The following is a 55,868-nucleotide window of genomic DNA, read 5'->3' as shown; positions in this document are numbered from 1 at the left end:
GATCCCGCTCTGTTGACGGCGTGCGCGGCGACCAAGAGGGCCTCGGTCAGGGTGGTCTTCCCCGAGCCGGAGGGCCCGACGAGCGCGACGTTGCGTACCCTGCCGGGTTCGTCCACGACGAACCCGGCCGCCGTGCCTCCGCTGGTCCTGGAGTTCTTGTCGGCCATGGCGGCCTCCTGCGGGTGGCGGTGTGTGCTCCGTGCTTTCGAGCACACACCCGATCGGCGCGGGTGGCAAGACGGGCGGCGCGGCGACCGGGGACGGCGTCCAGACGCCGGTGAAGTGGACTTCCGAAATAGGTGGTCAATGGCCACCCTCAGGGGTCCACGTCCGACTTACGCTGGGGCCGTCAACCCCGGAAAACCCTGTTGAGAGGTACTGCCGTGTCGAACGCCCAGCCCAGTGAGTCCGCCGAGCCCAGGACCGGCACCGCGCGTGTGAAGCGCGGGATGGCGGAGATGCTCAAGGGCGGCGTCATCATGGACGTCGTCACGCCGGAGCAAGCCAAGATCGCCGAAGACGCCGGCGCGGTCGCCGTCATGGCGCTGGAGCGCGTGCCCGCCGACATCCGCGCGCAGGGCGGCGTGGCCCGCATGAGCGATCCCGACCTGATCGACGGCATCATCTCGGCGGTCTCGATCCCGGTGATGGCGAAGGCGAGGATCGGCCACTTCGTCGAGGCGCAGGTGCTCCAGTCGCTCGGTGTCGATTACATCGACGAGTCGGAGGTGCTCACCCCCGCCGACTACGCCAACCACATCGACAAGTGGTCGTTCACGGTGCCGTTCGTGTGCGGCGCGACCAACCTCGGGGAGGCGTTGCGGCGCATCAACGAGGGTGCCGCGATGATCCGGTCCAAGGGCGAGGCCGGCACCGGCGACGTGTCCAACGCGACCACACACATGCGCCGCATCCGCAGCGAGATCCGCACGCTGTCGGCGTTGCCCGAGGACGAACTCTACGTGGCGGCCAAGGAGATGCAGGCTCCGTACGAGCTGGTGAGAGAGGTGGCCGAGACGGGCTCGCTGCCCGTGGTGCTCTTCACGGCTGGCGGCATCGCCACCCCCGCCGACGCGGCGATGATGATGCAGCTCGGTGCCGAGGGAGTGTTCGTCGGCTCCGGCATCTTCAAGTCGGGCGATCCCGCCCGGCGCGCCGAGGCCATCGTGAAGGCCACCACCTTCCACGACGACCCGGATGTCCTCGCGAAGGTCTCGCGGGGACTCGGTGAGGCGATGGTGGGCATCAACGTCGATGACGTGCCCGCGCCACACCGGCTCGCCGAACGCGGCTGGTGACGCGCGTGTGGCCTGCCTCGCGGGGCGGGCCACACGGGAACGGCGAAGGCCCGGGGTGCGGCGAGCTCGGCCCGCTCTCTGGCAGGCGCCGAGGCGCCTCAGGTCTGTTCGGAGATCAGCACGGCCATGGTTCCGGCCTCCAGTGCCCTGAACACGTGCGCTACGTCGCCGGGGTAGGCGATGTAGTCACCCGGCTCCAGTTCCACCGGGTCGTCAACGGGGCCGGCGAGTGCTCGCCCGCCGCTCAGCACGAGGTGTTCCACGATGCCGGGCAGGTGCGGGTCCGACTCCCTTGGCCTGCCCGGCTCGGCCTGGATGAGATAGACGTCGCGGCGGCTGTGCGGTGGGGAAGGTGAGAGCAGGGTGGCGATGTAGTCGGCGCGCTCGGCGGAGAACCGAGGGCCTTCTCCCGCTCGCACCACCTGGACGCGGGGTTTGACCGGTTCGACGAGCCGGGCGAACGGTACCCCGAGCGCGGTGCTGAGCGCCCAGATCGTCTCGACGCTCGGATTACCGGTGCCCGACTCCAACTGGGAGAGGGTCGATTTGGCGATTCCGGCCCTTCTGGCGAGTTCGGTGAGCGACAGCCCGGCCCGCTGCCGCTCACGGTGCAGCGAAGCGGCGATGGCCGCGAGGGGTGCCCCGGATTCACCGGCATTTCGGTTGTCCCTGGTCTCCGTCATGTTGTTCGCTCCACAAGTCTGTTTGTTCGGCTTGACGAACGCGCTGTCGTGTGTTCAGTATAGAAGGCGATGCGTTCGATATGGCGAACTTTGGATCGCGACCTCGTGCGTGACATCGCGCTGGTCTGCCTCGCCGACACTCTCGTCGGTCTCTCCTTCGGGGCCATCACCGTCGGTGCCGGGCTGCCGCTGTGGTTGCCGATGCTGCTGTCGGTGGTGGTCTTCGCCGGTGCTGCCCAGTTCATGTTCGTGGGGCTGGTGGCCTCCGGTGGCAACCCGATCGCCGCCGTGGTCGCCGCACTGCTGATCAACGCGCGCCACGTTCCTTTCGGCTTCGCGGTCGCCGACCTCCTCGGCAGGAGCTGGGCGAGCCGCTTGCTCGGCACCCACTTGATGATCGACGAGACGGTCGCGTTCGCGCTCGCCCAGCGCGAGACCGAGCGCCGCAGAGCCGCGTACTGGGCCTGCGGGATCGGGCTCTTCGTCACCTGGAACCTCGGCGTGGTGGCCGGTGCCGTGGTCGGCACCACCGTCGGCGACACCGCCGCGCTCGGGCTCGACGCCGCATTCCCGGCCGTGCTGCTCGCGCTGGTGCTTCCCGCGCTGCGCGACGCCGGCACCCGCAGAGCTGTGCTTGTCGGCGTCGCCGCCGCACTGGCCAGCGCGCCGTTCGTCCCCGCAGGGCTGCCTGTGCTGTTCGGGCTCGTCGGCGTGCTCGCCGCCCTGCGCACCCGGCACGACGAAGGCGAGGCAGGCCAGCCCGTTCGCGCAGGAGAGGACACGACCTCGTGCTGACCGCCACCTCACTGCTCGCCGCCACCGCCGTGCTCGGCGCGGGCACGTTCGCGTTCCGTGCCGCGGGCCCTGTCCTGAAGGCCAGGGTGAGGCTGTCGCCGAGAGCCGAGAAGCTGTTCGCCGTGTCGGCCGTGGTGCTGCTGGCCTGCCTGGTCGCGACATCGTCGCTGGTGGAAGGGTCGGAGTTCGCGGGGTGGGCCCGGCCCGCCGGTGTCGCCGTCGGTGGTGCGCTGGCCTGGAAGAAGGCGCCGTTCGTGCTCGTCGTGCTGGCCGCGGGGGCGACGGCGGCGGGACTGCGACTGCTGGGCGTGCCCTGATCGCCGCCGCTTTCTCGAATGCCACTAGGCTTGACCAGCAATGATCGCGGGAAAGGTGACGCACGTGCCGCAGCAACCCCTCGTCGGCGTTCTCGCCCTGCAAGGCGACGTGCGTGAGCACGCGGCCATGCTGCGGCGCGCCGGTGCGCGGGTCGTCGAGGTACGCCGGGTTTCCGAGCTGGCCGAGGTCGATGGCCTCGTGCTTCCCGGAGGTGAGTCCACCACGATGTCCCGCCTTCTCGACACCTTCGACCTGCTCGACCCGTTGCGGCAGCGGATAAGGGACGGGCTGCCGGTGTTCGGCTCCTGTGCCGGGATGGTCCTGCTGGCGCGGCAGGTGCTGGACGGAAGGCCCGACCAGCATCAGCTCGGCGCGCTCGACGTCGTCGTCCGGCGCAACGCGTTCGGGCGGCAGGTCGATTCGTTCGAGGCCGACGTGGACGTCGCGGGTGTCGAAGGGTCCTTCCATGCCGTTTTCATCCGGGCTCCCTGGGTGGAGAAGGCAGGAAGCGAGGTCGAGGTGCTCGCCACGGTGGGCGACGCCACAACCCCCGGCTCGGCTGCCGATAGGATCGTGGCCGTCCGGCAGGGGAGGGTGCTCGCCACCGCGTTCCATCCCGAGCTGACCGGCGACGAACGGATTCACCGTCTGTTCGTTCGCACCGTGTCCGAGGTCGCGTAGACGCGAAAGAGAGTTGGAGGAGAGATGAGCGGCCACTCCAAGTGGGCCACCACCAAGCACAAGAAGGCCGCCCTCGACGCCAAGCGTGGCAAGCTGTTCGCGAAACTCATCAAGAACATCGAGGTCGCCGCGCGAACCGGCGGGGGTGACCCCGAAGGTAACCCCACCCTGTACGACGCCATCCAGAAGGCGAAGAAGAACTCCGTCCCGCAGGACAACATCGAGCGGGCGCGCAAGCGCGGCGCGGGCGAGGAGGCGGGCGGCGCCGACTGGCAGAACATCACGTACGAGGGTTACGCGCCGGGCGGTGTCGCGGTGCTCATCGAGTGCCTGACCGACAACAAGAACAGGGCGGCGTCCGAGGTGCGTACCGCGCTGACCCGCAACGGCGGCTCGCTGGCCGACCCCGGTTCGGTGGCGTACCTGTTCAACCGCAAGGGCGTCGTCCTCATGCCCAAGAACGACCTCTCCGAGGACGACGTGCTGATGGCGGTACTCGACGCGGGCGCGGAGGAGGTCAACGATCTCGGCGAGAACTACGAGATCATCTCCGAGGCCGGTGACATGGTCGCCGTGCGGACGGCGTTGCAGGAGGCGGGCTACGACTACGAGTCGGCCGACATGAACTTCCTGCCTTCGGTCAACGTGCCGCTGGACGCCGACAACGCACGGAAGGTCTTCCGGCTGATCGAGGCACTGGAGGACTGCGACGACGTGCAGAACGTCTACTCCAACTTCGACGTCAGCGACGAGGTACTCGCCGAGGTCGGCTGAACCGGACCGTGGGAGGCGGGACACGGCGGGTGCTGGACGGCGCGGGAGACGCGCGGCATGCCTGTCGTGTCCGTGCCCGGTGATGCGGCACAATGTCGGCCGTGACTGCGGACACCGTCATCGACAACGACCACGAACCGGATTCTGACCAGCGCCTGAGGGAGTGGATCGTCGCGCAGGCGGAGCAACGCGGTAACGCGGTGGTCGCCGTGCCTGCCGACGAACGCGGTGCGGGATACGCCTTCACGGTCTGTGCGTGGGCCATGCACGGTATTCCGGAGGCGGTCGTGGTCGGGCTTCCCCAGGAGATGGCGACGGTGCTGCTGGACGCCTATGTGGACCGTGCCGCGACGGGGGAGAGGTTCACTCACGGCGGGCTCTACGACGACTTCTTCGACGGCGTGCCCGTGACGTTCGAGAAGGTGGCACAGGGGCACTATCCGGAGTTCTTCGGCAGTGCGTTCCTCGTCTATCCCGAGGGAGACTTCCCCGCGGTGCAGATCATCGTTCCGACGCCGGACGGGTTCTGGCCGTGGAGCGAGGGCGCACCCGAGGGGTTCGCGCAATGGCAGCCGGTGCTCACGGTGAGCGGGGAACCGGAGAACTGGACGCCCGGCGTCAACGGCCCCTGAATCCACATCGGACTCCCGCCGTGTCCGCACCTCTCGCGCGGGCGTCGGCACTTCCCGCGCCGTGTCCGCACTTCTCGCACGCGTGTTGGCACCTCCCGCGCGTGTTTGCGCCGTGCGGTGCCAACGCCCGTACATAGACTGCGGACACGGAACGGGGCGTCTCGCGTGGGACGACGCCGGGGGCGGCGGCGTGTTCTCCTGCGGAGCGGACGGGGTGGGACGGTAGCCTTCGACATCGAACTGATGTTCGCGGGAAAGGACTGACCTCGTGCGCGTGCTGGGTGTTGACCCCGGGTTGACCCGGTGCGGCCTCGGGGTCGTGGACGGCGGGCTGGGCCGGTCCGTGTCCTGCGTGGCCGTGGACGTGGTGCGAACCCCTGTCGATGCCGCCCTCCCGCGACGGCTGTTGCAGGTCAGCGAGGCGGTGGACGCCTGGCTCGACACCCACACCCCGGAGGTCGTGGCGATCGAGCGGGTCTTCAGCCAGCACAACGTCCGCACCGTCATGGGCACGGCCCAGGTCAGCGGCGTGGTGGCGGTCTGCGCGGCCCGGCGGAACCTCCCCGTCGCGTTTCACACGCCGAGCGAGGTGAAGGCCGCGGTGACGGGTTCGGGCCGTGCCGACAAGGCGCAGGTGACCACGATGGTGACCCGGCTCCTGCGGTTGGCGAAGGCGCCGAGCCCCGCGGACGCCGCCGACGCGCTCGCCCTCGCGATCTGTCACTTGTGGAGGGAGCCGATGCGGGCCCGGCTGGCTGAGGCCGAGGCGAAGGCGGCGGAGCTGGCCCGCACCCACAGAGCAAGGCTGGCCGAGGCGGCGGCACGGCGGCGTGACGACAGGACAGGGACGGGATTGACATCATGATCTCCTCGGTACGCGGTGAGGTGCTGTCGGTGGGGCTCGATCACGCGGTGATCGAGGTCGGCGGCGTGGGATTCGCCGTCCAGGCGGTTCCCGCCACGCTCGCGACGCTTCGCAGGGGCACGGAGGCGCACCTCCACACGACACTCGTGGTGCGGGAGGACGCGCTGACCCTGTTCGGGTTCGCCGACGCGGACTCCCGGGAACTGTTCGGGCTGCTCCAGACGGTGTCGGGCATCGGTCCCCGGCTCGCGCTCGCGGCGCTCGCGGTGCTGGAGCCCGAGAAACTGCGGCTCGCGTTGTCGGACGGCAACATCACGATGCTCACCCAGGTGCCCGGCATCGGCCGCAAGGGCGCGGAACGGCTGATCATCGAACTGCGCGACAAGGTATCCGCGCCGTTGTCCGGCGGCGATGGGCAGGTGGAGTCGCGCGCGGCGGGTAACGCGGTGCGCGCGGACGTGGTCGAGGCGCTGGTGGGCCTCGGCTTCACGGCGAAACAGGCGGAACAGGCCGTGGACAGGGTGGCGACGCCCGACGCGCCCGGCGACACGTCCCGGATGCTGAGGGCGGCTCTGGCCGTGCTCGGCAGGAAGAAGTGAGGCCAGCGGCGTGCACGACGACATGACCGAGCAGCACTGGGATGCCGACCCTGTCTCGGTCGAGCCTCCGCTGTCGGCGGTGGTTCAGACGGGGGAGCGCGAGGTCGAGACAGCTCTGCGGCCACGGAGACTGTCCGAGTTCGTCGGCCAGCCACGCGTTCGCGAGCAGTTGGAACTGGTGCTGGAGAGCGCGCGCAGGCGCAGGGTCGCTCCCGACCACGTCCTGCTCTCCGGCCCTCCGGGGCTGGGCAAGACGAGCCTTGCCATGATCATCGCCGCGGAACTCGACGCCGCCATCCGCATCACGTCGGGTCCCGCGCTGGAGCGGGCAGGCGATCTCGCCGCGATGCTGTCGAACCTCGCCGAGGGCGACGTGCTGTTCATCGACGAGATCCACCGCATCGCCAGGCCCGCCGAGGAGATGCTGTATCTCGCGATGGAGGATTTCCGCGTTGACGTCGTGGTGGGCAAGGGGCCCGGCGCCACGAGCATCCCGCTGGAGATCCCGCCGTTCACGCTCGTCGGGGCGACGACGCGCTCGGGTGCGCTCACCGGACCGCTGCGCGACCGGTTCGGGTTCACGGGACAGATGGAGTTCTACAGTCCTGCCGAGCTGGAGCAGGTGCTCCGGCGCTCGGCGTCAATTCTCGGCATCGACATCGACGTCGAGGGCAGCGCCGAGATCGCCCGGCGCTCACGAGGGACGCCGCGTATCGCCAACCGGCTGCTGCGCCGGGTCCGCGACTACGCCGAGGTGCGCGCCGACGGCGTGGCCACGTTGCCGGTCGTGCGGGCCGCGCTTGAGGTGTACGACGTGGACGAACTCGGCCTCGACCGGCTCGACAGGGAAGTGCTCGGCGCGCTGGTGCGGTCCTTCAACGGCGGGCCGGTCGGCGTGTCCACCCTCGCGGTCGCCGTCGGCGAGGAGCCCACCACGGTCGAAGAGGTGTGTGAGCCGTATCTCGTGCGTGCGGGTATGCTCGCGCGGACGCCACGGGGCCGGGTCGCCACCGGGTTGGCGTGGGAACACCTCGGGCTGCGGCCTCCCGACAACACGGGAGGGCTTGACGCCACGTCGCAGTCCCTGTTCGACTAAGGGGATGCCGAGGTGTGCGCCACCGGTGCTCGATTTCTCATCAGCACCTGGCACACTCGAAAACAGCACATCCGGACACAACTCGGACGTCACGCTCCACCACAGGCGGCGTCTGCGAATGGAGAACCATGGACGGCCTTATCCTGCCGCTGCTGTTGATGCTCGTCGTCGCGCTGCCGCTCATCCTGAGCACGCGCAAGCAGAAGAAGCTCATGGCCGAGCAGCAGGAGATGCAGAGCAGCCTGACCGCGGGTGACCGCGTGATGACCACATCAGGTCTGTACGCGACGGTCGCCGACGCGAGCGACGACACCACCATCGACCTGGAGATCGCCGAGGGCGTGGTGACGACCTGGCTGCGTCAGGCCGTGCGTGAGCGCATCGTGCCGACCACCGACTCCGAGATGGCCGACACGGACACGTCGGAGGACGACGAGGAGACCGTCACGGCGACCCCCGCCTCGGACTCCACGGCGGAGGACTCGAAGGACGGGAACGGCTCGGCCGATGCCGAGAAGGCAGGCGCGGACGCGCAGGTGGCCTCTTCCGTCGAGCACGGCAAGAAGTAACCCGGCCTCGTCAACCACACCGCGCACCGTGGCGGGAGGCGTGCGCCGTGAGCGTTGCCCGATCCGCCAGCGCGGGTAGTGTGTGGCGCTCGCCCAGCCCCGAGTAAGGTCTCGGTGCTGGGCGCGTTCGCTACCTCGCGGTGTGTGACCCGCCTGCGACTCGTCAAGCCGTCGGACCATTCGAGGAGAGCGACCGACCGTGGCACCTCCGGCCGGGCAGATTCGCCCGGGACGCTACTTCGCGTTTTTCGTCGTGATCGTCGCCGCGTTGTATTCGCTGGTGTTCTTCACCGGCGACGGCAACGCGGCACCCAAGCTCGGAATCGACCTCAAGGGCGGGACACGGGTCACCCTGACGGCGAGGACGCCGGACGGTTCCGAACCGTCGCGGGAGCAACTTCAGCAGGCTCGCCAAATCATCGAGAACCGGGTGAACGGCATCGGCGTCAGCGGTGCCGAGGTCGTGCTCGACGGCAGCAACGTCGTCATCACGGTCCCCGGCGACCAGGGCGAGCAGGCGAAGACGCTTGGGCAGACGGCGAAACTGGGCTTCCGTCAGGTCATCGCGGCGGTCCCCGCGGGGCAGGCCGGGATGCAGCAGCCGGACGCAGGCGCTGACGCGGGTACGACGCCGGGAGAGGGCCAGGAATCCGAGAAGAAGCCCGGCGGCGAGGACTCCGGCACGTCGGGCGGTGACGGCGCTTCCGGTGATGGGGACTCCGGTACCTCCGGCGGTGAGGACGCTTCCGGCGACCAGGGCGGCGGTGGCAGCCCGGCAGGCGGCGTTCCCGCGCAGCAGCCCGGCGGCGACGACGACAAGGGCGATGGTCAGACGCTCCAGGAAGAGGCCGCCGAGGAGATCCGGAAGGCCAAGGAGTGGCGGCAGAACCCGGCGCTCGTGCCCGCGGACCCCACCGACCCGGCCGCGATGCAGCTCGCGCAACAGGCGCAGCAGGAGGCGTTGTCACGGCTGACCTGTGACGCGCGGGGGCTGGACCCACTGGCGGGCAACGACGACCCGAAGCTCCCGCTCGTCGCGTGTGACCAGGACGGCACCGAGAAGTACGTTCTGTCGCCGGTGTTCCTCCAGGGCACCGCCATCGACGACGCCTCGTCGGTCTACAACACGCAGGAGGGCGGCTGGGTCGTCAACCTGTCGTTCACCAGACAGGGCGCGGACACGTGGGCCGACTTCACCACACAGAACATCGGTCAGCGCGCGGCGTTCGTGCTCGACACCGAGGTGGTCTCGGCTCCGACGATCAACCAGGCCATCGCGGGTGGTGACACCCAGATCACCGGTCAGTTCACGCAGGCCGAGGCGAAGAACCTGGCAGACGTCCTCAAGTACGGCTCGCTTCCGCTGTCGTTCGAGTCCTCCGACGCCACCACGGTGTCGGCGACACTGGGGCTCGCGACCCTGGAGGCCGGTCTCATCGCGGGCGCCGTCGGCCTGGCACTGGTGTTCGTGTACTGCCTGTTCTACTACCGCATTCTCGGCGTGCTCACAATCCTGTCGCTCGCGCTCTCCGCGCTCATCGTCTACGCGGTGCTGGTCCTGCTCGGACGGTGGATCGGGTACACGCTCGACATCGCGGGCGTCGTCGGCTTCATCGTCTCCGTCGGTGTCACCGCCGACTCCTTCGTCGTCTACTTCGAGCGGTTGAAGGACGAGATGCGTGAAGGCAGAACGTTCCGATCGGCCGTCCCGAGGGGCTGGGAGAAGGCGCGGAGGACGATTCTCGCCTCCGACGCGGTCATGTTCCTCGCCGCGGCGGTGCTGTATGTGCTCGCGGTGGGCGAGGTGAAGGGTTTCGCCTTCACCCTCGGTCTTTCCACGGTGCTGGACCTGATCGTGGTGTTCCTCGTGACGCACCCTCTTGTGGCGATGGTGTCCCGGTCGAAGAAGCTGTCGAGTCCCAAGCTCTCCGGTCTCGGTGCGGTGCAACGCATCGGCGAAGGCCGTCGAGCCGCGGTTCGCACTGCCGTGAAGGAGGCGTGACGTGGCGAAGCCCGAGACGACCACGAACGCAGCATCCGATACACCCGTGAAGCAATCGGTCTTCCATCGCCTCTACACCGGCACCGGCGCGTTCGACATCGTCGGTCACCGCAAGCGGTGGTTCGTCTTCTTCGGCGCCCTGGTGATCGCCTGTTTCGCCACGATGGGCGTGAAGGGATTCAACTTCGGCATCGAGTTCGAGGGCGGAACCCAGATCCAGCTCCCGGCGACCGGTGCGGACGGACCGATCACCACCCGCGAGGCCGGTGATGCCTTCGCCGAGGTCATGGGCACGAACCCGGCCCAGACCCAGCAGGTCGGGGTCGGTGAGTCGGCCGCCATTCAGTTGCGGTCGGAGACTCTGGAACCGAACGAGGTCCAGGAGGTCAAGCAGGCCCTGTTCGAGCGGCTCCAACCGCTCGACGCGTCGGGAACGCCGAGCCAGCAGGTGATCAGCGACAGCAGGGTGAGCGCGACCTGGGGCGGCGAGATCTCCCGGCAGGCCCTGATCGCCCTCGCGGTGTTCCTCGTGCTGGTAGCGATCTTCCTCGTCCTCTACTTCGAGACGTGGATGGCCGTCTCGGCACTGGTCGCTCTGCTGCACGACGTCGTGGTCACAGCGGGTATCTACGCTCTGGTGGGCTTCGAGGTGACACCGGCCACCGCCATCGGGCTGCTGACGATCCTCGGCTACTCGCTGTACGACACCGTGGTGGTGTTCGACAAGGTCAAGGAGAACACCCGGGGCATCCTCAACCTGACGCGCCGCACCTACGCCGAGGCCGCGAACCTCGCCCTGAACCAGACGCTGATGCGCTCGATCAACACGTCCGTCATCGCGCTTCTGCCCGTGGTGGGCTTGCTGGTGATCGGATACCTGCTGCTCGGCTCGGGCACGCTGCAGGACCTCGCGCTGGTGCTGCTCACCGGCATGCTCGCGGGAACCCTGTCCTCGGTGCTCCTCGCCACGCCGATGCTGGTGGCGTTCAAGATGCGGGACCCCCGCTACCGCAAGCAGGCGGAGAAGGTGCGGGCTCGCAGGGAGAACCAGGCTCGCAAGCTCGGTGTCGAGGGTGGTGCGGAGGCGGACCTCGCCGACGACTTCAATCCCGGTGACGACGAGCAGCTCGCCGCCGAATTGCGCCGCGAGAAGGCGTACGCCGCCGCGGCAAGCGTGCCGGCGCGGCACCCGAAGGCGGGGCAAGAGCGGCGTGGCGCACGCCCGACGGGGAAGCGGAAGCGGTGAGCGGCAGCGAACTCGACCGGGCGCTCGACCTCATCGTCGAGATTCCGGACTTCCCGGAACCCGGCGTGCTATTTCGCGACCTGACGCCTCTCTTCGGCGATGCGAAGGCCTTCGCCCGCGTCATCGAGGCGCTCGGCGAGGAGGTCGGCGACGGTGTTGACCGGCTCGCCGCCGTCGAGGCCAGGGGGTTCGTGCTGGCAGCGGCGCTCGGCTACGCCAGAGGACTCGGGGTGGCGCTGGTCCGCAAGCCGGGCAAGCTGCCGGACGTCGCGGGCCGCGTTGACTACGCCCTGGAGTACGGCACGGCGACGCTGGAGTTGCCCACAGGCTCGGTGCGGGAGGGGGAGCGCGTCGCGATCGTGGACGACGTCCTCGCCACGGGCGGCACGGTGGCCGCCACAGCCGAACTGCTCCGCAGCGCGGGCGCCGTCGTGACGGGGGTCTCTGTGGTGCTGGAGCTGGAAAGCCTGAATGGCCGCTCGCTGCTCGGCGCCGTGCCCGTGCACGCGCTGCGCGCGGTCTGACCTTCGGCTCACCCGCACCCCGCGGATCGTGGGGTGAGAATCGAGGCATCCGGCCTGATCCCGGTGCCCGCTGTCGGCGTACCGCCCTTTCCGGTGCGCCCGCAGGCATAGCCCGGGCGTGTGGCGCGTTACGCTTGACGTCATCAGTCGCGTGACGAGCTGGAGGTGCGGGTGAGCCAGGAGCTTGATTCCGTGGTCGCTGCCCGTTCGGACGCCGGCGCGCCGACCCAAGCCGGCCAGGAGGCAGCGCCAGGGGCCACCGTGCGCGCGCCGTCGGCCACCCGGCGAGTTCGTGCCAGGCTGGCGCGCCGCATCACCGCGCAGCGGCCCGCGCCGGTGAAGCAGGTTCTCGAACCGCTGGCCGTCATCCACCGCGAACTGCATCCGAGCGCCGACCTGGCGTTGTTGCAGCGTGCCTACGACGTGGCGGAGGAGCTGCACCGCGACCAGCGTCGTAAATCCGGCGACCCCTACATCACACATCCACTCGCGGTCGCCACGATCCTGGCCGAACTGGGGATGGACACCACCACGCTCGTGGCGGCGTTGCTGCACGACACCGTGGAGGACACCGGCTACTCGGTGGAGCAGCTCACCGACGAGTTCGGCGAGAAGGTCGCCCAGCTCGTCGATGGGGTCACCAAACTCGACAAGGTCAAGCTCGGCACCGCGGCCGAGGCGGAGACCATCCGCAAGATGGTCATCGCGATGGCCCGTGACCCGAGGGTGCTGGTCATCAAGCTCGCCGACCGCCTGCACAACATGCGCACCATGCGTTTCCTGCCGCCGGAGAAGCAGGCACGCAAGGCGAAGGAAACCCTGGAGGTACTCGCGCCGCTGGCCCACCGCCTCGGCATGGCCACGGTCAAATGGGAGCTGGAGGACCTCGCGTTCGCGATCCTCCAGCCGAAGAAGTACGACGAGATCGTGCGGCTGGTGGCCGATCGGGCTCCGTCCAGGGACACCTACCTGCGGTGGGTCATCGGGGAGCTGACCCGCCAGCTTGAGGAGTCCCGCCTCAGCGCGAAGGTGGAGGGACGGCCCAAGCACTACTACTCCATCCATCAGAAGATGATCGTGCGTGGCCGCGACCTCGACGACATCCACGACCTGGTCGGTGTGCGGATCCTGGTGGACGAGGTGCGTGACTGCTACGCCGCCATGGGCGTCGTGCACGCGCTGTGGCAGCCGATGCCGGGGCGGTTCAAGGACTACATCGCCCAGCCGCGGTTCGGTGTGTACCAGTCACTGCACACCACGGTGATCGGGCCGGACGGCAAGCCGCTGGAAGTGCAGATCCGCACCCACGAGATGCACCGCACCGCCGAGTACGGCATCGCGGCGCACTGGCGCTACAAGGAGACGAAGGGCACGCATCGCGGCAACGCCGTGGACATCGACGAGATGGCGTGGATGCGCCAGCTCCTCGACTGGCAACGGGAGGCCGCCGACCCCGGCGAGTTCCTCGAATCGCTGCGGTATGACCTCGCCACCCGCGAGATCTTCGTCTTCACCCCGAAGGGCGACGTGATCACGTTGCCGGTGGGATCGACCCCGGTGGACTTCGCCTACGCCGTGCACACCGAGGTCGGGCACCGCTGCATCGGCGCGAGGGTCAATGGCAGGCTCGTCGCGCTGGAACGCAAACTCGACAACGGCGAGGTCGTCGAGATCTTCACCTCCAAAGCCGAGGGCGCGGGGCCCAGCCACGACTGGATGGCGTTCGCCGCGTCGCCGAAGGCCAAGGCGAAGATCCGGCAATGGTTCGCCAAGGAACGCCGCGACGAGGCCATCGAAGCAGGTAAGGAGGCCATCGCCAAGGAGGTCCGCAAGATCGGCCTTCCGCTTCAGCGGCTGGTGTCCGCCGACACGATGGGCGCGGTCGCCAAGGAACTGCGGCACTCCGACATCAGCTCCCTCTACGCCGCCGTCGGCGAGCACCAGGTCGGCGCCAAGCACGTCGTGCAGCGACTGGTGGCGCTCATCGGGGGAGTCGAGGAGGCGGAGGAGGAACTCGCCGAACGCGCGACGCCGTCCACCGTCACTCGCAGGCGGGGAACCGGTGACGTCGGCGTGGTGGTGAAGGGCCAGACCGACGACATCTGGACCAAGCTCGCGCGCTGCTGCACACCCGTGCCCGGCGACGACATCCTCGGATTCGTGACCAGGGGTGGAGGCGTCAGCGTGCACCGCACGGACTGCACCAACGCCGACGAACTCCGCAAGCAGCCGGAGCGGCTGCTCGATGTCGAGTGGGCGCCGACGGAGTCGTCGGTGTTCCTCGTGGCGATCCAGGTCGAGGCACTCGACCGGCACCGGCTGCTGTCCGACATCACCAAGGTGCTCGCCGACGAGCGTGTCAACATCCTCTCGGCGTCCGTCACGACCTCGCGCGACCGCGTCGCGGTCAGCCGGTTCACGTTCGAGATGGGCGATCCCAAACACCTGGGCCACGTGCTCAAGGTGGTTCGCAACGTCGAGGGCGTCTACGACGTCTACCGCGTGACCTCGGCCTCGTGACACTCCGGACGGTGTGCCGGACACCGTACTGTGCCTGATCATGAGCGACGGGATCGAGTTCCACACCCACAGCGAGATCGCCAGGCTGGTGCTCGCGCGGCCGGAGAAGATGAACGCCATCAGCCACAGCATGTGGTCGGCGATCCCCGACGTGGTCGCGAAGGTGGAGGCCGACCCCGCCGTGAAGGTGCTGGTGCTGACGGGGGAAGGCACCCACTTCTCGGCGGGGGCCGACATCGGCGAGTTCAGAGCACTGCGGTCGAGCGCGGACGGTGCGGCGGCCTACGACGAGGCGGTGACCTCGGCGGTGCGGGCGCTGGCCACCATGCGCAAACCGAGCATCGCGATGATCCACGGCAACTGCATCGGCGGCGGGTGCCAGCTCGCGGTGGCGTGTGACATCCGGTTCGCCGCGACGAACGCGCGGTTCGGCATCACCCCAGCGAAGCTCGGCATCGTGTACGACTTTCTGTCCACCCGGCAGCTCGTCGCGCTCGTGGGGCCGGCGAACGCGCGGTATCTGTTGCTGTCGGGGCAACTCGTGGACGCGGGCCGCGCCGAGCGGATGGGGCTCGTCAATGAGGTGGTCGAACCGGGCGAGCTGGATCGGATCACGACCGAGTTCGCGCGCACGGTGTGTTCTCGTTCCCAGGTGTCGGTCAGGGGCATGAACGAGATCGTCGAACGCATCCTCGCGGGGCAACGCGATTCCGACGCCGAGGTGGAACGCATCCGCAGCGATGCGGTGCACAGCGCCGACTACGCGGAGGGTGTCGCCGCGTTCCTGGAGCGCCGCCCGCCCCACTTCGCCTGACCACCGTGTCCGCACTCTGTGCACGGGTTTTTGCACCCTGTGCGCGGGAGAGTGCGGTTTTGGCACGGCATGTGCGGTCTGCTCACCTGCGTTGGCAGGTCAAGACGTGCGTGTCGGCAGTGCGCGCACCTGTGTCTGTGCTGGACGGCGAGCCGCTGCGGTCCCCGGGCGGTGCGGGAGGTGCGGACACGGGTGCAGGAAGTGCGGACACGCGTGCGGGAAGTGCGGACACGCGTGCGGGAAGTGCGGACACGCGTGCGGGAAGTGCGGACACGGTCACACGGGTTCGGGTGGATTCGTGTCGTAAGCCCGGCGTAACAGGGACATCCACTCGTCGTCGAGGGGGAGTGCCACGTCATCGACAGCCGAGACGGGGCGGAGGAGGCTGCCCGCGTTGGCGACGAACGCGGCACGGAAGGTGCCGACGTCCGCGACGGGAACCGGTCGCTGCTCCACCCGCACCTCGAACCCGGTCAGCCCTCGGGTGAGCAGCTGTTGCGTGACACCGGGAAGGACCGGAGCGTCCGGCCACACGACGGTGCCCTCGGGGTCGAGGAAACCGATCGTGCACACCGAGGTCTCGCCGATGTGGCCGTCGCCGGTGACGAAGAGCGCGTCGTCGAACCCGGCGCGCCGCGCGGCGCGGGCGTGGAAGTGTTGGGCGAACGTCCCCGTGTGTTTGATCTCGGGTAGCGCGCGCAGGGCCCGCACGGTGCGCAGCCGTACCGCTGGCGGCGCACCGCCAGCCTCCCGCAGCGTGACCAGCACGTCGGCGGTGTCGGCGAACGGCGAGCCGACCAGCGTGATCCTCGCGATGACCGTGCCGCGAGCCGGCACGGCACGGCGCAGGCACTCTCGCACGAACCCAGTGTCCAGGTCGGCGTCGAATACGCGCCGATGGGCGTCGGCAAGGCGCGCGAGGTGATCGGCAAGGCCGCGCGCCGTGCCGTCGGCGACCCGCAGTGTCGTGAAGTGGCCGTACCCGCCGACGGCGGAGGCGAGGTGCTCCACCGTGGCGGGACGGCCGTTGAGCTGCGCGGTCACCTGCGTCGTTACGCCTTGACGGTCACGTCGGTGAAGGTCACCTCGGTGTTGGGCTTGCCGCCTCCCGGGCTCGGGTCGAAGCTGCCGTCGTGGCCCGCTCGCGCGATCTCGTCGATCACCTTGAGCCCCTCGTCGTCGATGGTGCCGAACACCGTGTAGCTCGGGGGCAGCGGCGCGTCACCGTAGACCATGAAGAACTGGCTGCCGTTGGTGTCGGGTCCGCTGTTGGCCATCGCGAGGATGCCCCGGCCGTAGGTGAGGGAGTCGAACGTCTCGTCGGCGAACGTGTAGCCGGGGCCGCCGGTGCCCTGCCCCGTCGGGTCGCCGCACTGGAGCATCTGGAGGCCCTCCGTGCCGATCCGGTGGCAACCGGTGTCGGTGTAGTAGCCCTCCTTCGCCAGGTGCACGAAGCTGTTGACCGTGCACGGCGCGAGAGCCCTGTCGAGGTCGAGCCCGATGTCGCCGACGTTGCTGTGCAACGTGACCTTGACGGTGCCCTCGGACGGCACGTCCTTGCCGTCGGGCACCGGCACGTCCTTGGCCGCGTCCCCGGACTTCGAGTACTCGCACGACGTCGGGTTGGGCAACGCCTTCGTGCGGGAGGCCGGTTCGACGCGCTCGGTGGGGATCTGGATGTCCGCGCCGTTTCCGGCGGGGGCCGACGCCGGCGGCGAAGCTGCGGAATCGGTGCCGTCGGCTTCGCTGTCGCCGCCGCGTGTGGCCAGGACCACGATGAGTCCGGCGACGACCACCACGGCGCCCACCGTGACGCCGACCCCGACGATCCTGCGGCGCTTCGCCCGTTCGGCACGACGAGCGAGTTGCCGTTCGAGCTTGCGTTTCGCGGCCTCGCGGCGCTGCTGGTTGGTCGCCACCTGCCCTCCCCTGAGTCGTCTCTACACTCCCGCTGCGGGTGGCGGCAGTCTATGGGCACTGTCTGTGAAGAACCTGTGCAGGGGCGGCTAGGGTGAGACCGGTCCCAGATCCGGAGGTGTTGGCCGTGCTCGTCGTCGGGTTCCCGGCAGGCGATCTCGCGGCGAACTGCTACCTGGTCGCTGCCGGTCCTGGCCGCGAGTGCGTCGTCGTGGACCCGGGGGAGGGAGCCGGGGACGGCGTGGCCCGCGCGTTGCGTGAGCACGATCTGACACCGGCCGCCGTGCTCGCGACACACGGCCACCACGACCACGTCGCCACCGCCGCGCTGCTGGCGGGTGAACACTCGGTCACCGTCCACATCAGGCAGGAGGACCGGCATCTGCTCACCGATCCGGCCCCTGCTCCCGGCCGTGGTGATCCGGGAACGGCGATCACGGTGACGTCGCCGCAACCGCCGTCCGTCGAACTCCTGCGGGAGGGGCCGCTGGAGCTGGCGGGGTTGCGGATCGAGGTGCTGCACACGCCGGGACACACGCCAGGTTCGGTGATCTTCGGGTTCCGCTCCGAGGAGGGCGGGAGGCTGGCGCTGACGGGCGACACGCTGTTCGCGGGGTCCGTGGGGCGAACGGACCTGCCGGGCGGCGACCCCGCCGCGCTGGCGGAATCCCTGCGCACCACAGTCCTGGCGTTGCCCGGCGACACGGTGGTGCTGCCGGGGCATGGCGGCAGCACCACGATCGGCCGCGAAAGGGCGGGCAACCCGTTCCTGACCTGACGGCGGCGACAGCCGGAGGGCAAGGGAGGCAGACGATGAGCGGCAAGGGCGGCGAAGGCCGTGAAGACAGCGAGCGGAGCGAGGGCACGGAATTGACTGAGCAGGAGCCGACCGCGGGAACCCCGGCGCGGGAGCCTGAGCGCATCCCTCTGTCCGGGGACGATCCGACGGCGCGCCGCAAGAGGACGGTGTCCGGCCTGATCGCCGTGGCGCTGCTCGCCGCCGCGTTCGGCGGGGTGGCCGGGCTCGTCGGCGGTCAGGTCGCCGGGCTGGTGGTGGCGGCGGTCGTCGCGGTCCCGCTGGTCCTGCTCGTGACATCCGGCGCCCGGCGCCGGATGTGGCTGGAGGGCACCACGGTCGTCGTGCGTACCTGGGGTTCGCGGACGGTGAACCTCGTGACGGCGCCGCGCATCGATCTGATGATCACCGATGTGCGGGGAACCAGGACCGTGAGCTTGCTGGTCAGCGGGCAGGGGCGTTCCGCGGCTGTCAAGATCGACCTGGCTGTGTACGCGGGGACGGGGGGCCGGGAGCTGGGCATCCTGCCGCTGCGCAGGCTCGCCGACGCCGTCGTGAACAACATGGACGCGGGCGGCGTCGTGTTCTCACAGCTGCTCGTGGCTCAGCTGAGGGCGGAGGCGCGTGGCGACGCCGCGGCCGATCGTCCTCTCTACCGCCTGGCCTCGGCTGCTCCCTCCGGCAAGCTCGCGCAGCGGTTCAGCATCGAGGCCGTCAGCCGCTTCGTGGCGTCGCTCAACGACTGACCCCGTCGCCCGCGTCCTCGTCACCGGACTCCTCGCCACCGGACTCCTCGCCACCGGAACCCTCCTCCGCTCCGGGACTCTCGTCGCGTACGGCGATGACGGCGGCCAGCAACGTGGTCAGCGGCACGGCGGCGACGATGCCGATGCTGCCTGCCAGCGTGCGCACGATCTCGGAGGCCACATCCTGTGACTGGAGGATCGGCGACAGGCCCACATCGGCCAGCGAGGAGAGCAGCAGCAGGGGAAGGGCGGCTCCGGCATAGGCGAGCACGAGGGTGTTGACGGCGGAGCCGACGTGCGCGCGGCCGATGCGCAGCCCCGCCGCGTAGAGCCCTCGCCAGCTGAGGGCGGGGTTGGCCCGTCGCAGTTCCCACACCGCGCTCGCCTGCGCGACCGTGACGTCGTCGAGGACACCGAGCGCGCCGATCACGATGCCAGCCAGCAGCAGGCCCCTGGCGTCGATGCCTTCCCCGAGCGCGCCGATGAGCGTGCTCGTGTCGGTGTCGAGCCCCGTGAGCTGCGCGGCGGCCGAGAACACGGCGGACAGCACGCCGATCAGCGCGAGGCTCACCATGGTGCCGAGCACGGCCACCGAGGTGCGGGCGGACAGCCCGTGAGTCAGGTACAGCGCGATGAACATGATCAGCCCTGCTGCGGCGATCGCCACGAGAAGCGGGCTCTCCCCCGCGAGGATGGCGGGAAGCACGAAGAGGGCGATCACGGCGAAGCTGATCCCGAGTGCCGCCAGTGAGGCCAGTCCTTGCCAGCGTCCCAGCAGCAGCACCGCGCCCGCGAAGAGCAGGCCGAGCAGCAGCAGCGGAACACCCCGCTGGAAGTCCCTGAGCTGGTACGACGCCGCGTCGCCTGCGTCGGCGCCACCGAAGGCGAGCACCACCTCGTCGCCCACCGCGAACCGGGGGCTGCTCGGTTCGAGCGGGATGATCTTCGTGATGGTCGCGCCTTCCCCCGGACCGTCCTGAAGCCGCACGTCAACGGAAAGGCATTGCCTCTCGTCCGGAGAGGGCTGGCCCACCTGCACCTGCCCCGGCGACAGGCATGGGCCTGCCGCCGCAGCCGTCACCACACCATCGACGGGTGTGCCGACCGAATTGCTGTCCCGCTCACCTCCACCGCCCCACGGGTACAGCACGCCCACGGCGACCAGGGTCGCCGCCGCGATGGGTGAGAGGAGCACGAGCAGCATGCGGCGCACCCGGTCCGAGGCCGGTGCCGTCTTCCCGTGCCCGTGCCCGTGCCCATGTCCGTGTCGGTGTCCGTGTCCGTCATTCGGCTGGGCATCGGGAGCCGCTGTGCGGGGGCCGGGCCTGCGCTCGGACCCGGTGTCGCCTTGAGAAGAAGCGCGTCGCCGGGACGCGGCGGGCGCCCGCGATGTCCGCTGGGATGGCGCTGCCGGGCGCGCCGCGGTCTCCTTGCGCGATTCTGCCCGGCCTGCGGGTTCCCGCCGCGACGGCGGCGCGGTCCGCGTGCCTTCGGAGGCAGAGAGGCCGTTCTCGGGGCGCTGCCGTCGCCGAGGTCCGGTCGGCCGCGAAGGAACACCTCGTTCCGCCCCCGCCTTCGGCAGGGGCTGGGTCGGGTACTCGGAGTCGTCGGAAGGCACCCGGTCATCTTGCCGGTCACGTCGTGGCGCTATCGCACAGGTCAGACGGCCGGTGATGAACACACGAAAATCGACGGAACCGGACACCCACCCGGCACGTCACACACTGCGAGAACGTGCAGCGGCGGCGTGCCGATCGCCGACGTCGTTCCGCACGCCCGGCTGGGGGTCGGACGTGGGGAACGGGTGCGCCGCCCCGTTCTCGTCACCCTTGGCGTCCCGGCCCTCACGTGGTGAAACTCTCCTCACTGTTTCCGCCCGGCGAAACGATGCCGTTGCGTTTCCTCTCGTCACGGACGAGGCTCGCGAGGTTACGACACGGAAAGGGACCGACACTGTGGGCTCCGACGCGACGATCTCGCCGACCTCCTCGATCTCCTCATCCTCCTCGACGTCTCCTGCGCCCAGCGGCTACACCACGAGCAGGGCGTTCCTGGAGGCACTCGCCGAGGGAGGTGTCCGGTACGTCTTCGGCAACCTCGGCAGCGATCACCCCGGCATCCTGGAGGCCTACGCGCAGGCCCGTGCCGACGGCCGGGAACACACACTGCCCGAGCTGGTGATCTGCCCCCACGAGAGCGTGGCGATGGCGGCGGCGATCGGGTACGCGCAGGTGACCGGCGTGGCGCAGGCCGTGCTCGTGCACGTCGAGTGCGGCACCCAGAACATCGGCGGCATGCTGCACAACGCCGCCAAGGGCAGGGTCGGGGTGCTCATGTACGCGGGCGCGTCGCCCTACACCCAGGACGGCGAGTTGTTCGGCAGCCGCAACGAGTTCATCCAGTGGATCCAGGACGTCCACGACCAGCGCGGCATCGTGCGCGGCTACACCAAGTACGACAACGAGATCCGCACGGGCGCCAACGTCAAGCAGCTGGTGCACAGGGCGTTGCAGATCGCGAGCAGCGCGCCTGCGGGGCCGGTGTATCTCGTCGGGCCGCGCGAGGTGATGGAGGCCGAGGCGCCGACGCGGCAGGCCGACGCCGCTCACTTCCCGCCCGTGGCCCCCGCCGCGCTCGCGCCGGACGTGGTCGAGCGCGTGGCCGCCGCGCTCGCCGGGGCGAGCAGGCCCGTGGTGGTGACGTCCTACCTCGGCCGCGATCGGGAGGCGGTGCCCGCGCTCGTGGAGCTGTGCGAGGCCGCGGGTGCTGGAGTGCTGGAATCGGTGCCGTCGCACGTCAACTTCCCCGCCGATCACCCGCTGCACTGGGGCTACCAGTGGAACGACCAGAACCACAACCCGCTGCTGGAGGAGGCCGACGTCGTCCTCGTGCTCGGCAGTGACGTGCCGTGGATCCCGGCGAAGAACCGGCCAGGCCCCACCGCGAGGGTGTTCGTCCTCGACGAGGACCCGCTCAAGGAACAGATGCCGCTGTGGCACGTGCCTGCCGAACTGTTCGCCATGGCCGACCTCGGCACCGCCGTACGGCAGCTTCGGGAGCGGGTCGCCGAACTCGCCGACACCGACGCCGTCGCGCGCCGCCGTGAGCGGGCCGCCGTCGAGCACGGCAGGGTGTTCGCGGCCAGGGCCGCGCGGGAGGCTCCGGACGGTGAGACGATCACGCCGGAGTATCTCGTGGCGTGCGTGCGGGAGGCGATCGACGACGACACGCTCGTGCTGACGGAGGCGATCACCAACTACCCGACGGTGAGCTGGCATCTGCGCCGGACCGCACCGGGGTCGCTGCTCGGTTCCGGCGGCGGGTCGCTCGGCTGGGCGATCGGTGCGGCCGTCGGCGCCAAACTCGCCGAGCCGGAACGGCTGGTGGTCTCGCTGGTGGGCGACGGGTCGTACCTGTTCGGTGTGCCGTCGTCGGTGTTCTGGATGGCGCGCCGCTACGACGCTGCCTCGCTGACGATCGTGTTCGACAACAACGGCTGGAACGCGCCCAAGGCGTCCGCGCTCGGCGTGCACCCCGAGGGGACGGCCGCGCGGCGGGACGAGTTCGCCGGCCACTTCACCCCCAGTCCCGACCTGCCGGGGATCGCGGAGGCCGCGGGCGGCGCCTGGGGCAGGACCGTCGAGGCGGCGGGTGAGCTGAAGGACGCTCTCGCGGAGGCACTGGGCGCGGTGCGGTCGGGGCGTTCCGCCGTCCTCGCCGTGAGGGTTCCCGGAATGTGACGCTGATCGTTACCCGGAACGGGTCTTGTGCCCGCCGCGATCCTCGTACTATCACGCACCGTGGATGGGGAGACGAGGCAACCCGCGGCGGCGCGATCCCGATCGGTGCTTTCGCGAGGGTTGTCGCTACTGGACGCGTTCAGCTCGGGTGAGCCGGAGCTGACGCTCGCGGAGATCGCCGGGCGCACCGGACTGCCGAAACCCACCGCTCACCGGCTGCTCGGCGATCTCGTGGAGTGGGGCGCGATCGAGAAGTCGGGGCCCGGTCACTACCGGCTGGCGACGAAGCTGTTCTGGCTCGGCCAGCTCGTGCCGATGCACCGTGTGCTCAGGGAGACCGCGCTGCCGCATCTCGAACGCCTGCACGAGATCAGCAGGGAGAACGTGCATCTCGCCGTCCCGGACAGCGTGTACTCGCTCTTCGTCGAGCGGGTGACGGGCAGGGACGCCGTGCCGCTCGGCATCGGGGTCGGCGCGCGGCTGCCCTCGCACTGCACGGCGACGGGCAAGGTGTTCCTCGCCTGGGGCGGCAGGGAGCGGTTCCGTCAGCTCGTCAACGTGGGCCTGACCCGGTTCACCCCAAGGACGATCGTGATGCCCGGGCTGCTGCACCGGGACCTCGCGCGCACGAAGGAGCGGGGGCTCGGCGTCACCTACGAGGAGGCGGAGGCCGGTGTCTCCGCCGTCGCGGCGCCGGTGCACGGCCGTGGCGGCAGGGTCGTCGCCGCGCTGTCGGTCACGGGCCGCGCGCAGACGCTCGATCTGGACCGTTTCGGGCACGCGGTGCGGGCGGCGGCGAACGCGATGTCGTCCGCCCTGCCCTCCTGCGTGTGACGCCCCACGCGTTCACCCGATCGACGTATGGCCGCCGCGTCACAGGGGAAACCTGGTGGCGAACACCCCGGTTGCGTTGGCTAACCTGTGCTGTCGGTGGCCGGTACGGCACGGGCCAGGGCTCATGGCCTCGTGAACGGCACCGGCAGCACCGGTACCACTGTCAACTCACCGTCGCACGAACACCGTTCGAGAGGATCCCGCGAAGTGCTTCGCACTCACGAAGCCGGCACGCTGCGTGCCGAGCACGTTGGCCAGACAGTCACCCTCACCGGCTGGGTGGCCCGGCGGCGCGATCACGGCGGGGTGATCTTCATCGATCTCCGGGACGCCAGTGGTGTCGCGCAGGTCGTGTTCCGTGAGGGCGAGATGGCGGAGCGCGCCCACGCGCTGCGCGCCGAGTACTGCCTCAAGGTGACCGGCGAGGTGGCCAGGCGGCCGGAGGGCAACGAGAACCCGGAGATCCCCACCGGGGAGATCGAGGTGCTCGTCACCGAGCTGGAGGTGCTGTCCGAGGCGGCCCCGCTCCCGTTCCCCATCGACGAGCGGCTGGAAGTCGGCGAGGAGACCCGGCTGCGGTACCGCTACCTCGACCTGCGGCGGGAGGGTCCCGCCAAGATCATGCGCCTGCGGAGCGAGGTGAACCGCGTCGCGCGCGACGTGCTGAACCGGCACGGCTTCGTCGAGGTCGAGACACCCACCATGACGCGCTCGACGCCGGAGGGCGCCCGTGACTTCCTGGTGCCGGCGCGACTGCGGCCCGGCTCGTGGTACGCGCTCCCGCAGTCGCCGCAGCTGTTCAAGCAGCTGCTCATGGTCGGTGGCCTCGAACGCTACTACCAGATCGCGCGCTGCTACCGCGACGAGGACTTCCGCGCCGACCGGCAGCCCGAGTTCACCCAGCTCGACATCGAGATGAGCTTCGTCGAGCAGGACGACGTCATGGCGCTGGCCGAGGACGTGCTCGCGACGTTGTGGAGTCTGGCCGGAGCCGAGGTCACCACGCCGTTCCGGCGGATGACCTATGCCGAGGCGATGAGCAGGTACGGCACCGACAAGCCGGACCTGCGTTTCGGGCTCGAACTCGTCGAACTCACCGGCTTCTTCGCCGACACGCCCTTCCGCGTTTTCCAGGCGCCCTACGTCGGTGCCGTGGTCATGCCGGGAGGGGCCGACCAGCCCCGCCGCACGCTCGACGCCTGGCAGGAATGGGCCAAGCAGCGCGGTCACAAGGGCCTCGCCTACGTGCTCGTCGGCGAGGACGGCACGCTCGGCGGCCCGGTCGCGAAGAACCTCTCCGAGACCGAGCGGGAGAACCTGACCGGCGCAGTCGGCGCGAAGCCGGGCGACTGCATCTTCTTCGCGGCGGGCAAACCGAACCACGCCAGGCAGTTGCTGGGCATGGCGAGGGTCGAGATCGCTCACCGGCTCGGCCTGATCGACGAGAACGCCTGGTCGTTCGTGTGGATCGTGGACGCCCCGCTGTTCGAGGCGGCCGAGGACAGCGACGACGTCGCCGTGGGCAGCGGCGCGTGGACGGCGCTGCACCACGCGTTCACCTCGCCGACTCCCGAGTGGATCGACAAGTTCGAGTCCGACCCCGGCAACGCGCTGGCCTACGCCTACGACATCGTCTGCAACGGCAACGAGATCGGCGGCGGTTCCATCCGTATCCACCGGCCCGACGTGCAGAAGCGCGTGTTCGAGGTCATGGGCCTTTCCGAGGAGGAGGCGCAGGACAAGTTCGGGTTCCTCCTCGACGCCCTGCAGTACGGGCCGCCTCCGCACGGCGGTATCGCGTTCGGCTGGGACCGCATCGTGATGCTGCTGGCAGGGGCCGAATCGCTGCGCGAGGTGATCGCCTTTCCGAAGACCGGTGGCGGCCACGACCCGCTCACCGGCGCGCCTGCGCCGATCACCGCGCAGCAGCGCAAGGAAGCCGGTGTGGACGCCAAGGCACCGGCACAGGCCACCACACGGCAGCGCTGAGGCACACACAGCGAGTGGCGCCCCACACCCTGTGCGTCAGCCGATTGCCTGTGGTGGCGCCCGCTCGCCGACTAGTAGGGTCGGACACGATGATTCTGGATGCCTCCTCCACCGACGGGTCTTCGCTCGGTGCGGGAGCCGAACCGTCTTCCGTCGCGCGTGCTGTCGCGACCGCCGAATCCGTTCTCGCTCAGCGTTTCGGCAGCGCGATCCCGCTGGCGGAACCGGAGGACCTCGCAGGCAGCGGCCCCGCCGTGGTGGTCAGGGCAAGGGTGGCTTCGTCGGCGTTCGCGCTGCCGCGCACGCTGGTGATCAAGCACTATCCCGGCGCGGCCACGAGTGATTCCTTCGCGAGGGAGGCGGCCAGCTACCAGTTGTTCACCGCCCTTCCTCCCGAGGATCGGGTGTGCCCCGAGCTGCTGGCACACGACGGCGACAAGCGTGTACTGGTGATCGACGACCTCGGCCGCGCGCCGACGCTGGAGGACAAGCTGCGGGGCTCGGACAGCAGGGCCGCCGAGACGGCGTTGCTGTCGTGGGCGCGCTCCCTTGGCCGCATGCACGCCAGCACCGCGAGCAGAGAGGCCGATTTCCACGCGCTGCTGCGCAGGCTGAGCGGGAGGTCCCGCAGCGACGGTGAGGCCGGGTACCTCGACGGCGAGGAGCTGGTCCCGCTCGCGGCGGTGGCTGAGCTTCCTGCCCTTCTGCACGACTCCTTCGGGGTTCGCACGCCGGATGTGGTGCTGGACGCCGTCGAGCGCGCGGCCGACAGCGCGCGTTCACTGTCGTACCGGGCGTTCTCACCCGTCGATCTGTGGCCTGACAACAACCTCATCACCGGTGCCGGGGTGCGGTTCCTCGACTTCGAGCACGGCCGCATCCGCAACGCGCTCGCCGATGTCGCACACCTGCGCGTGCCGTTCGCCTCCAGCCCGCAGCCGCTGGCGTTGCCCTCGGGACTGAGTGAGGCGATGACCGCGGCGTGGCGGGCCGAGGTCGTCGAACTGTGGCCCGCGCTGGCCGACGACAACCTCCTGTCGGCCTACACCCTGGGTGCGCAACTGGTGCTGGTGTGGCTGTCCACGTGGCGGGAGCTGCCCCGGATCGCAGGCACGAGCAGACCGGGTCCCGCGAGCAGGGCCGCCGCGCTGGTGACGTGGTGGCGCGATTTGTCAACGCGGGCCGATCGTGCCGGTGACGACGCCGTCGCCGAGCACGCGGCGACCGTGGCGGGTGCGTTCGACACGCGCTTCGGGCCGGAGCTCGACCTGGCGCTGTACCCGGCGTTCCGCTGACGGCGAACCCGAGGGCAGGCGGGGGCGGCAGGCCTCGGGTGAGAACATCGTCCGCCCCTGCGGCTACGGTCGGGGAGTGCACCAGGACGAACTCTTCACGGTGACCCCGCACGCCTCAGGGCAGCCGGCGACGACGTCGTCGGCACAGTCGTCGTCGGCACAGTCGTCGCCCGTGGAGGCCATTCCACCGAACGCCCCGCTCGCGGTGCGGATGCGTCCCCGGTCTCTCGACGAGGTCGTCGGCCAGCGGCACCTGCTGGGCGACGGCGCGCCCCTGCGCAGGCTCGTCGAGGGAGCGACCCCGGCTTCGGTGCTGCTGTACGGCCCGCCGGGAACGGGAAAGACCACGCTCGCGAACCTCGTGTCCACGGCCACGGGGCGGCGCTTCGTGGCGCTGTCGGCGCTGTCGGCCGGGGTGAAGGAGGTGCGGGGCGTCATCGAGGAGGCGCGCCGCCGCCGCACCTACGCCGCCGAGGACACGGTGTTGTTCATCGACGAGGTTCACCGGTTCTCCAAGACCCAGCAGGACGCCCTGCTGGGCGCGGTGGAGGATCGGACGGTACTTCTGGTGGCGGCGACGACGGAGAACCCGTCGTTCTCGGTGGTCGCGCCGCTGTTGTCCCGATCGCTCGTGCTCCAGTTGCGGCCGCTGACCGACGACGACATCACCGCGCTCGTCCGCCGTGCCGTTGCCGACGAGCGCGGGCTCGCCGGTTCGGTCGAGGTGCCGGACGACGCGGTGGCGCATCTGGTGCGGCTCGCGGCGGGGGACGCGCGGCGGGCGCTGACGGCGCTGGAGGCGGCGGCGGAGGCGGCGACGGCAACGGCAACGGACACCGAAGGGACCCCGGTCGTCGGGCTCTCCACCGTGGAGTCCACAGTAGACAAAGCGGCGGTGCGCTACGACCGGGACGGCGATCAGCACTACGACATCGTCAGCGCCTTCATCAAGTCGATCCGGGGCTCCGACGTCGATGCCGCACTGCACTACCTCGCGCGCATGGTCGAGGCGGGAGAGGACCCGAGATTCATCGCGCGCAGGCTCATCGTGCACGCCAGCGAGGACATCGGCCTCGCCGACCCCACCGCGCTCCAGGCCGCCGTCGCCGCGGCCAGCGCGGTGCAACTCGTCGGCATGCCGGAAGCCCGTCTCGCGCTCGCGCAGGCGACCGTGCACCTCGCCACAGCGCCCAAGTCCAACGCCGTCATCGCCGCCATCGACGCCGCGCTGGCCGACGTGCGCTCCGGCGGCGTCGGCACCGTGCCTCCGCACCTGCGTGACGGGCACTACGCCGGAGCGAACGCACTCGGCAACGCGAAGGGCTACCGGTACCCGCACAACGCGCCGGAAGGCGTGCTCGCCCAGCAGTACCCGCCCGACGAATTGGTCGGCAGGGACTACTACCGGCCGAGCAAGCACGGCATGGAACGGACGCTGTACGAACGGGTTCCCAAGCTGCGGCGCACGATTCGGGGAGGCGGTCGGTAGCGGCTGACGACGCGCGGTAGCCTGACGGCCAATCCTGGTGGTCACACAACTTTTCTCAAGGAGGGCACGTGTCGGCAGGGCAGATCGCCGCGTTGATCGCCGCAGGCGCCTTCGTGCTGCTGGTGTTGTTCCTGGCGATCGCGTTGGTCAAGCTCGGCCGCACGCTGGACGAGGCCACGATCGCGATCCGGAAGGCACACGAGAACACCGACCCGATCCTGATGGGGGCCAACGAGACGATCACTCACGTGAACGCTCAGCTGGAGCGCGTGGACGGCATCACGGCCAATGCGCAGGCCGTGTCCGGCAACGTCTCGGCCCTGTCGTCGGTGTTCACGGCCACGCTCGGTGGCCCACTGGTCAAGACGGCCGCGTTGTCCTACGGCATCAGCAAGGCCTTGCGCGCTCGGCGCCGCAAGGCCGAGGAGGGCAAGCACTCCCGCCGCCGCGGCAGGAAGAAGGGCGGTAGGTGATGAAGCGACTCTTCTGGCTCGGCGTCGGCGTCGCCGCAGGGGTGAGCCTGGCCCGCAAGGCGAGCGAGACGGCTCGTCAGGCGACCCCCGCCGGGTTAGCCTCGAACCTGGGCGACGCGGTGCGGGAGCTGGCCGGCGCGATCGGTGCGTTCGGTGCTGACGTCCGCGCCGGAATGAGCGAGCGCGAACAGGAGCTGAACGACATCGTGGAACGGCGTTCGGGGCTGCCGAGGCCGGCCCTGCCGGGGCCTTCGTCCCCGGCGAGGGACGACCGAGGGCACGGCAGGCACGCGGCGACCGCGCCGAGGGCCCGGCGAGCGCGCCGGGCGGAGCTCTGACGCGGCCACGCCGGTGCAGGCGGCCACGGCAGCTCCGCCGCCTTCGTTCGCATCCATCCTGACCGGTTCGCGAACCCGTGCCGGACAGCATCACGCCAAGGACGACCAGTGGAAACTCACGAAATCAACAAGCGGTTCCTCGACTACTTCGAAAAGCACGGCCACACCAGGGTTCCGAGCGCGTCGCTGATCCTGGACGACCCCACGTTGCTGTTCGTCAACGCGGGAATGGTCCAGTTCAAGCCGTATTTCCTCGGTGAGGTGCCTCCGCCCTACCCGCGCGCTACGAGCGTGCAGAAGTGCGTGCGCACCGGCGACATCGACGAGGTCGGCAAGACCACGCGGCACAACACGTTCTTCCAGATGGCTGGCAACTTCTCGTTCGGCGACTACTTCAAGCAGGGTGCCATCGAACGGGCGTGGGAGCTGCTCACCACCTCGCAGGACGAGGGCGGTTTCGGGTTCGACCCCGGCAGGCTGTGGGCCACCGTGTACGAGCACGACGCCGAGACCGCGGCGATGTGGCGGGAGATCGCGGGCCTTCCCTCCGACCGTATCCAGTTCAGAGGTCCCGAGGACAACTACTGGGACATGGGCGTGCCAGGGCCGTGCGGCCCGTGTTCGGAGATCTATTACGACCGTGGTCCCGAGTACGGCCGCGAGGGCGGTCCCGCCGTGGACGAGGACCGGTACCTCGAAATCTGGAACCTCGTGTTCATGCAGGAGATGCGCGGCGAGCTGAGCCCGAAGAAGGGGCATCCGCCCATCGGGGAGCTGCCGCAGAAGAACATCGACACGGGCATGGGCATCGAGCGCGTCGCCTACCTGCTCCAGGGTGTGGAGAATGTCTACGAGACGGATCTGGTGCGCCCCGTCATCACCAGGGCCGAGGAGTTCTCCGGCCGCCGCTACGGCGCTGACCACGCCGACGACGTCCGTTTCAGGGTGATCGCCGACCACGCCCGCTCCGGCGTCATGCTGATCGCCGACGGCGTCACACCCGGCAACGAGGCCCGAGGATACGTGCTGCGCCGCCTGCTGCGGCGCATCGTGCGATCGATGCGGCTGCTCGGGGTGCACGAACCGGTGCTTGGCGAGTTCGCCGCGGTGGTGCGCGACGCGATGGCCGCCTCCTACCCCGAGGTCCGGCGCGACTTCGACCGCATCAGCGACGTGATGCGGGTGGAGGAGGAGACCTTCCTGTCCACGTTGACCAGTGGGTCGCGCATCTTCGACCTCGCGGCGCAGGAGACCAAACGCTCCGGCGGCACGATCCTGGCAGGCGACAAGGCGTTCCAGCTGCACGACACCTACGGCTTCCCCATCGACCTGACCCTGGAGATGGCCGCCGAACAGGGATTGTCGGTTGACGAGGACGGCTTCCGCACCCTCATGGAGCAGCAGCGGCAGCGGGCGAAGGCCGACGCCGCCGCGCGTAAGACGGGGCACGGTGACCTCTCGGTCTACCGGGGCATCCTCGAAGAGCACGGCGAAACCCAGTTCGTCGGCTACACCGACCTCCAGTCCGACGCGCGCGTGCTGGGCCTTCTCGTGGACGGTGTGCCCGTCCGCGCGGCCGCCGAGGGAACGAAGGCCGAACTGGTTCTCGACCGCACCCCGTTCTACGCCGAGGGCGGTGGCCAGATCGCCGACACCGGCGTGCTCGTGGGCGAGGGAGTCGAGCTGACGGTGCTCGACGTGCAGAAGCTCGTCCCCGGCCTGTTCGTGCACCGTGTCGAGGTCGTGGCAGGCGAGATCGGTGTGGACACGCGGCTCGCGGCCTCCGTTGACGGCACGCGGCGGGCGTCCATCGCGCGGTCGCACTCGGCGACCCACCTCGTGCACGCGGCCGTCCGTGGCGCGTACGGCAACCGCGCGGCACAGGCTGGTTCGCTCAACACACCCGGCCGCATGCGCTTCGACTTCACCACGCCGAAGTCGGTGTCGGCGGGCATGCTGACGGAGGTCGAGGAGGAGGTCAACGACTACCTCCAGACCGACGTCGAGGTGCAGGCCTACACCACGACCAAGGACAGGGCGCTCGAACTGGGCGCCGTGGCGCTGTTCGGCGAGAAGTACGGCAACGACGTCAGGGTCGTCGATATGGGCGACTACTCGCGCGAGCTGTGCGGCGGCACCCACGTGGAGCGCATCGGCCAGCTCGGCCTGGTGAAGCTCGTCAGCGACTCCTCGGTGGGGTCCGGTGTGCACCGCGTCGAAGCGCTCGTGGGCACCGACGCGCTCCGGCACGTCCGCAAGGAGCAGCTGCTGGTGTCGCAGCTCGCGGGCACGTTGAAGGTGCCGACGGACGAGCTGCCGTCGCGGATCGAGGACGTGCTCACCCGGTTGCGAAACGCGGAGAAGGAGATCGAGCAGCTCAGGCTGCGCGAGGTGCTCTCCTCGGCGGACACGCTCGCGGGACGTGCCCACGACGTCGGCGGGGTGTCCGTCGTGGCCGAGAAACTCGACCAGACGATCGACGCGGGAGCGCTGCGGGCGCTCACCGGCGAGGTGCGCAACCGGCTCGGGACGCGGCCCGGCGTCGTGGTCCTGTTCTCCCCGTCGGGTGAGGGCAAGGTGAGCTTCGTGGTCGCCACGACGGCCGCCGCGCGGAACGCTGGTCTCGCCGCGGGCAAGCTGGTGTCGTCGTTCGCGAAGGCGCTCGACGGCAGGGGCGGTGGGAAGCCGGACATGGCACAGGGCGGCGGCACCCGGCCCGAGGGCATCGTTCAGGCCGTCGAGGCACTGCACGCGGCCGTCGCGGCGAGCCGGTGAATCAGGAAGGACCCGACCGGCCCGGAGTGGATGATCCCGGGCCGGGGCGGCGCCTTGGTGTGGACGTCGGGTCGGTGCGGGTCGGAGTCGCTCTGAGTGATCCCGCGCCGATCCTGGCGACACCACTCGTTACCCTGTCGCGTGATAACGAAAGAGACACGGACCTCGACGAGTTGGCCCGGCTGGTGGCCGAGCACGACGTTGTCGAGGTGATCGTGGGACTTCCGAGGACACTGGCCGACCGTCACGGCGCCGCCGCCGCCATCGCCACGGACTACGCACGGCGACTGGCCGAGCGAGTTGCGCCTGTCGCGGTCCGGCTGGCCGATGAAAGGCTGAGCACCGTGAGCGCGAGCCGCATGCTGTCGCAGCGGGGTGTGAAGGGACGCAAGCAACGAGCCGTGGTCGATCAGGCCGCCGCCGTGGAGATCTTGCAGGGTTGGCTGGACGGCCGCGCCGCTGCCGTCGCACGGGAGGCTGAACGGTAGTGAGCGTGCCCCACGACGGTTCGGACCCTCGCAGGCGGCGCCCCGCTCAACGCCCGCCGCAGCACCAGAGAAGACAGCCACCGCCACCGCAGGCGCCGCCGCAGGACCAGAGAAGACAGCCACCGCAGGCGCCGTCGCCGCAGGACCCCTCAGGGACCCGGCAGCCACCGCCGAGGCCGCCGAGGCACGCGGTCAGCGGTGAGAATCCGCTTCCGCCGCACCGCGCGCCCCGTGCTCCCCGCCCCGCCGTGGTCGAGCCGGATCTGCCGCCCCGGCGCGTGCGCGAGCACGGGGACCTGCTGGACGACGGTCCCGCACCACGTCCGCCGCAGGCGCAACCTCCGCAGCCGCCGCCTCCTGTCAGGCGTGCGGGAAGGCCACCCGTGCGGCGGCGCAGGCCCTCGCCCAACGACGGTGTGCCCGCCGACGACAATCCCACCGAGATCCTCGAACTCGACGAGCCCTACGACGACCTCTACGACGAGGAGATCGAGGGCGACCGTCGCGGCTACAACGACTACGACGATGACGACGACTACGACGACTACGACGATGACGCCGATGACGACGGTCGTGGCGACGCCGACGGCGACGACAGCCGGACCGGCAACGGGGAACCCGGCGACCTCCGCGAGGGAAGGGTCCGAACCGGCGGCGAACACGACTTCGACGACGGCGATGACTTCGACGGTTTCGATGGTTTCGACGGTGACGACCGCGCGGAACCGGAGTACTTCGCCGACGAGCGCGACGACGAGGACGCAGGCACCCGGCGCGAGGGGCGAGGACGGCGATCGCTGAAGTGGGTCGCGGCCATGGGCCTGCTGGCGCTGCTGGGCGCGGGCGCCTACTTCGGTGCGCGAGAGCTGCTGGGCTTCGGTTACGACGACTACGAGGGGTCCGGCGAGGCCGACGTGATCCTCCACGTCGAGGAGGGCGACGTCACGAGCGCGATCGCGGCCAAGCTCGCCGAACTCGACGTGGTGGCCAGCCCGGAGGCGTTCGTGGAGGCAGGTGAGGGCGACGAGCGGGTGCTCGGCATCCAGCCGGGCTACTACCAGGTCAAGACCAAGATGTCGGGCCAGGCCGCCGTGGAGGCCCTTGTGGACGACGACGCGAGGGTCGGTCACCTCCAGATCAAGGCAGGGACCAAGCTCTTCGACGTCACGCAGCCCGACGACTCGGTGACACCCGGCATCTTCACGTTGCTTGCCGACGCCTCGTGCGCACAGCTCGGCGGCAAGGAGACGTGCGTGTCCGCCGAAGAGCTCCGCAAAACGGCCGACACCGCCGACCTCGCCGAACTCGGTGTTCCCGACTGGGCCGTGGCGGATGCGGGGAAGGCACCGAAGGGGCGCAAGCTGGAAGGGCTGATCGCGCCGGGCGTCTACGACGTCAAGCCCGGCGGGGACGCCAAGGAGCTGCTGTCGCAGGTGCTCACGGCCTCGGCGACGAGGATGGAGGCCGCTGGGCTGCCGAGCGCGGCAGGCAGCACGCCGTACAGCCCGTACCAGGTGCTGGTCATCGCGTCGATCGTCGAGATGGAGGGCGTCAAGGCCGACTTCACGAAGGTCTCCAGTGTCATCTACAACCGGCTGGAGATCGACATGCGCCTCGAAATGGACTCCACGGTGAACTACCCGCTCGAAAGGCCGACGTTGACGACGAAGGCGCAGGAGCGGGAGAAGCAGACGCCGTGGAACACCTACCGGATGACCGGGCTTCCGCAGACACCGATCGGGGCGCCGAGCCTTGAGGCCGTCGAGGCGGCGCTGAACCCGGAGGACACCGACTTCGTGTACTTCGTGAAGTGCGAGAAGAACGGCCTTTCGTGCTTCAACGTCGAGTACGCCGACCATCAGGCCGACAGGGACGACGCGAGAGCGCGCGGTGTCTACTGAGCCCGGTGTGTCCACAGTGGCGTTTCGCAGGGCGGGCGTGCTGGGTTCGCCCGTGCGGCATTCGCTGTCGCCCGTCCTGCACAACGCCGCCTACGCCGCGCTGGGGCTCACCGGCTGGCACTACGACACCCATGAGGTCGATGCCGAGGCGCTGCCCGGTTTCGTCCACTCGCTCGGCGAGGAGTGGGTGGGGCTGTCGGTGACCATGCCCGGCAAGCGGGCCGCGTTGGCCGTCGCCGACGAGGCGACCCCGCGCGCGCTGGCTGTGGGGGCGGCCAACACGCTGGTCCGGCTGCCTTCGGGAGGGTGGCGCGCCGATTGCACCGATGTGGACGGTGTCACGGGCGCGCTGCGCGCCGCGGGCGGGTTCCGGCCGGGGTCGCCTGCCACCGGGATGGTCCTCGGTGCGGGGGGTACGGCGGCGGCCGCCGTGGCGGCTCTCGGGGAACTCGGTCTCACGGACGTTCACATCGTGGTGCGCGACCCGGCAAGGGCGAAGGCCACGGCCGAGACGGCCCGCGGGGCAGGGCTCGGCGTGGTCGTGCACCGGTGGGCGGAGGCGGACTTCGGCGCGCTCGCCGCGTCGGCGCGAGTACTCGTGAGCACGGTGCCGCCCGATGCGGTGGCACCGCACGTGCCCGCGCTGGCTGCGGTGCCGTGCGTGCTCGACGTGATCTACCACCCGTGGCCGACGCCCCTGGCCGAGGCCGTCGCGGCGCGGGGCGGCAGGGTGGCCACGGGGCTGGACATGCTGCTGCATCAGGCATTCGGGCAGGTTGAGCAGTTCACAGGGCGAGCGGCGCCGCGCGCGGTGATGCGGGACGCTCTCCGCGAGGCCACCCACGGCATCCTCCCGTTGCCGCTCGACTGATCCGCCACGATCAACCCGCGAGACCTCCGGCGTTCACCTTCGCCGGTTAGGGTGTCGCGGGTCGAGTGGCAGTGGAGGTCTGATGCGAGGGAAAACCGTGGCGCTCGTGGCCACGCTGGTGTTGTCGGCGACCGCGGGAGTGGCGGCGGCGGGCCCACAGGGTTCACCGCACAGGGAGCCGGTGCGGTTCGCCACGTTCAACGCCTCGCTGAACCGTTCCTCCGAGTCGGAGTTGCTCGCCGATCTGTCCACAGGGGACGACAAGCAGGCGAGGGCGGTCGCCGAGGTGATCCAGCGCAGCAGGCCGGACGTGCTGCTGGTCAACGAATTCGACTACGTCGAGGGCGGGGCGGCGGCCGACGCCTTCCGGCGCAACTACCTCCAGGTGCCGCAGAACGGCGCGAGGCCCATCCACTACCCGTACGCCTACGTCGCACCGGTCAACACGGGCGTGCAGACGGGGCACGACCTCGACCGCGACGGCAGGGTCGGCGGCCCCGGCGACGCCCACGGCTTCGGAATGTTCCCCGGCCAGTACGGGATGCTGCTGCTGTCTCGCCATCCCATCGACACCGAGCGCGTGCGGACATTCCGCACCTTCCTGTGGAAGGACATGCCGGACGCGTTGCTGCCGGACGACACGGCCACGCCGGAGCAGGGAGACTGGTACTCGGAAAAGGCACTGGACACGCTGCGGCTGTCGTCGAAGTCCCATTGGGACGTTCCGGTCGAGGTGGGCGGCAGGACCGTCCACGTGCTCGCCGCGCACCCCACCCCGCCCACCTTCGACGGGCCGGAGGACCGCAACGGCAGGCGGAACCACGACGAGATCCGGTTCTGGGCCGACTACGTCACGCCGGGACGGGGTGGATACGTCTACGACGACACCGGCCGCAGGGGCGGACTCGCGGCCGGTGAGCGGTTTGTGATCGCGGGCGACTACAACGCCGATCCCCTCGACGGCGACAGCACCGACGGCGCCGCGCACCAATTGTTGGACGCGCCGAGGGTGCGTGACACCCGGCCGGCGAGCGCGGGCGGCGCGGCGGCGGCGCTGCTTCAGGGCGGCGCCAACGACAGCCACCGCGGTGACCCGTGGCACGACACCGCCGACTTCGGTGACGAGCAGCCGGGCAACCTCAGGGTCGATTACGTGCTGCCCTCGCGGGGGATGCGGGTCGTGCGCGACGGGATCTTCTGGCCGGTGCCGGGAACGGCTCTCGACCGGCTGAACTCCGCGTCCGACCATCATCTGGTGTGGGTGGACGTGCGCCCGTGAGACCTCCGGCGCCGCACGCTAGCGTGGTGCCATGCGGATCGCGATCCTCGACGACTACCAGAACGTCGCACTCGGCCTCGCCGACTGGGACTGTCTCGACGCCGACGTCCACGTGTTCACCGAACACATCGCCGACCAGGACGAGCTGGTGCGGCGGCTGGCAGGTTTCGACGTCGTGGTGGCCATGCGGGAGCGCACCCCGTTCGGCGAGCAGTTGCTGTCCCGGCTTGCCGATCTCCGGCTGTTGGTGACCACAGGACAGCGCAACGCCTCCATCGACGTCGAGGCGGCGCGCAGGCACGGCGTTGTCGTGTGTGGCACCGGGTACGTCGCGCACCCCACGGTGGAGCTGACCTGGGCGTTGATCCTCGCGGCCAGCCGCAACCTGCACACCGAACTGCGTGCGATGCGGGAAGGGGGCTGGCAGACCACGCTGGGGACGTCCCTGCGAGGCAGGACCCTCGGCGTGCTCGGGTTGGGCAGGCTCGGCGCACAGGTCGCCAGGGTGGGGCAGGCCTTCGGCATGCGCACGATCGCGTGGAGCCACAACCTCACACAGGAGCGGGCCGCCGAACACGACGTCACGGCCGTGTCCAAAGAGGAGCTGCTGGCGAGTGCCGATGTGCTGACGGTGCATCTCGTGCTGAGCAAGCGCACGCGCGGGCTCCTGGGGGCGGCCGAACTCGCGGCGATGAAACCCACGGCGTTGCTGGTCAACACCTCCCGCGCGCCGATCGTGGACACCGGCGCACTCGTCCACGCGCTGCGGCACGGTGTGATCGGGGCCGCTGCCCTCGACGTCTACGACGTGGAACCGCTGCCGTCCGACCATCCACTGCGGTCGCTGCCCAACGCCGTGCTCACCCCGCACATCGGATTCGTGACGCGCGACACCTACGAGGTCTTCTACCGCGACGCCGTCGCCGACATCGCCGCCTTCTCACGGGGCGAACCGGTGCGGGTGCTGGAGAGCTGATCCCGCACCGGCGAGTCAGGCCAGCTCGGCGAGCACGGCGTCGGTGAACTCCGGCCACACCCGCGCGGCCCAGGGACCGAACGCGCGGTCGGTGAGCGTCACACACGCCACCCCCGCGTCGGGGTCAACCCACAGGAACGTGCCGGACTGCCCGAAGTGGCCGAACGTCCTCGGTGAGCTGTTCTTGCCCGTCCAGTGAGGGTCCTTGTGGTCGCGCAACTCGAAGCCGAGTCCCCAGTCGTTGGGTTTCTGGTGGCCGAAACCGGGAAGCACGCCCGTGAGACCGGGGAACGCGACCTGCGTTGCGGCCTCCAATGTGGAGGGATCGACGAGGCTCGGGGTCTGGAGTTCGGTGGCGAACCGGACGAGGTCGTCCACGGTGGACTCCGCGCCGGAGCCGGGGGAGCCCTTCAGAGCGGTGTCGTGCATGCCCAGCGGCTGGAACACGGCCTCGTTCTGGTAGGTGTCGAACGCGATGCCGGTGTGTTCGGTCAACGCATCGGCCAGCTGCTCGAACCCGGCGCTGGAGTACAGGCGGCGCTGACCCGCCGGGGCGAGGACCTTGTGCTCGCTGAACCCGAGACCCGAGGTGTGGGCCAGCAGGTGCCGCACCGTGGAGCCCTCGGGGCCTGCGGGCTGGTCGAGGTCCACCGCGCCCTCCTCGACGGCGATGAGGGTGGTGTAGGTGGTGAACAGCTTGGTCACCGACGCGAGCGGGAAGACCCGTGCCGTGTCGCCGTGGGCGCCGAGGACGGTGCCGTCAGCCCGCACCACCGCCGTCGCCGCATTGTCAACGGGCCACTGCTCGATCAACCGCACGCTGTCCATGGCTCCACTCTAACGGGGCGCTGCCTGCGACCCGCGAAACCCACGTGCAGGAAGTGCGGACACCCGTACGGCAGGTGCGGACACGTGTGCGGGAGGTCCGACACCCGTGCAGGAAGTGCGGACACCCGTACGGCAGGTGCGGACACGAGACGCGGGGTGTCGTGTCCGCAGTCTGTGTACGGGTGTTTGCGCTTTGCGGTGTGGACATGCGTGCGGGAGGTGCAAGCACGCGTGCGGGAGGTGCGGACACGGTGGTCAGCGTGGCAGGTGGCGGGTGAACCACTCTCCCGCCAGATCGGCGACCGCCTCCAGCGCTCCCGGTTCCTCGAAGAGGTGCGTGGCGTTCGGCACGATCCGGAGTTCGTGCGGCGCCGACAGCCGGCTTGCCGCCTGCTCGTTCAGCCGCTGCACCTGCGTGTCGGCGCCGCCGACCACGAGCAGGGTGGGGCATTCGACGTCGGGTAGCGCGTCATCGGCGAGGTCGGGACGCCCGCCCCGTGAGACGACCGCGCGCACGAGTTCCGGTCTGCGCGCTGCGGCCACCAGTGCGGCCGCGGCTCCGGTGCTGGCTCCGAACAGCCCGATCGGCAGCGCGCGGGTCGTGGCGTCCTCGCCGAGCTGGTCCACGGCGTTGACGAGCCGGTCGGCGAGCAGGCCGATGTCGAACCGCAGTTCGCCGGTGGCCGCGTCACGCCGTTCCTCCTCCCGTGAGAGGAGATCGAACAGCAACGTCGCGAGCCTGCGGTCCTGGAGACTGCGCGCCACCGCGACGTTGCGGGGGCTGTGCCGGGAACTGCCGGAACCGTGGGCGAACGCCACCACACCGAGCGCGTCGGAGGGCACCGTCAGATCCCCCGACAATGCCGCCGTGCCAGCCGCGACCCCGAACGGAACGGTCATCGCGCCCCCTTCGCGTATCGATCGAGGAGCGCGACCACCTCGTCGTCGCTGGTCTGGGAGAAATTGCCGTACCACTGGCCGACCGCCTGGAAGAACGGCGGCTCGGACACGCAGATCACCTCGTCGGCGTCGGCGTGCAGGGCGGACGCGGCCTGCGGCGCGCAGACGGGCGCGGCGAACACGAGCCTGCGCGGCCCCTCCCTCCGCAGCTCACGTAGCGACGCCCTCGCCGTGACGCCCGTGGCGAGCCCGTCGTCCACGACAAGCACGTCACGCCCTTCCAGCCGCTCGGGGTCGCGGCCTCGCTGGTAGACGTCGAGCCTGCGCCGGACCTCCTCGCGCTCGCGCGCGGCGGCCTCGTCGAGGTCGGAGGGCGTCATGCCGAGCATCCGCACACTCTGCTCGTCCACCACAACGGGGCCGTGAGCGGTGACGGCGCCGATGCCGAACTCCGGCCGTCCCGGCGCGCCGATCTTGCGGGCCACCGCGACCCCGAGGGGCGCGCCGAGCTCCCCGGCCACCTCCGCGGCGACAGGGACCCCGCCTCTGGCGAGACCGAGCACGACGGGTTCGACCCAGTCGTACTCCCGCAGCACCTCGGCCAATGCCTGGCCTCCCGCCTCGCGGTCGGCGTAGACGCGGCCGGTGTCGCGATGCAGGGCTGTCCTCGTTGCTCGCTGTCCCCGCCTGCTCATCCGGGCTCTCCCCGTCGTTTGCGGTGGATGACCCACCCGAGATCGACCAGACTTCCGAGTCCGACGACGCCGAGCAGGACCGTCCCCCACCACTCGCCGTAGACGGCGAAGAGGACAGCCCCTCCCGCGCAGAGGAGCACGGCGAGAGTGGCGAGGACGATCCGCAGGGTCAGCGCGCTGTACGCGGGTGCGGCGCCGCCGAAACCCGCGGTCGGATCGTGGTAGTCGGGCAGGCCCCTTTGGTACTCCTCGCGGGTGCGAGGGCGATGATGCTGCGCTCGTGCCTGCATGCGGATCGAGTACCCCGATCGGGCGGCACACACACGCGGCCCGCCCCGAGCGAACGGGACGGGCCGCGTGTGTGTGCCCGGAAGTGGCGAAACAGGACCAGCCGAAACGGAACCTAGCCGTCGAGGTCCTTGGCGACGAGGTCGGCGACCGCGTTCACGGCGGCTTCGGCGCCGTCGCCCTCGGCGGCGATCACGACGGAGTCGCCGTGGGCGGCGCCGAGGGTCATCAGGTTGAGCACGCTCGACGCGGCCACCGGCGCGCCTCCCGCCTTCGCGATGGTGACCACCACGGGCTGCGCCGCCGCGATCCTCGCCACCAGTGCCGCCGGTCGTGCGTGCAGGCCCACCTTGCTCGCCACCGTGACGGTGCGTTCGGCCATCTCGTCATCCCTTCTTCGTCTGCTCGGTCGGCTCCGTCGAGCCCGGCACATCGCGGGTCGCGTCCCCGGCTTCCGCACCGCCGCCGGTGCCATCGGCGTTATCGCCGTTCGCCGGTGACTCGTCGTCGTCCGCCTCACGGCCCGGTGTGCGGAGGTTCCACTTGGTGATCACCCAGCGGAAGAGCAGGTAGTAGATCGCCGCGTAGACCAGGCCGATCGGGATCAGCAGCCACGCCTTGCTGGCGGCGTCGGCGCCCGCGTTGAGGAGGAAGTCGATGCCACCGGCGGAGAACGTGAACCCGAGGTGGATGTCGAGTGCGTTCACCAGTGCCAGCGAGATGCCGGTCAGCAGCGCGTGAATCAGGTACAGCGGCCACGCGACGTACATGAACGAGAACTCGATGGGCTCCGTGATGCCCGTGAGGAACGCGGTGAGCGCGCCGGTGATCATGATGCCGCCGACGACCTTCTTCTGGCTCGGGCGCGCGGTTTGCCAGATCGCCAACGCGGCGGCGGGCAGGGCGAACATGAAGATCGGGAAGAACCCGGTCATGAACGCGCCCGCGTCCGGGTCGCCCGCGAAGAAGTTGTTGATGTCGCCGCCGTCGAACACGAACCAGACGGGCACGTTGAGCAACTGGTGCAGGCCGATGGGGATCAACAGCCGGTTGAGCACACCGTAGACACCGCCACCGATCACCGCGTCGCTGGTGGCCAGCTCACCCAGGTTGTGGATGCCAGCGTCGATGACAGGGAACACGAGCCCGAACACCACGCCGAGCAGCAGCAGCGCGACGGAGTTGACGATCGGCACGAATCGCCGCCCACCGAAGAACGCGAGATACGGCGGCAGTTTCACGCGGTAGAACCGCTGCCACACCACCGCGGTCACCAGACCGACGACAACACCGGACAGCACGCTGTACGGCCACTTGATCGGGGCGAGATACCAGCCCGCTGTCGGCTCGAAGCCCTCAATCTCCTCGATGGGGGCGAAGACCTGGACGACCTTGCTGAACACGATGAACCCGACCACCGCGGCCACGCCGGTGGAGCCGTCGCCCTTGCGGGCGAAGCCGACAGCGATCCCAACCGCGAACAGCAACGGCAGCCAGTCGAACAGCCCGCCGCCCGCCGCGGCGAGGACCTTGGCGATGTCGGCTGTCGCGTCCCAGCGGCCCAGCATGTCGTCCTGCCCCAGCCGCAGCAGCAGGCCCGCAGCGGGCAGCGCGGCGATCGGGAGCATGAGGCTGCGGCCGAACCGTTGCAGCCCCGCGAGCCCGCGTTGTGGTCGTTTGGTGTCGGCTGTGGTGCTCATGCGTGTCCTCCCTGCACTCCTGTACTGATCTGGGCGCTCGTGCGCCCGATGCTCGGCGACGAGGTGCGGTGCTCAGCGCCCTGTGCCACCGCGACCCGGTGGCGGTCGCCTCGGCGCCGGAACGTCATGTCCTTCGCCGGGTTCCAGGTTCCGCAGCCGGGGTTTCCGGCGCGGGAACGGCAGCGGGGTTCAAGACGGCATGGTGGTGGCTGTCGTCGCCCCGCACCCGGGGCGGGATCGCTGCCGGCAGGGCGTGCCACGATGCCGGTCCTTCGTGAATGCGGCCGGTGTTTCCGCTCGCAGCGCGCGCACCGCCCATCGTCCACCTCCGTGCTCGCCTCGCCGTCCGGGAATTGGTACGTTCCGGTCTAGACCACTGGCGTGATGGGGCAGAATGCTCCCCAGCCCGCCCGGGTGTCAACCACCGTTACGTGTTCGTGGCTGTGAACGCACTGCGACCCCGTGAAGGCGGTGAACACCGTGAACGCGGTGGATGGTGTGGACAACGAGAGGGAGGCCGTCATGGCGGACGAAAGGCCCCAGCAGATCCTCGCGGCGCTCGGCGGCGCGGGCAACGTCGTGGAGATCGAGGGATGCATCACGCGCCTGCGGTGTGAGCTGGAGGACGCCTCCGTGGTGGACGAGAACGCACTGCGCAAACTCGGCGTGCACGGGGTCACGAAGGTCGGCGACGTCGTCCAGGTGGTCGTGGGGCCCGAGGCCGATGCCATCGCCGAGGACATCCAGGACCTGATGTGACACTCACCGTGCTCAGCCCCGTCACGGGCGCGACGATGCCGATGGCCGACGTTCCCGACCCGGTGTTCGCCGAGGCGATGGTGGGGCCGGGTGTCGCGGTGCGGCCGAGCGGTGGGCGGTCCGACGCCGTGTCCCCGATCGAGGGCACCGTGGCGACCCTGCACCCGCACGCCTTCGTGATCGCCTCCGCCGACGGCAGGGCCGTACTCGTGCACCTGGGCATCGACACGGTCAAGCAGAAGGGCGAGGGCTTCACCCTGCACGTCGTGCGGGGCGAGTCGGTGCGCGCCGGTCAGCCCGTGATCGGCTGGGACCCCGATGCCGTGCTGGCCGCCGGATACTCGCCGGTGGTGCCGGTGGTCGCGCTGGACGCCCCGGCCGACGTGCTGTCGGACCTGCGGGCAGACGGGCCGATCGCCGGAGGCGACCCGCTGTTCACCTGGGGCGGCTGACCGTCGGCGCGTGCGGGCGGCCCGGTCCGGGGCCGGGGCGGGGGATTCCGCATCGCTGCCCCCGGCGCCGGCTGGTGCCTGCTCTCCGGCAGCGTCCTCGTCAGGCCGTCACGATGTCGTCGCCCTCGATCGCGACGTTGATGGGACGCAGCGGCGCGTCGGCGGGGCCACCGCGCACCGCGCCGGTGAACTTGTCGAAAAGGGAGTTGTGGCACGGGCAGCGCAGCTGCTCGGGTTCCGGTGCGACGGTGCAACCCTGGTGGGTGCAGACCGCGCTGAAGCCTGCGACCTCGTTCTCCGAACGCCGGGAAATGATGATCTTGTGACCGTCGGGTGTGGTGACGGGCCTCGCCGTTCCGATGGGAACCTCGTCGAGCCCAGCGAGCCGCGCGCCCTTCGGCGCGGGCTGCGATTGCCCGCCCTGCCCGGGCCCGCCACCGGAGCAGGAGGCGAGGGCCGCGGTTCCGAGTGCTGCCCCGGCCACAGCGGCTCCGGTGGTCAGCACAGTGCGTCGGGAATGCGCGTGGCCGTTCATCGGTCCTCCGTAAGCGGGTCTGCCGGGTTCGCCGGTCATGTCCGAGTGTGAGGTCTTGATTATCCGCGAGGTGTCCGGCTGGACGGGTGCGGGTGCCCAGGGCAGTGCCGGACACCACGGGAAATGCACTGGACATCCGGCGGCGAGTCGGCAGGGAAGCCGCGGAGCCGCTGGCGACCGGAAGCGCCTGGCAGACCCTCCCGCCATCACCCCGGCGAGTGGTGTTCGGAGGACTGAGGAACCGAGAGTGCCCATTCGCTCACGGTGCGGGTTGAAGGCCGGTGGGTGGGCGGCGCAGGCTTGCGGACATGTGGGGAATCGTGATCTGTCTCGGGACCGCGGCGGGATGGGCAGCGAGCCGGCTGCTCGCGGCCACGGCACAACGGGCACGGCCTGCGCCCGTCCCCGTTGTGCCGTGCGCCGTCGCGACCGGTGTGCTGTGGGGAGTGGTGTGGGCGTTGAAAAGTGGCGGCATGTTCCCGGAGTGGTGGCTTCCCATCCCGCTGGCGGCCACGGTCTTCGCCGTTCCGCTGGCGGTCGCCGATGTGCTCCACCGCAGGCTGCCCGACGTGCTGACGATGCCCGCGTACGCGCTCGCGGCTCTCGCCGTGTGCGCGGCGGCGCTGGGCGGACCAGGGCCTCCACTCGTGGTCGCCGCGGTCGTCGGCTGTGCGGCGGTGCTGGCCTTCCACCTGCTCGTGTGTGCGCTGGCTCCCGGTGCGGTCGGTGCCGGGGACGTCAAGCTGTCGGGAAGCCTCGGGGCGCTGGCCGCCGCCGCGGGCTGGCCGACGCTGGTGGTGTCCTTCGGGCTGGCGTCGCTGTTGACGTCCTTGCTCGCGGTCGTGGCACTGTGTGCCAGGGTGTCGAGGTGGCGGGACGGCGTTCCCCACGGCCCCGGTCTGCTTGTGGCCACCAGCGTGAGCGTGTCGTTCCCCGGCGGGCTGCCGTCGGTGGGCAGCTGACACGGCGTTTTCGGCGCGTGACAACATGGGCGCTGTGTTGCGTTGGATAACCGCTGGTGAATCGCACGGCCCCGCTCTGTCCGCCATCCTCGAGGGCATGGTGGCGGGCGTGGAGATCACGACGGACGAGCTGAGCGCGCAGTTGGCCCGTCGCCGCCTTGGCTTCGGTGCCAGTCCCCGCATGATCTTCGAGGCCGACCACGTGGAGTTCCTCGGCGGTGTCCGGCATGGACTCACCCAGGGCGGGCCTATCGCGGTGAAGATCGACAACACCGAGTGGCCCAAGTGGGAGAAGGTGATGGCCGCCGATCCCGTGGACGCGGCGGAGCTGGACGGGCTCGCGCGCAACGCTCCGCTGACCCGGCCTCGCCCGGGGCACGCCGACCTTCCCGGCATGCTGAAGTACGGGTTCGAGGAGGCGAGGCCCGTGCTGGAGCGCGCCAGTGCGCGGGAGACGGCGTCGAGGACCGCACTGGGCACCGTCGCCAGGGCCTTCCTGCGGCAGCTCCTCGGAGTCGAGATCGTCAGCCACGTGGTGTCGATCGGCAGGGCCTCGGCGCCCGAGGGTCCGTTGCCGGAGCCCGGTGACCTCGCCGCCGTCGATGAGAGCCCGGTCAGGGCCTTCGGCGAGGAGGCAGGCGACGCGATGATGGCCGAGGTGGAGAAGGTCAGGAAGGCAGGCGACACCGTAGGCGGTGTCGTCGAGGTGATCGCCTACGGCCTGCCACCCGGCCTCGGCTCGCATGTGCACTGGGACCGCCGCCTCGACGCGCGGCTCGCCGGTGCGCTGATGGGGGTGCAGGCCATGAAGGGCGTCGAGGTCGGAGACGGTTTCACCACGGCACAGCGGTGGGGCAGCGAGGCGCACGACGAGATCGACGCCGGCGGGCCGCACGGCGTGACGCGCCGCAGCAACCGCGCCGGTGGGCTTGAGGGCGGCATGACCAACGGCGAGCCGCTTCGCGTCCGCGTCGCCATGAAGCCGATCTCCACCGTCCCCCGCGCGTTGTCCACAGTAGACGTCACAACGGGTGAGCCCGCGGTCGCGATCCACCAGCGCTCCGACGTGTGTGCCGTGCCGAGGGCTGGTGTGGTGCTGGAGTCGATGGTGGCGCTCGTGCTCGCCGATGCCGCGCTGGAGAAGTTCGGCGGCGACTCGCTGGCCGAGTCGCGGCGCAATGCCGAGTCCTACCTGGCGAGCGTGCGTGAGTTCTGGGAGCGGCCGTCCCGGTGAACGAGGTCGAGGACAGCGGGCCGATCGTGGTGATCGGTCCTCCCGGTTCGGGAAAGAGCACGGTCGGCAGGTTGCTGGCGGCGCATCTCGGTGTCGATTTCCACGACGCCGACGCCGACATCGAGCGGGAGCAGGGCCGCACGATCTCCGACATCTTCGCCACCGACGGCGAGCCCGCGTTCCGTGCGATCGAGGAAGAGACGGTCGCTCGAGGTCTTCGCGAGTACACGGGCGTGTACGCGCTGGGAGGGGGTGCGGTGCTGTCGCAGCGCACCAGAGCGCGCCTTGAGGGACACCGGGTGGTGTTTCTCAACGTCGGCATGGCCGAGGGCGTGCGGCGCACCGGCCTGTCCAGTTCGCGGCCGCTGCTCGCGGGCGTCAATCCCCGTGCCACCTACCGGGCGCTGCTGGAGGCCCGGCTCCCCGTCTACCGGTCGGTGGCCACCGTCGAGGTCGGCACCGACAGCCGCACGCCCGAGGAGGTGGTCGCCGAACTGGCGGCGATCCTCCAGGGGCGTGGAGCACCGCAGTGAGGAGAGACATGACCGAACCCGTCCGGATCCCGGTGCACACCGCGCAGCCCTACGACGTCGTCGTGGGACGCGGGCTGCTCGGCGAGATCACCGAAGCGGTGCGCGACGCCTCGAAGATCGCGATCATCCATCAGCCCACGCTCACCACCACGGCCGAGGCCGTACGCGGCGAGTTGGTGGAGGCCGGTCTGGACGCCCACCGGGTGGAGATCCCCGACGCGGAGGACGGCAAGGCGCTGTCCGTGGCCGACTTCTGCTGGGAGGTGCTGGGGCGTATCGGTCTCGACCGCAGGGGAGTGGTCGTGGCGCTCGGCGGAGGAGCGGTCACCGACCTCGCCGGTTTCGTGGCGGGGACGTGGATGCGGGGCGTCCGGTTGGTCAACGTGCCGACCACCCTGCTCGGCATGGTTGACGCCGCCGTGGGCGGAAAGACCGGTATCAACACCGACGCGGGCAAGAACCTCGTCGGCGTGTTCCACGAACCGTCGGTGGTCTTCGCCGACCTCACCACCCTGGAAACCCTGCCCCGCAACGAACTCGTCGCCGGCATGGCCGAGGTCGTCAAGGCGGGCTTCATCGCCGATCCCCGCATCCTCGAGCTGATCGAGGCCGATCCCGCCGCCGCCGTCGATCCAGCCGGTGACACGCTGGCCGAGCTGGTGCGCCGCTCGATCCAGGTGAAAGCCGACGTCGTCGCGGCTGATCTGCGGGAGAGTGACCTGCGCGAGATCCTCAATTACGGTCACACGCTCGGGCACGCCATCGAACGCCGCGAACGGTACCGCTGGCGGCACGGTGCCGCGGTGAGCGTCGGCCTGGTGTTCGCGGCCGAACTCGCCCGGCTCGCGGGACGGCTCGACGACGCGACGGCCGACCGGCACGCCGCCGTGCTCACGGCACTGGGCCTGCCCACCACGTACGACGCCGACGCGCTGCCCCAGCTCATCGAGTCAATGCACGCGGACAAGAAGACCCGCTCCGGCACGCTCCGGTTCGTCGTCCTCGACGCCCTCGCCAAGCCCGGCAGGCTGGAGGGCCCCGACCCGGCACTGCTCGCCGGTGCCTACTCCGCCATCGCGTCCGGTGCGGCAGGCGAGGGGGGAGTACTGCTGTGACGAGCGCCGCGGGCGTTCACGTCCTGAACGGCCCCAACCTCGGCAGGCTGGGCACTCGCGAACCCGGCGTGTACGGCTGGACCACCTACGCCGACCTCGTGCGGCTCTGCACCGAGACCGGGTCGGAGGTCGGTCTCGACGTGACGGTGCGCCAGACCGACCACGAAGGCGAACTCGTGGGCTGGCTGCACGAGGCCGCCGACGCGGCGGCGCCGGTGATCCTCAACGCCGGAGCGTGGACGCACTACTCGATCGCCGTGCGTGACGCCGCCGCACAGCTGCGCGCCCCGTGGATCGAAGTGCACATCAGCAACGTGTACGCGCGCGAGCCCTTCCGCCACCACAGCGTTCTCTCCGACATCGCGACCGGCGTCGTGGCAGGGCTCGGGGTGGACGGCTATCGGCTCGCGCTGCGCTGGCTTGCGGCCAACGCGGGCTGAACGGCCTCGCGTTCCTAGGGAAGTCCTTTCGGCTCTTTCGACATCGTGTGGTCCCGTCGCGAGCTGTGCCGCGGGATCGTGTGGTGCGGGCAGGTGACGCGGAAGTGGAGGCGAGGCGGTTCACCATGGGCACACGCCGTCGTCGCGGGCCCGTTGGCGCGCGGGTTCTCGGTGCCGTGCTGACGCTCGTCACGGTGGGTGTGTCGAGCGCGTGCACGGTGGGCGAGGCAGCCCCCGGCGTGCCGCAGGCAGGCTCAGCCGCCACAACGGGATCACCCCGGCCTCCGGCGATCGAGCCTCGCACGCTCGCGCTCGACGGCGGGCGTGGCGGTGGCCAGGTCGTCGCGGCCGGGGGAGCGGACGCGGTCTACAACTACGGCCCGACCGTGCTGGCCGACGGCGGCACGGTGCGGATGTGGTGGTGCAGCCAATACGGCAGCGCGCCGCCTGCGGGCGACGACATCCTGTACGCGGAGGCCGATTCCCCGTCAGGCCCGTTCGCGGGGCCGGACGGCGGTATCCCCCGCGCCGTGTTTTCCGGACACCCCGGCCGGTTCGACGCGATGCACACCTGCGATCCGTCCGTGCTCCGCGTGAACGGGACGTACTACCTGTACTACACGGGCGCGGCGGGAGACCACGCCCACGGCAACGCCATCGGCCTCGCCACCAGCCGGGACGGTCTACAGTGGACCAGAGCGAGTGCCACCCCGATCGTCACACCGGCGCGGGAGACGCACCGGGACAACACCTACGGAGCTGGCCAGCCCTCTGCGGTGTATCTCGACGGCTGGTTCTACCTCATGTTCACCGACACGACGGGCAGCGCCGCGGGCTGGAACGGAGCGGGCCAGTTCGTGCTGAGGTCGCAGGACCCGGCGTTCGCCAACGGCGTCGAGGTACTGGGACCGCAGGGGTTCGCCACGGCGGCGGGGACCTCGGGTCCGCGCACGCGGTCGGTCGTGGACGCGTTCAGTGCCGATCTCGTGTGGGTGGACGCCCTCGGCGCCTTCGCCATCGCCCACCAGACCGCCGACGGCACGACGCTGACGTTCTGGAACCGCGACTTCACGGCCCAGCCGTACCATCCCGTGCTCATCCGGAGCCGGTGGGAGGAGGGGCCTGGCCTGGTGCGCAGGCCCGACGGCCACGCCCCGCTGTCGAGGACGGAGGTGTGCGGCAGGGTGCCGTTCGACGTCGTGCACGCGTCGGTGATCGGGCAGGCCGGTGCGCCGACCGATCTCCGCCACCATGGTGTGGACGTCCTTTTCGACGCGTGCGGCGATCCCGCGCGCGCGGCGGCGGTGCTCGACGGGCTCGCCGTGCCCTCGCCGGCGCGCACGATGGACCTGGTGGTGGGCGGCAGGGTGTTGCGGATCGACCGGCGATCGGTGGCCACCGCACTCGCCGGGACGGTGCTCGACGAACGGCCTCCCGTGCTCGATGACCTTCCCGTGGCGGGAAGGCTCACGGCCGGTGCTCGCGCGGTCCACGCTCCTGGCAAGGGACTCGGCGTGGTGCTGGACGGCACGCTGTGGCCGGTGACCTCCGCCGAAGCACTGGAGGCGCTGGAGGCCAACGACTCACCGGTCGAGCAGATCACGCCGCAGCAGTGGGAGACCTACCCGAAGGGGCCCGTGCTCGGTCAGTGAGCCGCCCCGGCCTCGCGGTGCGGGCGTGGCCGTGGCCGCCGGGGGACCTCCTCGCGCTCCGGTTCGCCGTCCCCGGCGTGGTAGGAGGCGGCGAGGCGCCGTCCGACCAGCAGCCCGAGCCCGGCGGGCACGAGAACCAGCAACGCGGTGAAGGCGGCTCCTCCGGTGAGAGCGGAGGCGAGTGCGCTCACGCCGGTCCGATCGACGAACACGGCCTTGCCCGCGACGGTGAGGACGCCGGAGCCCGCACCCGCGACGAGCGCGGCGATGAACCAGCATCGCCCTGCCCCGGCGAGGCCGGTCCAGGCGTCGATGGCGCTCCACAGCGCGACGGTGCCCACCAGCACGGCGAGCGCGATCGCGGCGACGAGTGTGTGGTCGGTCGGCTGGAAGACGGCGAACTTCGCGGTGGCGACGGCGGCAGCGGCATGCAGGAGGGCCATGCCGAGTCCGCGCGGAATCCAGGACGGCATCTGCGTCACTGTACTGATCGATCACCGGCGCGGGAACCGTTCGACCATGATCACCGCCGGTGGGTGCGGCGGGCCTAGACTGGCCCGGTGCCCGAGATCCACGCCGCGCGACGCCGCGCTCTCCGACAGCGAATCCAGGACGCCGAACTCGACGCTCTGCTCGTCACCGACCTGCGCAACATCCGCTACCTGACCGGCTTCACGGGGTCGAACGCCGCGCTGCTCGTGCACGAGGGCGGCGACGAGGACACCGTGTTCTGCACGGACGGCCGCTACACGACGCAGGCCGAGGCGCAGGTGCCCGACCTGCGCAGGATCATCGAGCGGCCGAGCGCCCTCGCGCTGGTCGCCGAGGCGGACGACCGGCTGGGCAAGGGCCGTGCCGTCGGTTTCGAGAGCCAGCACGTCAGCGTCGAGCAGCACGCGACGTTCACCGACGCGGCGGAGTCGGTGCTGCTGGTGAGGGGACCCGGCCTCGTCGAACGGTTGCGCGAGGTGAAGGACGACACCGAGATCGCGGCGCTGCGCGCGGCGTGCGCGGTGGCGGACCGGGCACTGGCCGATCTGCTGGAGCACGGCGGGCTGCGACCCGGTCGCACCGAACGCGAGGTGGCGCGCGAGCTGGAGAACCGCATGGCCGATCACGGTGCGGATGCCGTGGCGTTCCCCTCGATCGTCGCCGCGGGAGCCAATTCGGCGATCCCGCACCACCGGCCTACCGGTGCCGTGCTCGCGGCAGGTGACTTCGTGAAACTCGACTTCGGCGCCGTCGTGGACGGGTACCACTCGGACATGACTCGCACGATCGTGCTCGGCGAGCCAGCGCAGTGGCAGCGGGACCTGTACACGCTCGTCGCCGCGGCGCAGGCCGCGGGCACCGAGGCGGTGCGGCCGGGGCATGAGGTGTCAGCCGTGGATGCCGCGGCACGGACCGTGATCGACGACGCCGGATTCGGTGAGCAGTTCACGCACAGCCTCGGCCACGGCGTGGGGCTGGACGTGCACGAGGCGCCGAGCCTGGCGAAGACCGGCGCCGGTACACTGTCGGCCTGCATGGCGGTCACCGTGGAGCCGGGGGTCTACCTGGCGGGACGCGGTGGCGTCCGCATCGAGGACACGCTCGTCGTGCGGGAGGGCACTCCCGAGCTCCTCACCATGAGCACCAAGGAACTCGTGGTCGCCTAGTCGCGGCCCCACCCGACACAGGAGAACGCACACTCGTGGCCACCACCAACGACCTCAAGAACGGCATGGTCCTCAACCTGGACGGCCAGTTGTGGTCCGTCGTCAGTTTCCAGCACGTCAAGCCCGGCAAGGGCGGTGCCTTCGTCCGCACGACGCTCAAGCACGTCATCAGCGGCAAGGTGGTGGACAAGACGTTCAACGCGGGCACCAAGGTGGACACGGCCACGGTGGACCGTAGGAACATGACGTACCTGTACAACGACGGCTCCGACTACGTGTTCATGGACGCCGAGACGTTCGAGCAGATGGAGATCTCGGCCGACCTGGTCGGCGACGCGGCCAACTTCCTGCTGGAGAACACCGAGGTGCAGATCGGCATGCACGAGGGCACCCCGCTCTACGTGGAGCTGCCGACCTCGGTGGAGCTGACGATCGAGCACACCGACCCGGGCCTGCAGGGTGACCGGTCCACCGGTGGCACGAAGCCGGCCACGCTGGAGACCGGTGCCGAGATCCAGGTTCCGCTGTTTTTGAGCAGCGGCGAGAAGGTCAAGGTCGATACCCGCGACGGCCGTTACCTCGGCCGCGCCTGAACCCGGACGGCGACGACCACGGTGAACGACGAGTCTCGTTCCTCCCAGCCTGCCCGCCGAGGTGGCATCAGCCGCCGCGCGTCCCGTCGGCGCGCGGTGGAACTGCTGTACGAGGCGGCATTGCGTGACACCGATGCCGTGACGCTGCTGTCGGAGCGGGTCGGGTCCGTCGATGCCGACCCGGTCAGCGACTACACGGTCGCGCTGGTCGAGGGCGTCAGTGAGAACCGTGAGCGCATCGACGAGGTGCTCGCGGAGCACGCCCAGGGCTGGTCGCTCCAGCGCATGCCACCCGTGGACCTCGCGGTGCTGCGGGTCGGCCTGTACGAGCTGCTGTGGGCGGAAGACGTGCCCGACCCGGTGGCCATCGACGAGGCCGTCGGTATCGCGAAGGAGTTGTCAACCGACGATTCTCCGCGCTTCGTCAACGGTGTACTCGGCCGTATCGGCACGATCGCCGACCGGCTGCGCGCGGTCCTCTGACGACCGTCCCGCCCCGGGAAGCCGGGGCGCGGGCGGGTTCGGACGTCGAGGACCGCGCGGCCTGGCGTCCGGGCAGGGCGCGATCTTCACCACGGCTGAGCCGTGAGATGTTTCGGCGGCTGAGCCGCGAGATGTCACCGCGGTCGAGCCGCGAGATGTCACCGCGGTCGAGCCGCGGGTGTTTCCTCGGTACGGCGCCGCTTCATTCCTCCGTGGAAGGGCGGGCCTCCGGGGGCAGCACACCCCATTCGATCAGCTGCTCGGTGAGCTCACCCGGAGTCATGTCGTAGATGATGGCGAGTGACCGCAGATCCTCGGTGCGGATCGACAGCACCTTGCCGTTGTAGTCACCGCGCTGGCTCTGGATGGTGGCGGCGTAGCGGGCCAGCGGCCCCACCTTCTCCGCCGGGAGCTGCTGGAGTCTCTCCAGATTGATCACGATCTTGGTGGCGGGTTCCGCTCCGGACGGCACCCTGCCCTCCGGCAGCAGCTCGACCACAGGAACACCGTAGAAGTCGGCGAGTTCGGCCAGCTTCTGTACGGTCACCGCGCGGTCGCCCCGCTCGTAGGAGCCGACGACGACGGCCTTCCAGCGGCCACCAGACTTCTGCTCGACTCCGTGCAAGGACAGACCCTGTTGCTGGCGGATACCGCGGAGCTTGGCCCCGAGCGCCTTGGCGTAATCGCCCATGTGGTGGTTCTCCGTTTCCTCGCCCCGATGCGGCCACCGCTGACCGACAGGGAACTCTTGACCCGAATACTCAGAGTAATGGTTACGCCTCGTCGTCACCAGGTCAAGCAGATCATCGCCGCCTGGGGTTACTCACCGAGACAGACCACCCGTAAGGGCGAGGTTCCTCGCCTGCTACCTTCGGGAAGGTTCACCTGCGGAACCAGCGAAAAGAACATCCTTTAAGGACCCGTCCCGTGAGGCGGGGAAGGAGACCCTCCGTGGCGTCACGACCGCGTGACGCGACAGGATCGGCCGCTGAGCGGGAGCTGCTCTCGGCCGGTGACGTCGCGCGCACCATCGCCCGAATGGCCCATCAGGTCATCGAAAAGACCGCGCTGGGTGCCGAGGACATGCCTCCACCCGTGTTGCTGGGCATCCCGACCAGGGGAGCGCCCCTCGCCACCCGCCTCGGCGCGAAGATCACTGAATTCTCCGGGGTGGCGGTGCCGTTCGGCACCCTCGACATCACCCTCTATCGGGACGACCTCCGCCGCAGGCCCACGAGGCCGCTCGCGCAGACCCAGCTTCCCGGCACCGGGATCGACGACCGGATCGTGATCCTGGTGGACGACGTCCTCTTCTCCGGCCGCACCATCAGGGCGGCGCTGGACGCGCTGCGTGATCATGGCAGGCCGAGGGCGGTGCAGCTCGCGGTTCTCGTGGACCGTGGCCACAGGGAACTGCCGATCCGGGCCGACTACGTGGGCAAGAACGTGCCCACCTCCCGCTCCGAGGACGTCTCCGTGTTGCTCGACGAGGTGGACGGCCGGGACGCGGTGTTGCTGGGGGAGCGCCGATGAAGCACCTGCTGTCCGCCGACGATCTCGACGCCGCCACGGCGAACGCGGTGCTCGACACGGCGAGCGAGTTGAAGCGCACCCTGCTGGGCAGGGAGGTTCGCAAGCTGCCGACGCTGCGCGGGCGCACCGTCGTCACGGTGTTCTACGAGAACTCGACCCGCACCCGTGTCTCGTTCGAGATCGCGGGTAAGTGGATGAGCGCGGACGTGGTGAACGTCTCCGCGAGCTCGTCCTCGGTGGGCAAGGGCGAGTCGCTGCGGGACACCGCGCTGACGCTGGCCGCGGCGGGCGCGAACTGTGTCGTGGTGCGGCACCCCGCCTCGGGCGCGGCGCACCGGCTCGCGGGCTGGCTGGCCGAGACCGGCACCAGCGTGGTCAACGCGGGGGACGGAACGCACGAACACCCCACCCAGGCGCTACTCGACGCGGCGACGCTGCGGGAACGGCTCGGCGGCATCGAAGGGCGCAGGGTGACGATCGTGGGCGATGTCCTGCACAGCAGGGTCGCTCGCTCGAATGTGCACTTGCTCTCGACACTCGGCGCCGACGTGACGCTGGTCGCGCCCCCGACGTTGCTGCCGGTCGGGGTCGAGGCATGGCCGGTCACCGTGTCCCACGACCTGGACTCCGCTCTGCCTGCCGCCGACGCCGTGATGATGCTGCGCGTGCAGGCGGAGCGCATGCACGGGGGCTTCTTCCCCTCGGCGCGGGAGTACTCGCTCGCCTACGGGCTTTCGGAGGCGAGGGCGCGGCTGCTGCCCGAGCACGCCGTGGTGCTGCATCCGGGACCGATGCTGCGGGGGATGGAGATCGCCTCGGCCGTGGCGGACGCGCCGAACGCGGCGATCACGGAACAGGTGCGCAACGGCGTGCACGTGAGGATGGCGGTGCTGTACCACCTCCTGGCGGGAGACGGAGGCGACCGTGACTGAGGATCGTTTGGCAGTTGCGGGCGCCGACCGGGTGCGGGTGTCCCGCAGGAACGCTGAGGCGACCGTGACTGAGGATCGTTTGGCAGTTGCGGGCGCCGGCCGGGTGGGCCGCGCAGGATTCGGAGGCGATGAGTCATGACCACTGTGCTGCTGCGGCAGGTTCGCCCGTACGGCGAGGGTGAGCCGGTCGATGTGCTCGTCTCCGGCGGGGTGATCAGCAGGATCGGAGAGATTGAGCCGCCTTCTGGCGCCGAGGTGATCGAGGGCGCGGGGCAGGTTCTGCTGCCGGGTTTCGTGGATCTGCACACGCATTTGCGTGAGCCCGGCAGGGAGGACACCGAGACCATCGAGACCGGTTCGGCCGCGGCCGCGCTCGGTGGGTACACGGCCGTGTTCGCGATGGCCAACACCGACCCGGTGGCGGACAACGCGGTGGTGACCGATCACGTCTGGCGCAGGGGCCGCGAGGTCGGGCTCGTGGACGTGCACCCGGTCGGCGCCGTCACGGTGGGGCTCGCGGGTGAGCGGCTGGCCGAGATGGGCACGATGGCGAACTCGGTCGCCGGGGTCCGGATGTTCTCCGACGACGGGCACTGCGTCGCCGATCCGCTTCTGATGCGCAGGGCGCTGGAGTACTCGACCGCACTCGGGGTCGTGGTGGCTCAGCACGCGGAGGAGCCGCGTCTCACCGTCGGCGCGCAGGCGCACGAGGGTGAGAGGGCGGCGAGGCTCGGGTACGCGGGGTGGCCTGCGTCGGCGGAGGAGTCGATCGTCGCGAGGGACTGTGTGCTGGCGCGGCACGCGCGCGCCAGGTTGCACGTGTGCCACGTCTCGGCGGCAGGCACCGTGGACGTGCTGCGCTGGGCCAAGGACCAGGGCACCGAGGTGTCGGCGGAGGTCACGCCACACCACCTGCTGCTCACCGACGAGCGGCTCGCCACGTTCGACCCGGTCAACAAGGTGAATCCGCCGCTGCGGGCGGAGGCCGACGTCCTGCGGATGCGGCAGGCGCTGGCCGACGGCGTGATCGACTGCGTGGCCACCGACCACGCCCCGCACGCGCCGCAGGAGAAGGACACCGAGTGGGCGGCGGCGCGTCCCGGCATGCTGGGCTTGCAGACCGCGCTGTCGGTGGTGGCCGAGACGATGGTGCGTCCCGGACTGCTCGACTGGCGTGGTGTGGCCAGGGTCATGAGCGAGCGGCCTGCCGAGATCGTCGGTCTGCCCGATCAGGGAAGGCCCCTGGCTGTGGG

Annotated in this window: 58 protein-coding genes (2 of these 58 only partly in view); 44 read left to right on the top strand and 14 right to left on the bottom strand. The window is 70.2% G+C overall.

Annotation, left to right across the window (positions count from 1 at the left end; all coding sequences use genetic code 11):
* Positions 1–167, bottom strand: the 5' end (the start) of a protein-coding gene (locus SACXIDRAFT_RS01745) for an elongation factor G-like protein EF-G2 (RefSeq protein WP_006236733.1). Its footprint begins 1,975 nt before the window's first position; the window shows 167 of its 2,142 coding nt (coding positions 1–167); it begins with the start codon at positions 165–167; its stop codon lies off the left edge, out of view.
* Positions 168–383: 216 nt separating this feature from the next.
* On the opposite strand from SACXIDRAFT_RS01745, the gene pdxS reads away from it, so the two are divergent.
* Positions 384–1,298 carry a pyridoxal 5'-phosphate synthase lyase subunit PdxS gene (gene pdxS / locus SACXIDRAFT_RS01740; protein ID WP_006236732.1) on the top strand — a complete coding sequence of 305 codons (915 nt, stop codon included), beginning with the start codon at positions 384–386 and terminating at the stop codon, positions 1,296–1,298.
* Positions 1,299–1,396: 98 nt separating this feature from the next.
* On the opposite strand, the gene SACXIDRAFT_RS01735 is transcribed toward pdxS, so the two are convergent.
* A complete protein-coding gene (locus SACXIDRAFT_RS01735) occupies positions 1,397–1,981 on the bottom strand; it encodes a helix-turn-helix domain-containing protein (protein WP_006236731.1) in 585 nt (194 codons plus the stop codon).
* A 69-nt stretch (positions 1,982–2,050) separates the two neighbouring features.
* On the opposite strand from SACXIDRAFT_RS01735, the gene SACXIDRAFT_RS01730 reads away from it, so the two are divergent.
* From SACXIDRAFT_RS01730 to SACXIDRAFT_RS01665, 14 genes are all read left to right on the top strand, one after another.
* A complete protein-coding gene (locus SACXIDRAFT_RS01730) occupies positions 2,051–2,776 on the top strand; it encodes an AzlC family ABC transporter permease (protein ID WP_006236730.1) in 726 nt (241 codons plus the stop codon).
* Positions 2,770–3,093: an AzlD domain-containing protein gene (locus tag SACXIDRAFT_RS01725; RefSeq protein ID WP_006236729.1), complete on the top strand. Its 324-nt coding sequence runs from the start codon at positions 2,770–2,772 to the stop codon at positions 3,091–3,093. The genes SACXIDRAFT_RS01730 and SACXIDRAFT_RS01725 overlap by 7 nt, the downstream gene beginning before the upstream one ends.
* 40 nt (positions 3,094–3,133) lie before the next feature.
* On the top strand, positions 3,134–3,775 hold the full coding sequence (gene pdxT, locus SACXIDRAFT_RS01720; RefSeq protein WP_006236728.1) for a pyridoxal 5'-phosphate synthase glutaminase subunit PdxT: 642 nt from the start codon (positions 3,134–3,136) through the stop codon (positions 3,773–3,775).
* A 24-nt stretch (positions 3,776–3,799) separates the two neighbouring features.
* Entirely contained in the window at positions 3,800–4,549 is a 750-nt protein-coding gene (locus tag SACXIDRAFT_RS01715; RefSeq protein ID WP_006236727.1) for a YebC/PmpR family DNA-binding transcriptional regulator, read from the top strand.
* A gap of 92 nt (positions 4,550–4,641) precedes the next feature.
* Positions 4,642–5,181, top strand: coding sequence for a DUF4262 domain-containing protein (locus SACXIDRAFT_RS01710; protein ID WP_006236726.1), 540 nt, complete (start codon positions 4,642–4,644; stop codon positions 5,179–5,181).
* A gap of 268 nt (positions 5,182–5,449) precedes the next feature.
* Positions 5,450–6,046 carry a crossover junction endodeoxyribonuclease RuvC gene (gene ruvC / locus SACXIDRAFT_RS01705; RefSeq protein WP_006236725.1) on the top strand — a complete coding sequence of 199 codons (597 nt, stop codon included), beginning with the start codon at positions 5,450–5,452 and terminating at the stop codon, positions 6,044–6,046.
* A complete protein-coding gene (gene ruvA / locus SACXIDRAFT_RS01700) occupies positions 6,043–6,645 on the top strand; it encodes a Holliday junction branch migration protein RuvA (protein WP_006236724.1) in 603 nt (200 codons plus the stop codon). Before ruvC ends, ruvA begins: the two co-directional genes overlap by 4 nt.
* A gap of 22 nt (positions 6,646–6,667) precedes the next feature.
* A complete protein-coding gene (gene ruvB, locus SACXIDRAFT_RS01695) occupies positions 6,668–7,741 on the top strand; it encodes a Holliday junction branch migration DNA helicase RuvB (RefSeq protein ID WP_232285366.1) in 1,074 nt (357 codons plus the stop codon).
* A 128-nt stretch (positions 7,742–7,869) separates the two neighbouring features.
* Positions 7,870–8,310 carry a preprotein translocase subunit YajC gene (gene yajC, locus SACXIDRAFT_RS01690; protein WP_006236722.1) on the top strand — a complete coding sequence of 147 codons (441 nt, stop codon included), beginning with the start codon at positions 7,870–7,872 and terminating at the stop codon, positions 8,308–8,310.
* A 199-nt stretch (positions 8,311–8,509) separates the two neighbouring features.
* Positions 8,510–10,312, top strand: a complete 1,803-nt coding sequence (gene secD, locus SACXIDRAFT_RS01685; protein WP_006236721.1) for a protein translocase subunit SecD — start codon at positions 8,510–8,512, stop codon at positions 10,310–10,312.
* A gap of 1 nt (position 10,313) precedes the next feature.
* Positions 10,314–11,558, top strand: coding sequence for a protein translocase subunit SecF (gene secF, locus SACXIDRAFT_RS01680; RefSeq protein WP_006236720.1), 1,245 nt, complete (start codon positions 10,314–10,316; stop codon positions 11,556–11,558).
* Complete coding sequence (locus SACXIDRAFT_RS01675) at positions 11,555–12,082, top strand: adenine phosphoribosyltransferase (RefSeq protein ID WP_006236719.1); 528 nt, start codon at positions 11,555–11,557, stop codon at positions 12,080–12,082. Before secF ends, SACXIDRAFT_RS01675 begins: the two co-directional genes overlap by 4 nt.
* Positions 12,083–12,253: 171 nt before the next feature.
* Entirely contained in the window at positions 12,254–14,602 is a 2,349-nt protein-coding gene (locus SACXIDRAFT_RS01670; protein WP_006236718.1) for a RelA/SpoT family protein, read from the top strand.
* 40 nt (positions 14,603–14,642) lie between these two features.
* The gene (locus tag SACXIDRAFT_RS01665; protein WP_006236717.1) at positions 14,643–15,416 is read left to right on the top strand and encodes an enoyl-CoA hydratase/isomerase family protein; all 774 of its coding nucleotides are present in this window, start codon (positions 14,643–14,645) and stop codon (positions 15,414–15,416) included.
* Between the two features lie 276 nt (positions 15,417–15,692).
* On the opposite strand, the gene SACXIDRAFT_RS01660 is transcribed toward SACXIDRAFT_RS01665, so the two are convergent.
* Together SACXIDRAFT_RS01660 and SACXIDRAFT_RS01655 are read right to left on the bottom strand one after the other, a co-directional pair.
* Entirely contained in the window at positions 15,693–16,460 is a 768-nt protein-coding gene (locus SACXIDRAFT_RS01660) for an aminotransferase class IV (RefSeq protein WP_006236716.1), read from the bottom strand.
* A gap of 8 nt (positions 16,461–16,468) precedes the next feature.
* Complete coding sequence (locus SACXIDRAFT_RS01655) at positions 16,469–17,335, bottom strand: peptidylprolyl isomerase (RefSeq protein WP_006236715.1); 867 nt, start codon at positions 17,333–17,335, stop codon at positions 16,469–16,471.
* 125 nt (positions 17,336–17,460) lie between these two features.
* On the opposite strand from SACXIDRAFT_RS01655, the gene SACXIDRAFT_RS01650 reads away from it, so the two are divergent.
* Together SACXIDRAFT_RS01650 and SACXIDRAFT_RS01645 are read left to right on the top strand one after the other, a co-directional pair.
* Positions 17,461–18,111 carry an MBL fold metallo-hydrolase gene (locus tag SACXIDRAFT_RS01650; protein ID WP_006236714.1) on the top strand — a complete coding sequence of 217 codons (651 nt, stop codon included), beginning with the start codon at positions 17,461–17,463 and terminating at the stop codon, positions 18,109–18,111.
* Positions 18,112–18,203: 92 nt separating this feature from the next.
* On the top strand, positions 18,204–18,875 hold the full coding sequence (locus SACXIDRAFT_RS01645) for a hypothetical protein (protein ID WP_040922388.1): 672 nt from the start codon (positions 18,204–18,206) through the stop codon (positions 18,873–18,875).
* Here the strand turns inward: SACXIDRAFT_RS01645 and SACXIDRAFT_RS01640 are convergent.
* Positions 18,865–20,088, bottom strand: a complete 1,224-nt coding sequence (locus SACXIDRAFT_RS01640) for a YibE/F family protein (protein WP_198284293.1) — start codon at positions 20,086–20,088, stop codon at positions 18,865–18,867. The two genes, SACXIDRAFT_RS01645 and SACXIDRAFT_RS01640, sit on opposite strands and share 11 nt — an antisense overlap.
* Before the next feature lie 742 nt (positions 20,089–20,830).
* Here SACXIDRAFT_RS01640 and SACXIDRAFT_RS01635 point away from each other — a divergent pair.
* The 13 genes from SACXIDRAFT_RS01635 to SACXIDRAFT_RS01575 all read left to right on the top strand — a co-directional run bounded on the left by SACXIDRAFT_RS01635 (position 20,831) and on the right by SACXIDRAFT_RS01575 (position 37,323).
* Positions 20,831–22,615 carry a thiamine pyrophosphate-requiring protein gene (locus SACXIDRAFT_RS01635; protein WP_006236711.1) on the top strand — a complete coding sequence of 595 codons (1,785 nt, stop codon included), beginning with the start codon at positions 20,831–20,833 and terminating at the stop codon, positions 22,613–22,615.
* Positions 22,616–22,675: 60 nt separating this feature from the next.
* Positions 22,676–23,449, top strand: a complete 774-nt coding sequence (locus SACXIDRAFT_RS01630; protein WP_040922387.1) for an IclR family transcriptional regulator — start codon at positions 22,676–22,678, stop codon at positions 23,447–23,449.
* 207 nt (positions 23,450–23,656) lie between these two features.
* Entirely contained in the window at positions 23,657–25,438 is a 1,782-nt protein-coding gene (gene aspS / locus SACXIDRAFT_RS01625; protein WP_006236709.1) for an aspartate--tRNA ligase, read from the top strand.
* Positions 25,439–25,527: 89 nt separating this feature from the next.
* Entirely contained in the window at positions 25,528–26,733 is a 1,206-nt protein-coding gene (locus SACXIDRAFT_RS01620) for a hypothetical protein (protein WP_006236708.1), read from the top strand.
* A 76-nt stretch (positions 26,734–26,809) separates the two neighbouring features.
* Positions 26,810–28,222: a replication-associated recombination protein A gene (locus SACXIDRAFT_RS01615; RefSeq protein ID WP_006236707.1), complete on the top strand. Its 1,413-nt coding sequence runs from the start codon at positions 26,810–26,812 to the stop codon at positions 28,220–28,222.
* Positions 28,223–28,290: 68 nt separating this feature from the next.
* Positions 28,291–28,695, top strand: a complete 405-nt coding sequence (locus SACXIDRAFT_RS01610) for a DUF948 domain-containing protein (protein ID WP_006236706.1) — start codon at positions 28,291–28,293, stop codon at positions 28,693–28,695.
* Positions 28,695–29,033, top strand: coding sequence for a hypothetical protein (locus SACXIDRAFT_RS01605; protein WP_006236705.1), 339 nt, complete (start codon positions 28,695–28,697; stop codon positions 29,031–29,033). The genes SACXIDRAFT_RS01610 and SACXIDRAFT_RS01605 overlap by 1 nt, the downstream gene beginning before the upstream one ends.
* A 108-nt stretch (positions 29,034–29,141) precedes the next feature.
* Positions 29,142–31,808: an alanine--tRNA ligase gene (gene alaS, locus SACXIDRAFT_RS01600; RefSeq protein WP_006236704.1), complete on the top strand. Its 2,667-nt coding sequence runs from the start codon at positions 29,142–29,144 to the stop codon at positions 31,806–31,808.
* Positions 31,805–32,296 (top strand): Holliday junction resolvase RuvX, encoded by a 492-nt coding sequence (gene ruvX / locus SACXIDRAFT_RS01595; protein ID WP_006236703.1) that lies wholly within the window; start codon positions 31,805–31,807, stop codon positions 32,294–32,296. Before alaS ends, ruvX begins: the two co-directional genes overlap by 4 nt.
* A gap of 383 nt (positions 32,297–32,679) precedes the next feature.
* Entirely contained in the window at positions 32,680–34,197 is a 1,518-nt protein-coding gene (mltG, locus tag SACXIDRAFT_RS01590) for an endolytic transglycosylase MltG (RefSeq protein ID WP_006236702.1), read from the top strand.
* 16 nt (positions 34,198–34,213) lie between these two features.
* Positions 34,214–35,068, top strand: a complete 855-nt coding sequence (locus SACXIDRAFT_RS01585; RefSeq protein ID WP_040922003.1) for a shikimate dehydrogenase — start codon at positions 34,214–34,216, stop codon at positions 35,066–35,068.
* Between the two features lie 82 nt (positions 35,069–35,150).
* Positions 35,151–36,347 (top strand): endonuclease/exonuclease/phosphatase family protein, encoded by a 1,197-nt coding sequence (locus tag SACXIDRAFT_RS01580; protein WP_006236700.1) that lies wholly within the window; start codon positions 35,151–35,153, stop codon positions 36,345–36,347.
* Between the two features lie 31 nt (positions 36,348–36,378).
* Positions 36,379–37,323, top strand: a complete 945-nt coding sequence (locus SACXIDRAFT_RS01575; RefSeq protein ID WP_006236699.1) for a D-2-hydroxyacid dehydrogenase family protein — start codon at positions 36,379–36,381, stop codon at positions 37,321–37,323.
* Positions 37,324–37,338: 15 nt separating this feature from the next.
* Here the strand turns inward: SACXIDRAFT_RS01575 and SACXIDRAFT_RS01570 are convergent, their stop codons facing one another.
* The 6 genes from SACXIDRAFT_RS01570 to SACXIDRAFT_RS01545 form a co-directional block, all read right to left on the bottom strand.
* Positions 37,339–38,151 carry a serine hydrolase domain-containing protein gene (locus tag SACXIDRAFT_RS01570; protein WP_006236698.1) on the bottom strand — a complete coding sequence of 271 codons (813 nt, stop codon included), beginning with the start codon at positions 38,149–38,151 and terminating at the stop codon, positions 37,339–37,341.
* A 255-nt stretch (positions 38,152–38,406) separates the two neighbouring features.
* On the bottom strand, positions 38,407–39,051 hold the full coding sequence (locus SACXIDRAFT_RS01565) for a dienelactone hydrolase family protein (protein ID WP_006236697.1): 645 nt from the start codon (positions 39,049–39,051) through the stop codon (positions 38,407–38,409).
* On the bottom strand, positions 39,048–39,746 hold the full coding sequence (locus SACXIDRAFT_RS01560) for a phosphoribosyltransferase (RefSeq protein WP_006236696.1): 699 nt from the start codon (positions 39,744–39,746) through the stop codon (positions 39,048–39,050). Before SACXIDRAFT_RS01560 ends, SACXIDRAFT_RS01565 begins: the two co-directional genes overlap by 4 nt.
* Complete coding sequence (locus SACXIDRAFT_RS01555; protein ID WP_006236695.1) at positions 39,743–40,036, bottom strand: DUF6343 family protein; 294 nt, start codon at positions 40,034–40,036, stop codon at positions 39,743–39,745. The genes SACXIDRAFT_RS01560 and SACXIDRAFT_RS01555 overlap by 4 nt, the downstream gene beginning before the upstream one ends.
* A gap of 113 nt (positions 40,037–40,149) precedes the next feature.
* Entirely contained in the window at positions 40,150–40,416 is a 267-nt protein-coding gene (locus SACXIDRAFT_RS01550) for an HPr family phosphocarrier protein (protein ID WP_006236694.1), read from the bottom strand.
* Between the two features lie 4 nt (positions 40,417–40,420).
* Positions 40,421–41,734, bottom strand: a complete 1,314-nt coding sequence (locus SACXIDRAFT_RS01545; protein WP_006236693.1) for a PTS transporter subunit EIIC — start codon at positions 41,732–41,734, stop codon at positions 40,421–40,423.
* A 522-nt stretch (positions 41,735–42,256) separates the two neighbouring features.
* Here SACXIDRAFT_RS01545 and SACXIDRAFT_RS01540 point away from each other — a divergent pair.
* A complete protein-coding gene (locus SACXIDRAFT_RS01540) occupies positions 42,257–42,493 on the top strand; it encodes a PTS sugar transporter subunit IIB (protein ID WP_040922384.1) in 237 nt (78 codons plus the stop codon).
* The gene (locus tag SACXIDRAFT_RS01535) at positions 42,490–42,945 is read left to right on the top strand and encodes a PTS sugar transporter subunit IIA (RefSeq protein ID WP_006236691.1); all 456 of its coding nucleotides are present in this window, start codon (positions 42,490–42,492) and stop codon (positions 42,943–42,945) included. The genes SACXIDRAFT_RS01540 and SACXIDRAFT_RS01535 overlap by 4 nt, the downstream gene beginning before the upstream one ends.
* A gap of 100 nt (positions 42,946–43,045) precedes the next feature.
* Here the strand turns inward: SACXIDRAFT_RS01535 and SACXIDRAFT_RS01530 are convergent, their stop codons facing one another.
* Positions 43,046–43,480, bottom strand: coding sequence for a Rieske (2Fe-2S) protein (locus tag SACXIDRAFT_RS01530; protein ID WP_006236690.1), 435 nt, complete (start codon positions 43,478–43,480; stop codon positions 43,046–43,048).
* Between the two features lie 308 nt (positions 43,481–43,788).
* Here SACXIDRAFT_RS01530 and SACXIDRAFT_RS01525 point away from each other — a divergent pair, with 308 nt between their 5' ends.
* The 6 genes from SACXIDRAFT_RS01525 to SACXIDRAFT_RS01500 all read left to right on the top strand — a co-directional run bounded on the left by SACXIDRAFT_RS01525 (position 43,789) and on the right by SACXIDRAFT_RS01500 (position 49,416).
* The gene (locus SACXIDRAFT_RS01525; RefSeq protein ID WP_006236689.1) at positions 43,789–44,442 is read left to right on the top strand and encodes a prepilin peptidase; all 654 of its coding nucleotides are present in this window, start codon (positions 43,789–43,791) and stop codon (positions 44,440–44,442) included.
* A gap of 34 nt (positions 44,443–44,476) precedes the next feature.
* Entirely contained in the window at positions 44,477–45,676 is a 1,200-nt protein-coding gene (gene aroC / locus SACXIDRAFT_RS01520) for a chorismate synthase (protein ID WP_040922383.1), read from the top strand.
* On the top strand, positions 45,673–46,209 hold the full coding sequence (locus tag SACXIDRAFT_RS01515) for a shikimate kinase (RefSeq protein ID WP_006236687.1): 537 nt from the start codon (positions 45,673–45,675) through the stop codon (positions 46,207–46,209). Before aroC ends, SACXIDRAFT_RS01515 begins: the two co-directional genes overlap by 4 nt.
* Before the next feature lie 8 nt (positions 46,210–46,217).
* Positions 46,218–47,324, top strand: a complete 1,107-nt coding sequence (gene aroB, locus SACXIDRAFT_RS01510; protein ID WP_006236686.1) for a 3-dehydroquinate synthase — start codon at positions 46,218–46,220, stop codon at positions 47,322–47,324.
* Positions 47,321–47,764 (top strand): type II 3-dehydroquinate dehydratase, encoded by a 444-nt coding sequence (gene aroQ / locus SACXIDRAFT_RS01505; protein WP_006236685.1) that lies wholly within the window; start codon positions 47,321–47,323, stop codon positions 47,762–47,764. The genes aroB and aroQ overlap by 4 nt, the downstream gene beginning before the upstream one ends.
* Positions 47,765–47,889: 125 nt before the next feature.
* Positions 47,890–49,416, top strand: coding sequence for a glycoside hydrolase family protein (locus tag SACXIDRAFT_RS01500; RefSeq protein ID WP_006236684.1), 1,527 nt, complete (start codon positions 47,890–47,892; stop codon positions 49,414–49,416).
* Here SACXIDRAFT_RS01500 and SACXIDRAFT_RS01495 read toward each other — a convergent pair.
* Positions 49,410–49,859: a hypothetical protein gene (locus SACXIDRAFT_RS01495; protein WP_006236683.1), complete on the bottom strand. Its 450-nt coding sequence runs from the start codon at positions 49,857–49,859 to the stop codon at positions 49,410–49,412. The two genes, SACXIDRAFT_RS01500 and SACXIDRAFT_RS01495, sit on opposite strands and share 7 nt — an antisense overlap.
* Positions 49,860–49,976: 117 nt before the next feature.
* On the opposite strand from SACXIDRAFT_RS01495, the gene SACXIDRAFT_RS01490 reads away from it, so the two are divergent.
* From SACXIDRAFT_RS01490 to nusB, 3 genes are read left to right on the top strand one after another with little or no spacing between them, the layout of a single operon-like run.
* Positions 49,977–51,074, top strand: a complete 1,098-nt coding sequence (locus SACXIDRAFT_RS01490; RefSeq protein ID WP_006236682.1) for a M24 family metallopeptidase — start codon at positions 49,977–49,979, stop codon at positions 51,072–51,074.
* A gap of 35 nt (positions 51,075–51,109) precedes the next feature.
* Positions 51,110–51,667 carry an elongation factor P gene (gene efp, locus SACXIDRAFT_RS01485; RefSeq protein WP_006236681.1) on the top strand — a complete coding sequence of 186 codons (558 nt, stop codon included), beginning with the start codon at positions 51,110–51,112 and terminating at the stop codon, positions 51,665–51,667.
* Positions 51,668–51,688: 21 nt separating this feature from the next.
* Positions 51,689–52,150, top strand: a complete 462-nt coding sequence (nusB, locus tag SACXIDRAFT_RS01480) for a transcription antitermination factor NusB (RefSeq protein WP_006236680.1) — start codon at positions 51,689–51,691, stop codon at positions 52,148–52,150.
* Between the two features lie 202 nt (positions 52,151–52,352).
* Here the strand turns inward: nusB and bldD are convergent, their stop codons facing one another.
* Positions 52,353–52,841 (bottom strand): transcriptional regulator BldD, encoded by a 489-nt coding sequence (gene bldD / locus SACXIDRAFT_RS01475; RefSeq protein ID WP_005463630.1) that lies wholly within the window; start codon positions 52,839–52,841, stop codon positions 52,353–52,355.
* Positions 52,842–53,101: 260 nt separating this feature from the next.
* Here bldD and pyrR point away from each other — a divergent pair, with 260 nt between their 5' ends.
* The 3 genes from pyrR to SACXIDRAFT_RS01460 form a co-directional block, all read left to right on the top strand.
* Positions 53,102–53,683 (top strand): bifunctional pyr operon transcriptional regulator/uracil phosphoribosyltransferase PyrR, encoded by a 582-nt coding sequence (gene pyrR / locus SACXIDRAFT_RS01470; protein ID WP_006236679.1) that lies wholly within the window; start codon positions 53,102–53,104, stop codon positions 53,681–53,683.
* Positions 53,680–54,615, top strand: coding sequence for an aspartate carbamoyltransferase catalytic subunit (locus SACXIDRAFT_RS01465; RefSeq protein WP_006236678.1), 936 nt, complete (start codon positions 53,680–53,682; stop codon positions 54,613–54,615). The genes pyrR and SACXIDRAFT_RS01465 overlap by 4 nt, the downstream gene beginning before the upstream one ends.
* 135 nt (positions 54,616–54,750) lie before the next feature.
* Positions 54,751–55,868 carry the 5' portion of a dihydroorotase gene (locus SACXIDRAFT_RS01460; RefSeq protein ID WP_006236677.1) on the top strand. The gene runs 172 nt beyond the window's last position, so the window shows 1,118 of its 1,290 coding nt (coding positions 1–1,118); it begins with the start codon at positions 54,751–54,753; its stop codon lies beyond the right edge, outside the window.

The organism is Saccharomonospora xinjiangensis XJ-54 (assembly GCF_000258175.1).
In the GTDB taxonomy this organism is placed as follows: domain Bacteria; phylum Actinomycetota; class Actinomycetes; order Mycobacteriales; family Pseudonocardiaceae; genus Saccharomonospora; species Saccharomonospora xinjiangensis.
This window is presented reverse-complemented; position numbering and strand designations above follow the sequence as displayed.

Excerpts from the sequence above, each read along its gene's own strand:
- SACXIDRAFT_RS01530 (WP_006236690.1), bottom strand. The coding sequence starts at position 43,480 with ATGAACGGCCACGCGCATTCCCGACGCACTGTGCTGACCACCGGAGCC.
- SACXIDRAFT_RS01465 (WP_006236678.1), top strand. The coding sequence starts at position 53,680 with ATGAAGCACCTGCTGTCCGCCGACGATCTCGACGCCGCCACGGCGAAC.
- aroB (WP_006236686.1), top strand. The coding sequence starts at position 46,218 with ATGACCGAACCCGTCCGGATCCCGGTGCACACCGCGCAGCCCTACGAC.
- SACXIDRAFT_RS01575 (WP_006236699.1), top strand. The coding sequence starts at position 36,379 with ATGCGGATCGCGATCCTCGACGACTACCAGAACGTCGCACTCGGCCTC.
- SACXIDRAFT_RS01495 (WP_006236683.1), bottom strand. The coding sequence starts at position 49,859 with ATGGCCCTCCTGCATGCCGCTGCCGCCGTCGCCACCGCGAAGTTCGCC.
- SACXIDRAFT_RS01580 (WP_006236700.1), top strand. The coding sequence starts at position 35,151 with ATGCGAGGGAAAACCGTGGCGCTCGTGGCCACGCTGGTGTTGTCGGCG.
- SACXIDRAFT_RS01735 (WP_006236731.1), bottom strand. The coding sequence starts at position 1,981 with ATGACGGAGACCAGGGACAACCGAAATGCCGGTGAATCCGGGGCACCC.
- SACXIDRAFT_RS01710 (WP_006236726.1), top strand. The coding sequence starts at position 4,642 with ATGTCGGCCGTGACTGCGGACACCGTCATCGACAACGACCACGAACCG.
- SACXIDRAFT_RS01665 (WP_006236717.1), top strand. The coding sequence starts at position 14,643 with ATGAGCGACGGGATCGAGTTCCACACCCACAGCGAGATCGCCAGGCTG.
- ruvA (WP_006236724.1), top strand. The coding sequence starts at position 6,043 with ATGATCTCCTCGGTACGCGGTGAGGTGCTGTCGGTGGGGCTCGATCAC.
- ruvB (WP_232285366.1), top strand. The coding sequence starts at position 6,668 with ATGACCGAGCAGCACTGGGATGCCGACCCTGTCTCGGTCGAGCCTCCG.
- pdxT (WP_006236728.1), top strand. The coding sequence starts at position 3,134 with ATGATCGCGGGAAAGGTGACGCACGTGCCGCAGCAACCCCTCGTCGGC.
- SACXIDRAFT_RS01500 (WP_006236684.1), top strand. The coding sequence starts at position 47,890 with ATGGGCACACGCCGTCGTCGCGGGCCCGTTGGCGCGCGGGTTCTCGGT.
- SACXIDRAFT_RS01620 (WP_006236708.1), top strand. The coding sequence starts at position 25,528 with ATGATTCTGGATGCCTCCTCCACCGACGGGTCTTCGCTCGGTGCGGGA.
- SACXIDRAFT_RS01540 (WP_040922384.1), top strand. The coding sequence starts at position 42,257 with ATGGCGGACGAAAGGCCCCAGCAGATCCTCGCGGCGCTCGGCGGCGCG.
- SACXIDRAFT_RS01545 (WP_006236693.1), bottom strand. The coding sequence starts at position 41,734 with ATGAGCACCACAGCCGACACCAAACGACCACAACGCGGGCTCGCGGGG.
- bldD (WP_005463630.1), bottom strand. The coding sequence starts at position 52,841 with ATGGGCGATTACGCCAAGGCGCTCGGGGCCAAGCTCCGCGGTATCCGC.
- SACXIDRAFT_RS01555 (WP_006236695.1), bottom strand. The coding sequence starts at position 40,036 with ATGCAGGCACGAGCGCAGCATCATCGCCCTCGCACCCGCGAGGAGTAC.
- SACXIDRAFT_RS01715 (WP_006236727.1), top strand. The coding sequence starts at position 3,800 with ATGAGCGGCCACTCCAAGTGGGCCACCACCAAGCACAAGAAGGCCGCC.
- SACXIDRAFT_RS01525 (WP_006236689.1), top strand. The coding sequence starts at position 43,789 with ATGTGGGGAATCGTGATCTGTCTCGGGACCGCGGCGGGATGGGCAGCG.
- SACXIDRAFT_RS01560 (WP_006236696.1), bottom strand. The coding sequence starts at position 39,746 with ATGAGCAGGCGGGGACAGCGAGCAACGAGGACAGCCCTGCATCGCGAC.
- SACXIDRAFT_RS01550 (WP_006236694.1), bottom strand. The coding sequence starts at position 40,416 with ATGGCCGAACGCACCGTCACGGTGGCGAGCAAGGTGGGCCTGCACGCA.
- SACXIDRAFT_RS01730 (WP_006236730.1), top strand. The coding sequence starts at position 2,051 with ATGCGTTCGATATGGCGAACTTTGGATCGCGACCTCGTGCGTGACATC.
- yajC (WP_006236722.1), top strand. The coding sequence starts at position 7,870 with ATGGACGGCCTTATCCTGCCGCTGCTGTTGATGCTCGTCGTCGCGCTG.
- SACXIDRAFT_RS01565 (WP_006236697.1), bottom strand. The coding sequence starts at position 39,051 with ATGACCGTTCCGTTCGGGGTCGCGGCTGGCACGGCGGCATTGTCGGGG.
- SACXIDRAFT_RS01570 (WP_006236698.1), bottom strand. The coding sequence starts at position 38,151 with ATGGACAGCGTGCGGTTGATCGAGCAGTGGCCCGTTGACAATGCGGCG.
- SACXIDRAFT_RS01605 (WP_006236705.1), top strand. The coding sequence starts at position 28,695 with ATGAAGCGACTCTTCTGGCTCGGCGTCGGCGTCGCCGCAGGGGTGAGC.